This window comes from Campylobacter sp. BCW_6871 (assembly GCF_001762325.1).
Lineage (GTDB): Bacteria > Campylobacterota > Campylobacteria > Campylobacterales > Campylobacteraceae > Campylobacter_D > Campylobacter_D jejuni.
In genome coordinates this window covers 710-58,380 of the sequence record NZ_MJWQ01000065.1, presented here as the reverse complement: position 1 = coordinate 58,380, position 57,671 = coordinate 710, and the positions used below count along the sequence as shown (strand labels likewise).

Here is a 57,671-nt window from a genome sequence, read left to right as displayed (position 1 = left end):
TAGATACTCTTGATGAAAAATTTATAGAACTCTTAAAAGAAAAATTACCTTAAAGAAAGGAATAAAATATGGAACACCATTATGATGAACCTGTATATTTAATCAGTGTTGTGGCTAAAGTTTTAAGCATACATCCACAAACCTTAAGGCAATACGAAAGAGAAGGATTGATAGAGCCAAGTAGAACCGATGGCAAAATAAGACTTTATTCTCAAAGGGATATTGACCGTATTAAACTTATATTGCGTTTAACAAGAGACATGGGAATCAATCTTGCTGGAGTAGATGTTATCTTAAAATTGAAAAACCAACTTCACGAATTTGAAAATTTAATTGATGAACTACGCTTAGAATTAAGTAAACAACAAGATAAAGAAGCGACTAGTAAAGCCGTTGTTAAGCATAAAAATAGCTTTGATTTGATTTTTTATGAGAAAAAATAAAAAATAATGGATAATTTTTTAGAAATTTTTTTAATCACCGTTGCTATAGCTATAGTTTTAAATGTCATATTTAAAAAATTTGAAATTCCAACTATCATTGGATATATAGCTGCTGGAGAAATCATTTCTGAAATTTATCATTTAAGTGGCAAAGGCGAAATCACCCATATAGCCGAATTTGGTATAGTGTTTTTAATGTTTACCATAGGGCTTGAATTTTCTTTTAAGCATTTAATGGCAATGAAACAAGAAGTTTTTTTAAACGGCTCTTTGCAGATGCTTACTTGTGGCTTTGTTTTTATGCTACTTGCTATAGGAATTTTAGGACTTGGAGATAAAAGCGCTACCATAGTAGGCTTTGCACTAGCACTTTCTTCAACCGCAGTGGTGCTTAAAATTTTAAATGATAATGGCGATATAAATGAGCAATATGGCAGAAAAGCATTGGGAATTTTGCTTTTTCAAGATATAGCCGTTATTCCTTTGCTTTTGCTTGTAGATATTTTTTCATCCAACAATCAAAACATAGAAAAACTCCTTTTTACCACTTTAATTTCAGCACTTATTTTAATCACTTTATTATTTTTCATAGGTAAATATCTAGTGGATAGAATTTTTAGACTCATTATCCACACTTCTTCTCAAGAAATTTTTATTAGTACTGTTTTATTTATGGTTATTGGAGCAAGTTTTTTAGCAAATTATTTTGGATTTTCTTATTCTTTGGGTGCTTTTATAGCAGGTGCTTTGATAGCAGAAACAAAATATAAACACAAAATAGAAGCAGACTTGATCCCATTTAGAGATTTGCTTTTAGGGCTTTTTTTCATAACTGTAGGCATGCAAATTCAACTTGATGTAGTGGCACAAAATTGGTTTTTAATCATAGTTTTAACCCTTCTTGTAATGGCTTTAAAATTTGGCATAGTTTTTGGCTTTTTATTTCTTTACACCAAAAAAAGAGTAGCGCTTAAAACAGCTTTTGCCATAGCGCAAATTGGCGAATTCGCCCTAGCAATTTTTTCTCTTTTACAAGCAAAAAATATGCTTGATATCAAAACTTCACAAATTTTAATTGTTGTTTCTATTTTAACCATGATTATCACGCCTTTTATTTTAAACAATATAAGAAAAATTACCAATGTTGTAGAAGATATAGCACTTAATACCAACGCTGTGCAAAATATTGACAGCAATATCAAGCTTAAAAATCATCTTGTTGTTTTTGGCTATGGACGCTTAGGACAAGAAGTCGTACAAAAAATCAAAAACACAGGCGTACCTTATCTTGTTTTAGAAAGTGATTTAAATTTAGTAGAACTTGGAGTTAGTCGGGGTGAAAATGTCGTTTTTGCCAATGCTGCTCAAGAAGAAACCTTAAAAATTGCCAATATAGAAGAATGTGCAGTAGCTATTATCACAGTTACAAATGAAGCTAAACTTGAAATTTTATGTCAAGTGCTAGCTAATTATCCAAAACCTATAGATACTATCATTCATGTAAATGGAACTTTGAAAAAGATGCTTTTTTCTAGCATAGATGAAAATATACGCATCATTCGCTCTGAAAAAGTAATCGCTAGAAATTTAGTTCAAGAAGCACTAGAATGCCGCATTCATAAAAATACCTAAGGAAGAATTTTGACAAAAAACGAAGAAAAAGCCTTACGCGTAAAATACCTAAGAAATCTTGAAAAATTTTTCAATGGCGCTATATCTGCACTTAAAAAAGAAGATTTTGATAAAACTAAATTTGAAGAAAGAATGTTAAAAAATGCTAAATTTTTTGAAAAAAATCCCGCGGTAAATCTTAACTCAACCTACGCAAAAAATCTTGAATTTTTTGTCAATTCCTGTTTAGATTTTTCCAAAGAAAAAAGCGAGCTTTTAAATCTTGCCAATGCTTTAGATAAGCAAAAAAAACAAGGTGAGAAAAAAGAAAAACATAAAAATTATTTAAAGGATTATGAATGATTAATGTATTTTTTGATATGGATGGAACTTTAATCGATAGTGCAAATGCCATTTCTTGTGCAGTTAATGAAATAAGGCAAGATTTAAACCTAGCCCCACTTTCAAGAGAAATCATTATGCAAACCATCAATACTCCCAATATTGACTGGGCAAAAGAACTTTATAATATAGAAAATTTCCATCATTCTAGTTTTAAAGAAGGCTATGAAAAATATTTTATCAAACACTATGAACAAAGCGTGGTGCTTTTTGAAGGAGTGAAGGAACTTTTAGAATTTTTAAAAAGCAAAAATTGTTTTTTAGCTATTGCCACTAACGCCCCTCAAAGCTCACTTTCAAGCATACTTAAAAAACACGATATCATTCCTTATTTTGATAAAATTTTAGGCATAAGTTTAGGCATAGAACCCAAACCTCATCCTATGATGCTAGAGCTTTTAAAAAGCGAGGCTCGACATAAAACAAGCGTTTTTATAGGAGATAGTCAAAAAGATAAAGAATGTGCTAAAAATGCTAATTTGCCTTATTTTCATGCCAAATGGTATCAAAAAGATTTAAAAGAAAATGAATTTAGCAACGCTAGTGAACTTAAAGGCTTTTTGCAAAAGTATTTATAAGTTTTTTAATGAAATTTTAGTTAAAATTAGAAACAAATTTTAAAAAGAGTAAATTATGAGTGAATTATTAATAGAAATTGGCACAGAAGAATTACCTGCTATTCCTTTGCTAAAAGAATTAGCTAATATAGAAAAAAAATGGAAAAATGTTTTAGAAGAATATCGCTTGGTAAGTGATTTTAAATTTTATTATACTCCGCGTCGTTTAGTTTTTCTTCATGAAAATTTTGCAGACAAACAAGAAGATAGCTTTGCTGAATTTATAGGAGCACCTAAAAATGTCGCCTATAAAGATGGAGTTTTAACTCCTGCGGGACAAAGCTTCCTACAAAAAGCAGGGATCAGTGAAAGTGAACTCGCTTTTAAAGAAATCAAAGGCAAAGAAGTTTTATACCATCAAAAAGCTATTAAAGGTTTGCAAAGTCAAGAAATTTTAGGAGAAATGGTAGAAAAATTTCTAAAAAGTCTTAGTTTTGGCAAAAGTATGCGCTGGGGTGCAAATTCTTTTGAATTCATTCGTGCGATCCGTTCTATAGCTTGCATTTTAAATGATGAACTTGTTGATTTTCAAAGTTATGGGATAAAAAGTGCTAAAAAAACTTTCATTCACAGAAGTGTAAGTTATGATTTGAAAGATTTTAACAATGCAAAAGAATATTTTGAACTACTAGAAAAAAACTATATCATCCTTGATCCAATCAAAAGAAAAGAAAAAATACTTGAACAATTTAAACTCATAGAAAGTCAAAAAAATATACAAATTGGAGAAGATGAGGAGCTTTTAGCTGAAGTAGTTGCTATCACAGAATATCCTAATGCACTTTTAGGAAGCTTTGAAGAAGAATTTTTAGAAATTCCTAGCGAAGTCATCATCACTTCAATGAGAGAAAATCAACGCTATTTTGCGGTTTTTAACGACAAAGGCTTAAGTAATCATTTTATAGTAGTAAGCAATGCAGTATGTAAGGATTATTCAAAAATCATACATGGAAATGAAAGAGTTTTGCGTGCAAGACTTAGCGATGCAATGTTTTTTTATCAAAATGATTTACAAAATGGTTTGCAACCTGAAAAACTTGCCAAAATGACTTATCTTGAAGGTTTAGGCACAATGCAAGATAAAAGTTTAAGAGAGATTAAAATTGCTGAAATTTTATGTCAAATGCTTCATAATGATAAAATCGAAAATATCAGCACAGCACTAAAATACGCCAAAGCAGACTTAGCCACACAAATGGTTTATGAATTTACTGATTTACAAGGCATTATGGGAAGTTATTATGCGCAAAAAATGGGCTTAAATTATGAAATTTGCTTAGCCATCAAAGAACAATATCTTCCTAATTCTGAACAAGCTCCACTTCCAAGCACAGAATTTTCAAGCATAGTAGCCCTTGCAAACAAGCTTGATACCCTTATAGGACTTTTTAGTATAGGAAAAATTCCAAGCGGAACAAAGGATCCTTATGCCTTAAGAAGAGCAGCCAATGGGATCATTAAAATCGCTCTAAATTTAAATAAAGAATTTGATATCCAAATTTTATTAGAAAAACTTTCAAGTCATTATAAAAGCTTTGATATGCGAATTTTAAAAGATTTTATTTTTGAAAGACTTTATACTTTTTATACGGTCAATGCTTCTTTTGTAAAAGCGGTTTTAAGCTCACAAAATACAGATCTTATTCATATCAATCAAAGCGTAAATGCTCTTATAAAACTTAGCAAAAAAGATAATTTTAATGAAAATTTTGCAACCTTTAAAAGACTAGCCAATATCGCCACTAAAAATCCTCATAAAGTTGATGAAAGTCTTTTTACTCAAGAAGCAGAAAGCAAACTTTACAAAGCTTTTCAAGAAAAAACTAAAGCCAACTCTTTACAAGAAAAACTTGAAAATCTTTTTGCACTCAAGCCTTTTATCGACGAGTTTTTTAATCAAGTGATGATTAATGCTGAAGATGAAAAACTTAAAAATAATCGCCAAGCTTTGGTTTATGAAATTTATGCGGAGTTTTTAAAAATCGCCGATCTTAAAGAGTTAAGCCTATGAAAGCCTTATGGCTTTTTTTAAGCCTTACTCTTTGGCTTTTTGGAGCTCAAAATTTAGAACTCATCAAAGGTCAAGCTTTATTTTTGGAGCTAGATAAGAAAGATTTTTTATCTTTAAAAAATAATGATAAAAATATTCTCACCTTTGCACATCCTAAAAATCAAGAAAAAATTCTAGCTATTTTTTCCTTACCTTACAAAAATCCCCCGCAAAATACAAAACTTATCGCATTTTATAAAAATAAAAAAGAAGAAATTTTCATAAAAACTTTAGAAGGTAATTATAAAAGTGAAAAATTGCAAGTTGAAAACAAAAAGATTTTTCCGCCAAAAACCGTACAAGAACGCATCGCTAAAGAATTAAAAGAAGCCAATGCGATTTATAGCTCTTATACTCCAAAAGCTTTATTTAACGGTGCTTTTAATATACCTTTAAAATCTTTTATCACAAGTGATTTTGGCAAAGCAAGAACTTTTAATGAAAAAGTAGCAAGTTATCACAGTGGAACAGACTTTAGAGCCGCCACAGGAACACCTATTTATGCAGCCAATTCAGGCATAGTAAAAATTGCAAAAGATCGTTATTTTGCAGGAAATTCAGTAGTCATTGATCATGGTTTTGGAATTTATTCACAATACTATCATCTTTCTAAAATCGATGTTAAAGTAGGACAAAAGATAAAAAAAGGTGAGCTTATAGGACTTAGCGGGGCTACAGGTAGGGTAAGTGGACCGCATTTGCATTTTGGAATTTTAGCTGGAGGCAAACAAGTCGATCCTTTGGATTTTGTCTCCAAATTTAATGCTATTTTTCAATGAAATTTAGTGACTTTTTCCATGCTTGGCTCCATAAGAGCTATTATAAAAATGCTGTAAGTATAGGAAAAAACGGAGATTTTTTTACTGCTGTGAGCGTAGGAAATCTTTTTGGCACACTTTTAGCCAAGCATTTTTTAAATTTAATAGATAAAAAAAATTTACAACCCCCTTTAGAACTTGTAGAAATAGGCGCTAATGAAGGCTATTTAAGTCGTGATTTTTTAGCCGCTTTGCTTGAATTAAGACCTGAAATTTTTTCTCAAATTTCTTTTTTCATCATAGAACCGCATGAAAAATTAAAAAATTTACAGAAAAAGACCTTAGAAGGAGTGGAATTTACTCACAAAAATAGCCTTAAAGAATGCCATTTTAAGAACGCTTTTTTCTTTTGCAATGAACTTTTTGATAGTTTTACTTGTGAACTTATAGATCATGATAAAATGGCATTTGTAGAAAATTTTAAACTTATTTTTAAAAATATGGATGAAAATTTAATCACAAAATGCAAAACTTTAAATCTTACAAAAGGCGAACTCAGCTTAGAACTTGAAAATTTTTTTAAAGATTTGGATCAAGCTTGCGAGAGGTTTATATTTGCGGGATTTGACTATGGAACTTTTAATGTGCAAAATTTTAGTTTAAGAATTTATCAAAAGCACGAAGTTTTTAACCCCTTTGAAGCACCTTTGAAAGATTTTTTTGGCAAAAGCGATCTAACCTATAATGTCAATTTTACTCATCTTCAAAAACTCATCAAAGAATATGATTTTAAACCTTTAGCTTTTAAAAAACAAAGTCTTGCTTTAATGGATTTTGGTTTTGAAGATTTATTAGAATACACAAAAAATAAAAACATTAAAACTTACGAAAGTTTTTTATCTCAAGCTAAAATTTTATTTTTTAATTTTGATGAAAAATTTCATTTTTTCGAATTTCAAAAAAACTAAAATTTTATATTTTTCATACTTGCTAAACAAACTCCCTCCCTTAAACCCTCATCAATGACTAGAAGTTTATGTTTATCAAACAAAGCATAAAACAGCAAACAACCTGCACTCAAATAATTTTTTCTCATCATGCCTACTTCTTTTATAGCCTTTTTTTCTTCCATATGAAAAAGTTTAATAGCATAATTTAAAAAATCCTTATGGCAAAGTTTTTTACCATTTACTCTACTTGCTTCATACTTTTCATAGCTTATATTTTGTTTTAATGCGCTAAGTGTAGTAGGAACTCCGGAATTTAAAACCACCGTTTTAACTCCTAAAGAACGAAGCTCCTTTTTAATCATAGCTACCTCATCAAAAGCCATAAAAGCTAAATGCTTTAAATAGGGATTTGCAATTAAAAAATGAATTTTAAGTTTTTTATCTTTAATATTGATGATAAATTTAGGATATTTTTTTATCAATTTTTTGTAAGAAATACAAGATTTATAATAAGAATGGCAATTTTTTTCATAAAAACTAATAATACCAAAATCAAAACTTTTAAAACTTTTTCCAAAAGAAAGCTCACAAGAAGCCCCTCCTAAATCACAATACGCAAACTCTCCCCAAATTTTAAGCCTTCTTAAGCCCACTTGCATACCTAAAACACTGATCTTAGCTTCACTTTTGGCATCTATAAGCTTAAAATCAATCCCAAATTCTTCTTTTAAATGGGTAAAAATTTCATTTGTATTACTTGCCTTTCTAAAAGCTGCAGTCGCTACAGCTCTTGCTTTGCTTAAATCTTGCTCTTTAGCTAAAATACTCAAAGCATTTTTTAATCTTTGTATGGCTTCTTTAGAAATTTCTCCGCTTTGATTTAGATTTTTCGCTGCCCCAATAACAAATTCATATTCTTTTAATTTATTTAATTTTTCATCCATTTGTACTGCTCTTAAAGTATTTGAACCAAGATCTATACCTAACATGACTTTCCTTGTTTGATTTTATAGTATAATAGCAAAAAAGTTCTAAAGGAAAAATATGCTTTTAGGTGTAAATATCGATCATATCGCAGTGTTAAGACAAGCTAGAATGGTAAATGATCCTGATCTTTTAGAGGCTGCTTTTATAGCAGCTAAACACGGAGATCAAATCACTTTGCATGTAAGAGAAGATCGCCGTCATGCTCAGGATTTTGACTTGGAAAATATCATAAAATTTTGCAAAAGCCCTATCAATTTAGAATGTGCTTTAAATGATGAAATTTTAAATTTAGCTCTTAAACTCAAACCCCACCGCGTTACTTTAGTGCCTGAAAAAAGAGAAGAGCTTACTACAGAAGGGGGACTTTGTTTAAATCATGCTAAATTAAAACAAAGCATAGAAAAACTTCAAAATGCAAACATTGAAGTTTCACTTTTTATCAATCCTAGTTTAGAAGATATAGAAAAATCAAAAATTTTAAAAGCCCAATTTATAGAGCTTCATACAGGACATTATGCGAATTTACACAACGCACTTTTTAGCAATATCTCTCATACTGCTTTTGCCTTAAAAGAACTTGGTCAAGATAAAAAAACCTTGCAAACTCAATTTGAAAAAGAATTGCAAAATTTAGAACTCTGTGCCAAAAAAGGCATAGAACTTGGCTTAAAAGTAGCCGCAGGACATGGTTTAAATTACAAAAATGTAAAACTCATAGTAAAAATTAAAGAAATTTGTGAGCTAAATATAGGACAAAGCATTGTAGCAAGATCTGTATTTACAGGACTTAAAAACGCTATTTTAGAAATGAAAGAACTTATAAAAGATGAAAAAACTAGCCATTAGTATAGGCGATATAAACAGCATAGGACTTGAAATTTTAGTGCGTTCTCATGAAGAACTAAGCAAAATCTGCACACCTTTTTATTTTATCCACGAAAGCTTACTTAATAAAGCTTTAAAACTTTTAAATTTAAAACTTTTTAATGTAAAAATCGTAGCTTTTAAAGATGACAAAGACTATGAGTTTAATTTTATAAAAAAAGAAAATTCTCTTGAAATTTACTCTTTTTGCCTTCCTTTAGGCTTTAAAGTGGATGAAAATTTTGAAATCAAGGCTGGAGAAATAGATGCAAAAAGTGGACTTTATGGTTTTTTAAGCTTTAAGGCGGCAAGTTATTTTGTCTATGAAAAACACGCCCATGCCTTACTTACTCTACCTATACACAAAAAAGCTTGGGAAGATGCAGGACTTAAATACAAAGGACACACCGATGCTTTAAGGGATTTTTTTAAAAAAAATGCCATTATGATGTTAGGTTGCAAAGAACTTTTTGTAGGGCTTTTTAGCGAACATATACCTTTAGCTAAAGTGAGTAAAAAAATCACTTTTAAAAATTTAAGTATCTTTTTAAAAGATTTTTACAAAGAAACGCATTTTAAAAAAATGGGGCTTTTAGGTTTTAATCCTCACGCTGGAGATTATGGAGTTATAGGTGGAGAAGAAGAAAAGATCATGGAAAAAGCTATAGCCTTTGTCAATGCCTTTTTACACTCTAAAAAAGATGAAAAATTTTTCAAAAAAGCCTTAAAAGATGAAAATTTACAAAAAGAATTGCTTTTAAATTTTAAAGGCAAGGGCATTTATCTACCCTATCCTTTAGTAGCTGATACAGCTTTTACCAAGGCTGGTTTAAAAAACTGCAATCGTTTAGTGGCTATGTATCACGATCTTGCCCTTGCTCCTTTAAAGGCCTTGTATTTTGATAAAAGCATCAATGTGAGTTTAAATTTACCCATCATACGCGTTAGCGTTGATCATGGCACGGCCTTTGATAAGGCCTATAAAAATGCTAAAATCAACACTAAAAGTTATTTTGAAGCGGCTAAATTTGCAATCAATTTAAATTCCAAAGCTTAAATTTAGCCCTAGAATCAATCAAATCTTCTTTAGCCAAGCTGTCTATAAAATCTTGCAAATCTTTATTGGTATTTAAACTTTGAGTGAGTAAATTTTCATATTTATCAACTTTATTTTTAAAAATTTGCCCTAAAACTTCTTTAGTCTTTATATCTTTTTTTGCTCTTTGCGTAAGCTCTAATAAAGCTTTAGCATAAGCTTCTTGCATGCAATCACTTGCATTGAGTAAAGGTAAAATAGGATTTTCCCCTGCTTTTGTGTTTTGCATATTTTTTATACAAATTTTTCTTTCTTTAATCATCTTTTTTGAAATAGCTTTAAAATCTTTTTTTGTCTTTTTATCTGCTTTTTTTGAAATATTTTGATACAAACTACTATAAATGTTATCTACTAAAGCAAGTTTTTTATTCTCAAATTCATTACGCACGCCAATTTCATTACATATCATAAGCTCATCATCACTTTTGCCATCATCTTTCACCTTAGAACAATCAAAACTAGGTTTTACCTCATCTTTATAAATAAGCTCATCAAAACTCAAAGCCCCTAAACTCACCAAACTTAAACCGAGCAATAAAATAATTTTTTTCATTATTTACCTTTAAAATTTTTATTTTATTTTAACAAAAATATTTTGATTTTTTTAAGGAAATTAAGCCTTTATTTTATTATAATGCGTTTTTATTTTTATAAGGAAATTAAAATGCAAAATTACAAAAAAGCTCTTTTTGCACTAGCTCTTAGTGCTTTTTGTATGGGTGTAACTGAATTTGTCATGGCAGGAGTTTTGGTTGATGTTGAAGCGTATTTTAGCGTAGATGCAAAAACTGCGGGCTATCTTACAACCTTATATGCTATAGGTGTTGTTATAGGTGCTCCTCTTATTACTATACCTTTAAGTCGTTTTCACAGACATACACAACTTTTAATCAATCTTGGAATTTTTGCTTTAGCAAATTTCATTATCTTTTTTAGCCAAAATTTCTATCTTACAGCGTTTGCACGTTTTGTAGCAGGAACACAGCATGGGGTGTTTTTTGTCATTGCTACCTTAGCTGTAAGTGCTATAGTACCTAATGATAAAAAATCAAGTGCTCTAGCTATAATGGTCACAGGACTTACCGTAGCCTTAGTTACTGGAGTACCACTTGGAACTTTTATAGGACATTATTTTGGCTTTAAATTTATCTTTTTACTTATTTTTATCATTACAAGCCTAGCATTTTTTGGAGTATGGCATATGATGCCCAAAAATTTACATCCTAGTCCAACCAGTCTTAAAAATCTAATCCCTGCTTTTTCGCATCAAAATTTGTTAAAAACTTATACTATAACCATTTGTAGTTGCGGGGCTCAATTCGTTCTTTACACTTATTTGCAAAAATTACTTGTAGAAATAAGCGGTTTTAAAGTCCAAGATACAGCTTATATCTTGCTTTTATATGGAATTTGTGCAATTTGTGGGAATTTATGGGGCGGAAAAATAGTAGATAAAAAAGGTGCTATTTTTTCCTTGCGTCTTATTTTAAGCATACAAGTTCTAGTATTTTTAAGCGTATTTCTCACCATGCATTCTAAAATTTTAATCATTTTTAGCGTAGCTTTGATAGGATTTTTTGCCTTTTCCACTATACCTGCGCTAAAAATGCTTAGCATTGCTAAAGCTAAACGCCATACTTATAAAGTCATAGACAGCACAGTAAGTGTAAATGAAGCAGCTTTTAATGTAGGCATAGCTTTAGCAAGTTTTTTAGGTGGGATTGTTTTAGCAGGATTGGGCATAGAATTTAATGCTTTATTTTCGGCACTTTTTGTAAGCCCTGCTTTGATTTTTGCCTTACTTTTTGCCAAAGATAAATTAAATTATAAAAAATTTCAAAGAAAAAGTTTAAAAAAGATATAAATTGGAATAGAAATTGCTTGTTTGTTTAATGTAAAGTTAAATAAAAGAGGAGAAAATGGTAGTAGATAATACTCAAAAAACATCAAATGCTATTTTTAGCACCACAACAAAGGTTAAAGAGAAAAATACTTCAGCAGATGAATTTCAAGCCACATTAAATGAAGTAAAAAACAAAGAAGAAAAGGAAAAAGAAAAAACAAGCTCAAGCAAATTTACTAATGAAGACATTGATCTTGGTACTGTTAGAGAAGATTTTAGATCTTATGCTTGGCAAAAAATGAGAGAAGATCAATACAAAAAAAATGAGGAGACTTTGCTAAATAAGCTTTTTGCTACAATTGACGCAGGAAATGCCACAAACAATACAAAGGCTTAATATACAAATCAAAACTCAAATTACATAAACGAGAATTCCAATAATTCTCGTAAATTTTCTAATAACTCCAGATAAAATGAAAAAATTTATTATTTCCTTTATATGAAGCAAATATAGAAAAATTGACCAATTTAATTTATCAATTTCTGTTATAATTTTGCCAAAAACAAAGGAAAATAATGATTTTTATTGATGCTTGCTTTAAAAAACCTACACCCTATACCCCTATTTGGATGATGCGTCAAGCAGGAAGATATTTGCCAGAATATATGGAAGTAAGAAAACAAGCGGGCGATTTTCTCTCTTTGTGTAAAGACTATAAAAAAGCTTCTGAAGTTTCTTTACAGCCTATTGATATTTTAGATGTAGATGCAGCAATCATTTTTTCAGATATCTTAGTTGTTCCTCTCGAAATGGGCATGAATTTACATTTTGAAAAAGGAGAAGGACCTGTTTTTGATAATCCTATTTCAACCCTAGAAGACTTAGAAAAACTTGACGATCAAAATGCGCATAAAAAATTAAATTATGTCTATGATGCCTTAAAGCTTACAAGAGAAAAATTATCCCAAAACAAGGCTTTAATAGGATTTTGCGGAAGCCCTTGGACTATAGCTACCTATATGATAGAAGGAAGTGGAAGTAAAAATTATGCAAAGTGTAAAAAAATGCTTTATCAAAACCCAGAACTTTTACATAAAATTCTAAACAAACTAACTCAAGTTTTAAAACTTTATTTAGAAGAGCAAATTAAAGCAGGTGCTAATGCTATACAAATTTTTGATAGCTGGGCAAGTGCTTTAGAATACGATAAGTTTTTTGAATTCTCTTTTAATTATATGCTTGAAATTTCAAATTTTATTAAAAGCAAATACTCAAATATACCTGTAATTTTATTCCCTAAAGGCATTAGCGGTTATTTGGATAGAATCGATGGTAATTTTGATGTTTTTGGGGTTGATTGGAGCACTCCGCTTGATTTAGCACGTGATAAACTATCACACAAATACACTCTTCAAGGCAACATGGAGCCTTGCAGACTTTATGATAAAAATGCCATCAAAGAAGGAGTGGAAAAAATACTAAAAACCATGCAAAATAAAGCTCATATTTTCAACTTAGGACATGGGATCTTGCCTGATATTCCTGTTGAAAATGCAAAATATTTTATCAAGCTTGTACAAGAAAGTTCAGCTAAATGAAAATACTCTTTGGTCCTGTTAGCTCAAGGCGTTTTGGAAGATCTTTGGGTATAGATTTAAGCCCTAGTAAAAAACAATGCAATTTTGATTGTGTTTATTGTGAGCTTGATCCAAAAAAAGCCCAAGAAAAACAGGATGAAATTATCAGCATAGATAAAATTATCTCCGAAGTTAAAGCTATGCTTGAAAAAAATGTTGAATTTGATTTTCTTACCCTTACTGCCAACGGAGAGCCTAGTCTTTATCCTCATTTAAATGAGCTTATTTTATCTTTACGCAGCATTGCTAAAGATAAAAAATTGCTTATTTTAAGTAATGGTACAGCTGTATTAGATGAAGGCAAATTTAATGCTTTGCTAAAACTAGATGTGGTCAAATTTAGCCTAGATAGTGCAGTTGCTAAAACTTTTTATCGTATTGATAGAGCTTTAAAAAACATTGACTTAGAAAAAATGATAGAAAAGATGGCAGATTTTAGAGCTAAGTTTAATGGAGATTTGATTATGGAAATTCTAGTTGTTAAAGATCTTAATGACAACGAAGAAGAATTTAAAGCACTCAATCAAGCTTTAAAAAAAATCATGCCTTTAAGAGTTGATCTAAGCACCATAGATAGACCTCCTGCTTATGCCGTTAAAAAAGTAAGCGAAGAAAAACTTTTAAAACTTTCCAAACTTATAGATTCTACTCCTGTACTCTTAGCCAAAAGACATTATGAAGCTGAAAAACTAAGCTTCAATAAAGAAGAATTATTAAAAATGCTTCATTTACGCTCACAAAGCGAAATAGACATTGAAGTGAAATTTGATGAACAATCTAAAACTCTCTTAAATCAACTTATCAAAGAAAAAAAGGTAAAAATTCTCGATTTAGCTGGAGTTAAATTTTATAAAGTTTAGGCCTTTGGTAAATACTTTCTAAGTAAAGCTATAAGATCATTTCTACTTACATCACTTAAAACTTCACTCACACAATCAAAATCCCTAACTTTTTCCTTTGAAAAAAAGATGATATGGCTTTGTGGATGCTGTTTTTTATAAGCACTTAGCAAATTTCTCATTTGCTCAAGATCAAATTTAATTAATTCATAATCAAGCAAAATCAAACGATAAGTCTCCTTGCTTAATTCTTGTTTTAATTGACTAAAAGAATTTATACATATATTTTTATCGCATTGTTTTTCTATTATATTAAAAAATAAGGTTGCATCAAAATCATTTTGTTTAAAAAGCAATACATTATTTTGATAAGGAGTTTTAAATTTTAAAGTGCAAACCTTATCAAGCTTGTTTTGCAAAATATTTTCAAGATCTTTTTTTTCAAAAGGTAAAGTTAAAAAATACTCATAATGTGTATTTTTATGCCGACCCATCACTATAAAATCATAGTTTTTCTTTATATTTTCATTTAAAATTTTATCCTTGATAAAAATCAAATGAAAGTCATTAACATCAAAACTTAAATTTTTAAAACAAGTACTTTCTATGCCAAAATACGAAAGTAAATTTGCAAGTAAAAAATTTTCAAGCTCATCATTATTAACTATAGCCACATTTGCTTCAAACTGCAAAACCTTTCCATGAGATGTCCCTATAATGCTTTTATGATGCTCTAAAGCCTCATTTAATTCTAATCTAATTTGATCTTTTTGAGAATTTAAGGCATTTAAAATCAAAGAATTAATTTCTTTATTATACCCTTCATTTAAGCAACGCATTGCATTAGATATATTTCCAAGCTGATATAAATTTTCTTCTAATAAATGCAAATATCTGTCTTTTTCATGGGATATTTTAGTTAAATTTTGACCCGTAGTTTCAAATTTTTCCTTTAACAAATCAAGCGCACTATCAACATCAATCTTTTTTTGAAAATTTAAAAAATCATTTTGCATGCAAAAAATTTTTTGATATATTTTGTTTATATTTCTATTTTGTCTAAAAGCAAAAATAAAAAGTGTTAAAGATAAAACAAAAATGCTAGAAAACATACCTATTTTCAGTTGTTCAGCAACACTATCAAGCTTTGAGATATCAATACTTAAATACGCTAAAATTAGATTAAAAATAAAAATTATCCCTGCTAATATCAAATCAATTTTCCTTTATCTTTTGTGCCGCTTTCTTGCCTACAAGCATTGCAAGATCTTTAAAATCAGCCTTATATATAGATTCAAAATTTCCATAATACGCTAAAAGTTTTTGTATAACCCCTGAACTAAGTCCTAAATTTACAAGCTTAGAACTATTCAAGTCCTGTTTTTTCTTAGTATTTTGATGAAAGCTGATAGCAAAACGGTGTGCTTCGTCTCTTAATTTCTGTAAGAATTGTAGTTTTTTATCGTTAATACTTAGGCTAAATTCTCCTTTTAAGGAATGAATTTTATCTCTAGCACCTCCTTTAGCCCTATGTGCTTTTGCATCGATTTTTTCTTTTGAAATAGCTAAAATATCGACATTTGCCCCACTACTTACAATAATTTCTTTAGCCAAATCAAGCAAAGCCTTTCCTCCATCTATAAGCCATAAATCAGGAGGGGGTATTTTATCAAAGTCCAAAGCCCTACGCGTTAAGACTTCACGCATTTGATCATAATCATTTTTATGTTTTAAATGAAATTTGCGATATTTTGACTTATCCCAAGAATTTGCACTATAATTTACCATAGCTCCAACATTTGCCACGCCTTGCAAATGAGAATTATCAAAAATTTCTATATCATTTGGTAAATTTTCAAGCTCAAAATAAGACTTTAATTCTTTTTGTATAGTAAAACCATGATTTTTTTGCTCTTTTTCTATATTTAAAAGTGCATTTTGAAAAGCCAAATCACAAATTCTTCTTTTTTCTCCTATTTTAGGGATTTTAATACTGATTTTTTTATCAAATCTTTGGCTTAAAATTTCTTCCAAAAGCACTCTATCTTCAAATTCTTCATAAACATAAATAACATTTGCAAGCAAAGGAATGTCCATACTAAAATTTTCTAAAATCAATTGCTTATAAATTTCATTTTTATCCCATTGTATATCATTTTTTATAGGAGTAATCTTAGAATTTGCACTGATAATTTTTCCATTTTGCACCACAAAACGTAAGGTTGAAAGCATGGAATTTTCAAAGGCTAAAGCAAATACTTCAAAATCTTCTAATTTTGCAATATCTATTTCAACCTTAACTTCCAAATCTTTAATCGTTGCAATCTGATCCCTTACTTTAGCTGCTTCTTCGTAATTTTCATTTTGTGCTAAATGTATCATTTGTTTTTCTAAATTTTTTATTAAAATACTAGGATTTAAAAGTGCGTGCATAGCCTCATCTAAAATTTCAAGGTATTTTTCTTTGCTGATGCGTTTATCACAAGGCGCAAGACAACGAGAAATTTGATAAAAAATACAAGGGGATTTGCAACTTGCTTTTTGCTTTAAAGGATAGTATAAATAAAGCGCATCTAAAAGCTCTCTAGCACCTTTAAAAAAAGGGCCAAAATATTTGATTTTGCTTTTTTTTACCAATTTTCTAGTGATCTCAAAGCGTGGAAATTCTTCTTCAAAATCCACATAAATATAAGGATAAGTTTTATCATCTCTTAGTAAAATATTATATTTTGGATGCAGTTGTTTGATAAAAGAATTTTCTAAAATCAAAGCATCAGCCTCTGAATTAGTAATGATAAATTCCAAATGCACTGTTTCTTCAATCATTTTTTGAATTCTTAAAGAATTTCTTGGATTTGCATGTAAATTTGGAGTAAAAGCAAAATAAGATTTGACACGATTTTTAAGATTTTTAGCCTTACCTACATATAAAAGCTTTCCTTCTTGATTGAAGTATTGATAAACTCCAGCACTATTGGGAAGAGTTTTTAGCTCATTTTCTAATTTCTCTTTAGTCAAGATTAGAACCTTTTTTTATAAGTTCTCTTAAATCTTCAAATTTCTTAAATAATTTTTCATCTTTAAAGCAATTTTTAAATTCACCCTTAGAAAGCTCCAAATAAGAATTTTTAGAGAGTTTTTCATCATTTTTGTTTTTATTTACTGCATAAGTGTATTTTTGGGAAAAGATTTTTATATCTTTTATATCAACAAATCCACTTAAAGGATATTTTTGTCCATATGCTTTTATGAGAAATTTAATATAAATTTTGCTATCATCATGATTTAATTCTTGATAAGCTGCTGGATGTAAGGTTATTATATTTAAAATATGATTTTTTACATAAATTTTAGCAATCAAACGTTGCTTAGCAAGCGGAAAAGAACTTAAAAAATCTTTGCAAAAAAATAAGGTTTTTAAAGGCTTATAATGAGGTTTATCCATCAATTCATTAATAACAGCACTAGCGTTTTTAGTCATCTTAATATTATTTCTTTTTCTCATAAGATGATTTTAGCATTTCTTTTCTTAATTTTCTTCTGTGCTTGCGGATATAAAGGCAACCCTCAATACACAAGCTATGAACAAAATGGTTCGGTAAAAACCATTAAAAAATACGAACAATTACATAGGTGGTAAATAATGAAAAAAGCAGATATTTTAGTTTTAGACTTTGGCTCTCAATACACTCAGCTTATAGCAAGACGCCTAAGGGAGCAAGGAGTTTATGCAGAAATTTTACCTTTTAATGTAAGTTTAGCTGATATTAAGGCAAAAGAACCAAAAGGTATTATTTTAAGCGGAGGTCCAGCAAGCGTATATGCAACTGATGCGTATTTTTGCGATAAAGGCATATTTGACTTGGGTTTACCTGTTCTTGGAATTTGTTATGGTATGCAGCTTATGGCACATCATTACAAAGCTACAGTTGCACCTGCAGGACATAAAGAATACGGTAAAGCAAACATAGAAGTTAAAAAAGATAGTGCTTTATTTAAAAATCTTCCAAAAAAACAAACCGTTTGGATGAGTCATTCTGATAAAGTAGAAAATTTACCTCAAGGTTTTGAAGTTTTAGCCACAAGTGAAAATAGTCCTTTTTGTGTTTTTGGCAACGAAGATAAGAAATTTTTTGCTCTGCAATTTCACCCAGAAGTACAACACAGTGAATTTGGCAAAAATATCTTAAAAAATTTTGCTAAATACGCTTGTAATTGTGAAAGCGTTTGGAATATGGGTTCTTTTGCAAAAACTCAAGCGGAAAAAATCCGTGAAGAAGTAGGCAGTGATAAAGTGCTTTGTGCTGTAAGTGGCGGAGTAGATAGTAGTGTAGTTGCTGCACTTTTAGCCAGCGCTATAAAAGAGCAAGCTATAGTAGTTTTTGTAGACAATGGACTTTTAAGAAGCGGAGAAAAAGAACAAGTTGAATTTATGTTTAAAAATACCTTAGGTATCGATCTTATCAGCATTGATGCAAGTGAAATTTTCTTAAGTCGCTTGGCTAATGTTAGAGATCCTGAGCAAAAAAGAAAAATCATAGGAAATACCTTTATAGAAGTTTTTGAAGAAGAAGCAAAAAAACATAAAGATGTAAAATATCTCGCTCAAGGCACACTTTATACTGATATCATAGAAAGTTCTGTTATAGGTGCAAGCAAAACCATTAAAAGCCATCATAATGTAGGGGGCTTACCTGAAAAAATGAATCTTAAACTCATAGAGCCTTTAAAAGAAATTTTCAAAGATGAAGTGCGTGCCCTAGGACTTGAGCTTGGACTTAGCAAAGAAGTGGTTTATCGCCATCCTTTCCCTGGACCAGGGCTTGCTATACGCATTATGGGGGAAGTAAATCGCCCTAGCTTAGAACTATTGCGCAAGGCTGATGTAATTTTACTTGAAGAACTTAAAAGCACAGGTTGGTATGATAAAACTTGGCAAGCATTTTGCGTGCTTTTAAATGTTAAAAGTGTTGGAGTTATGGGGGATAACCGCACTTATGATAATGCAGTTTGCATACGTGTTGTAGATGCAAGTGATGGTATGACAGCTACTTTCTCGCATTTACCTTACGAAGTTTTAGAAAACATAAGTCGCCGTATCATCAATGAAGTAGAAGGTATAAACCGCGTTGTTTATGATATCTCAAGCAAACCACCTGCAACTATAGAATGGGAATGATCCATTTTTTCTAACTCTTATTTTTATTATAAAATTTTTATAAAAATAAGGCTAGAATTTATTTAAGAAATTTCAAGGAAGAAATATGCATGGAAAAATAGCTATTTATATGGATTCTACAGGACGTGGAACCGTTACAAACTCAGCAAATACCTTTTTTGACTTCAATCGCCAAATTTGGAATGATAAAAAAAGTATGCCAAGTGTTGGTATGCTTGTGGAATTTAGAACTCTTTCTAGCGAAAAAAAAGCAGAAGACGGCAAGCCCGTTCAAACAAGCAAAACCATAACGGGTATAAAACCTTCAAAATTTCAAGAATTTAAAGAAGGGGATTTTATCACTGAGCATGATTTTTGGAAAACTGATAATGATGATGAATTAGAAGACTTGCAAAACTCAAGAAGAAGTGCTTATATAACAGAACTCTATAGAACAACAGACTTTGACAGTATAGAAAAAATTCCTCTTTCTTTTACTATACCTCAAGCTATACAAAAATATTTTGCCCATGAAATTTTATCCGTAGAAACACTTCAAGCCAATCTACAAGATGAAAAGGAAATTCCTTGCATACTTGATTATCTTATACTTAAAAGATTTTTATTTAAAGCTTATGATACTTTAATTTTTATGGATAATAGCATAGACCAAACCCAATTTAGCGCGTTAAAAAGCATCATGATGCATTTAGAGAATTCATATAAGCAAATGATAGCTGATCAAAAACCAAATATCACTAAAATTTTTAACGAAACTTTTTTATCTTTGCAGTGTCATTACCAAGCTTTAGTAGCCACCATAGATACAAGAAAAAATCGTCTAGCCTCACTTGAAGCACAAATGAAAACTTTGCAATCTGAAATAAATCTTAAAAGCAATGCGGCCAATACAGACCCTGAAAAACTTAAAGCAAGACAAGAAAGATTGGCTAAACTACAAAAAGAAGCAGAATACTACAGAACAACACTAAAAAGACTTGATGCTATAAGGGAAGATTTTTATAAGAAAAATTACAATATTTTCGAAAATGCTTTTAAACTTTCACGAGAAAAGCTCTTTAAAAAAATTGTCACAGGTTTAAATCTATGCGCAACCATAATGGATGTTAAAATTTGGCACTTATCTTTAAAATCATCAGGGGTTAAAAATTCTTATTTTACCATGAGCAATATAGAAAATTCTTTCTGTTCTCTTTCTTTTGCAGAACATTACTTAAGTCGCTTAAATAAATCCGCTCTAAATCCTTTTGATCAAAAACTTTTAGTGTATATTCAAAAAATTACAAAAGAACAAAGAAAAAAATTTTTAGTTGTCACATCGGATTTAGATTTATTATGCAAATTAAAAATTGAAAACTTTTCACAAAATCCATATTATTTAGTAAAATACGCACCTAAAAAAGTGAATTATCAGTCTTTAATGCGTGATAACACCTTTGATATAGTCTATATTGATGAAAAACATGTTTGGGAAAATGTTGCCGATATTATTTTGCAAGGAAAGCATTTTGACAAATCAGGAAAAACCAAATTTAAACTGATTTAAGACATAGAAATTTAAGCTAAATTAAGTTATAATTTCCTTGCCTAAACAGTTTGTGGTATTTAAAGTGATCCAACACATTTTTATTAACTGCGATTGTGTGATTTACCGTGTTCTGTGGCATCGTTTGAGCTTTGAAAAAAGCGAGAAGTTGCAGCCTTTAAAAATTACCTAGCGGTTTTCTTTGACTTTTTGGGGTCAATCTTTGTTAAACGGCTGTTTGGGTTTAAAAGGAGATATAAATGAAAATAATGATTTTGGGTAGTGGTGCAAGAGAATATTCTATTGCTTTAGCCTTAAGAAGAGTAGACAAAAATTTAGAGTTTTATTTTGCTCCTGGAAATGGCGCTACCGAAAGTCTTGGAACAAATTTAAACCTAAAAGATCCAGTAGTTTTAGCAACCTATGCGAAAGAAAAAGGTTTTGATCTTTGTATAGTAGGAAGTGAAAGTTTTTTAGCTGAAGGTGTTGTAGATATTTTTAAACAACAAGGACTTGCTATTTTTGGGCCAAGTAAAGCTGCTGCAATGCTTGAAACCTCAAAATCTTTTATGAAAAGCTTTCTTAAAAAATACCGTATCAAAACAGCCAAATTTTTAAACACAAATGATATTGAAAAAGCAAAAAATTTTATACATAGTTTAACCCCTCCTATAGTAGTAAAAGCCGATGGACTTTGCGCAGGAAAAGGTGTTATCATAGCTAAGACTCATGAAGAAGCCATAGAAGAAACAGCTAAAATGCTGAGCGGAGAAAGCTTTGGAGATGCTGGAAAACTCGTTGTAATTGAAGAATTTTTAGATGGTTATGAATTAAGCATTTTTGCAGTATGTGATGGCAATGATTTTGTTTTACTTCCTGTAGCACAAGATCACAAAAAATTACTCGATAATGATCAAGGGCCAAATACTGGCGGAATGGGTGCTTACGCTCCTAGCTCTTTAGTGAATGAAAGCTTGCTTAGAAAAGTTCAAAAAGATATTATTTTACCGACTTTAGCAGGCATGAAAAAAGAAGGAGCGGAATTTTGTGGTGTTTTATTTATAGGTGCTATGATCGTTGGAAATAAACCTTATGTATTAGAATTTAATGTTCGCTTTGGAGATCCTGAATGTGAAGTTTTAATGCCTTTAATCGAAGATCCTTTAGAACTTATTTTAGCTGCTACTCAAAGACGCTTAAGACACACAAAAATCAAAATCAAAAAAGAATTTGCAGTAGGGGTTGTATGCGCGAGTGAAAACTATCCTTACAAAAGTTCACCAAAAAGTGAAATTACTGTAAATAACATTCCTGAAAACTCTCATATCTCTTATGCTGGAGTAAGCCTAGAAGATGGCAAATTAATGGCTGATGGTGGAAGAGTTTTGGTTTGCGTTGGCACAGGAAAAAGTATAAAAGAAGCGCAAAAAAATGCTTATAAACTTTGTGATAATGTAAATTTCAAAGGAAAGCAATACAGAAAAGACATCGCTCATCAGGTTCTTAAATGAAAGAAAATTTACAAGACCGCTTAGAGCGTGAAAATCTAAAAATAGCAAGTTTTGGAAAAAGAGTTCTAGCTTTTTTAATCGATGATATGATTATTTCTTTGATTGTGTTTATCATTTTTTATGATCGTCTAATCCAAGCAAAAGATTTATTTGAAACGACTCAAATTATAGGAAATTTTTATCTTGGCTTCATCTTGCTTCATTTTAGTTATCAAGCAATTTTTACTTATCTTTATGGGGCAAGTTTGGGAAAAATATTATGCAAAATTATCATCTTGGATGAAAATCTTCTTGACAAACCCAATCTCATCCAAAGTTGCATCAGATCTGCCATAAGACAAGTTAGTGCTATGGCGTTTATGCTTGGGTTTGCTTGGGCTTTAAGTAATGATTTGCGCAAAGCTTGGGAGGATTATCTAGCAAGGACAATAGTAGTCGATGTGGCGTAAATTTTCCTTATTGCTAGGAACTAGCATAGCTTTAAGTGCAGCACAAGTTGATATTTACGCTCTTGATGCAAAAAAAGAAGGTGATATTCTTACTGCGAACAATGATGTTATTATTTTTTCTGATTTTTATTTCATCACTGCCAATAAAGCAATTTACAATGAAAAAACCGGAGATGTTGAGCTTTTTGGCGATGTTAACATCCTAAGGGGACAAAACGAAAGATCACATTCTGATTATGCTAAAATCAACCTAAATTCCAATCAAGCCGATTTTAGTAATTTTTTCTTTTCCAATAACAATCTTGAAGTATGGTTTCAAAGCAAAACAAGCCATCTAAATGATAAAGTCTTTGAAAGTAAAATTTCAGCAGTTTCAAGCTGCAATGTTGAAGACCCTGATTGGGAAATTCGTTTTTCAAAAGGCTGGCTTAACCGGGAAACCAATTTTGTTCATCTTTACAATGCAAGATTATATGTTAAAAATACCCCGGTTTTTTATCTACCTTATTTTGGATTTAGCGCTGATACTCATAGACAAAGCGGGCTTTTAATCCCAAAAATCGTTTTAAAAAGTAGCGAAGGCTTATACTATGAACAACCTATTTATATTGCCACTCAAGAAAATTGGGATTTAGAACTTGATCCACAAATTCGAACAAACCGTGGTTTTGGACTTTATTCTACTTTAAGATTTCTTGATTCTCCATATTCAACAGGAGAATTAAATTTTGGTGCTTTTAGGGAAAATAGCTCCTATTTTCACGATGAAAATTTGAAAAACAAAACCCACTATGGAATAGAACTAAAATACTCAAGAGATGATTTAATCAAATCTTTACTCAGTGATAATTTCCAAGAAGGCCTATGGATAGATGCAACCTATCTCAACGATGTGGATTATTTAAATTTAGGAAGTAGGGATTATCGAGATCTTAACTCGCTTGTAACCTCCAAAATCAATTATTTTTTAGCTGATGAAAACAATTTTTACGGAGCTTATGCAAGATATTATATCGACACATCTAAACTTAGCAACAATACAACCTTACAAGAATATCCAAGCTTTCAATATCATAGATTTTTAAATAACCTTTTTGATGAACGCTTGCGTTATTCATTTGATGCTTCATTTCATAATTTTTACCGACCTGCTGGTTCTTATGCAAATGAGCTAAATTTAGACTTGCCTATCTCATATCACAACGCTTTTTTTGGAGACTTTTTACACTTTACTTTTACAGAAAGATTTTATGCTTCTTTTGTAAATTATAGCAACGATCCCGAAAGAAACCATGAGCATTATTTTAGAAACACTCATGATTTTAATCTCTACACCGATCTTTCAAAAGCTTATGAAAATTTCTTTCATACTTTAAATTTAGGAGTGAATTACATTTTACCAGGAGCAAAATCAGGTAAAATCACGCAAGATTATCTTGAAGAATACGACAAAGAAAACGAACATACAAGTCTTTATGCTGTGCAATATTTCTATAACAACGAAGGACAAAAAAAACTCAAACACAGATTTTCACTTGACTATCTCAATAAACAAAATAAATTCTATGAACTTGAAAATCTTTTAACTTATTATTTTAATGAAAACATCAATCTCAACAGCGAAGTGCTTTACTCTTATGAGCAAAGTCGCTTTACCAATGTCATCAGCCAAATAGAAGTCAATACAAATTCAAAATTTAATTGGATGTTTTCTCATGCTTATCAAAACGATGAGTATGGAAAATATAGCTTTATTGGCACAAGAGCAAATTATATTGCCACACCTAATTACAATTTATTTGGTGGAATTTGGTTTGATACTCAAAGAGCTCATGCAAACATGTGGGAACTTGGCTATACCTACCAAAGAAAATGTTGGAACTATTCTTTAATGTATAGAGAAAGAATCGATCCACAACTCACAAGTGGTGGTATCACAGCTAAAAATCAAAGCGGAGTTTATTTTATTTTCAACTTCTATCCTTTAGGAGGAGTAAAATACGATTTCTCTTTAGCAGAAAGTGAAAACAAAATTTAAAAAGGATGAAATTTGCTAAATATTTTAAAAAATTTTACGAATTTATTATCTGGTAAAAAAGGAAAAATAATGCAATACAGCATAGAAATTAACAAAAATACAGAAATATTTGATATAGATAAAGTCGCCAAACAAGCTGCTGGTGCTGTTTTAATGAGACAAGGCAAAAGCGTTGTTCTAGCTACAGTTGCAAGAGAAGAAAAACAAGTTGAAGAAGATTTTTTACCTCTAACCGTTCAATACATCGAAAAAGCTTATGCCGCAGGAAAAATCCCTGGTGGCTATGTTAAAAGAGAAACCAAGCCAAGCGATGCAGAAACCTTAACAGCACGCATCATTGATAGAAGCTTACGCCCTCTTTTTCCAAAAGGCTATGCTTATCCAACTCAAATCGTTGTGATGGTTCTCTCAGCTGATCCTAAGGTAGATTTGCAAGTAATGAGCTTAAATGCCGCAAGCGTGGCACTTTATCTTAGTGATATACCTATGAAAGCTCCAGTGTGCGGTGTTCGCATAGGAAAGATAGATGGAAATTTCATACTCAATCCAAACAATGAAGAGCTTCAAAATAGCACTCTAGATCTCTATGTAGCAGGTGTAAAAGATGAGCTTTTGATGATAGAAATGAGAGCCTTACCCGATCAAAAAGAAAATGAAATCTTTATCGAAGCTCCTTATGCTGATGTTTTAACTCAAACCACTTCACAAAATATGAATGAACTTAGCGAAGATGAAATTTTAGAAGCTCTAAATTTAGCTCAAAAAGCTATATTAAATGGTTCAAATGCTTATGAAGAAGCCTTTAGCAAACACAAAAAAAATTCTCAAATCGAACTAAAAAATGAGATTGAACATCCTGAAATTTTAGCTTTTATAGAAAATAATTTCCAAAAACAAATCAAAGAAGCCATCAACCAAATGGCAAAAAGCGAAAGAGCAAGCGAACTAAATAAAATTGCTAAAGAAATTTTAAATCTTGAAATCGCTAAAGACTGGAGCGAAGAAAGTATCTTAAATACCTTAGCTAAAGTCAAACGCAAACTTATTCGTGAGCAAATTTTAAATGAAGGCAAAAGAGCTGATGGTAGAAGTTTAAACGAGGTGCGTCCTATCAGTATAGAAACCAATCTCTTGCCAAACGCTCATGGCTCTTGTCTTTTCACTCGTGGACAAACTCAAGCTCTAGTGGTTGCAACCTTAGGCGGAGAAAACGATGCTCAAATGATAGACTTGCTTACAGAAAAAAATCCTATAAGCGAACGCTTTATGGTAAATTATAATTTTCCAGGTTTTTCAGTAGGCGAAGCAAGTCCTATCAAAGCTCTAGGAAGAAGAGAGCTAGGACATGGAAATTTAGCCAAAAGAGCACTTTATCCAAGCATAGATGAAAACTATCCTTATGTAATCCGCTTAGTCAGTGAAATTTTAGAAAGCAATGGCTCAAGTTCTATGGCAACGGTTTGTGGCGGATCTTTAGCCCTAAAAGCAGCAGGAGTGCCAAGCTTAAAACTTGTTGCAGGAGTAGCCATGGGGCTTATCTTTGAAGATAACAAATTTGCTGTTTTAACAGATATCATGGGACTTGAAGATCATGATGGGGATATGGACTTTAAAGTAGCAGGAAGCAAAGACGGCGTTACTGCTCTTCAAATGGATATAAAACTAGGCGGAATCGATCAAGAAACACTAAAACAAGCTTTATACCAAGCCAAAGAAGGAAGAATTCACATCCTAAATATCATGGAAGAAGCCGCCAAAGAAATCGTAGTCAATGAAGAAGTTTTACCTAAACTTGAGCTTTTTAGCGTTGATCCTTCAAAAATCGTTGATATCATAGGGCAAGCTGGAAAAACCATCAAAGAAATCATAGAAAAATTTGGCGTTTCTATAGACTTAGATCGCGAAAAAGGTGAAGTAAAAATAGCAGGTAATCAAAACGAGCAAATCAAAGCCGCAAAAGACTACATCATAAACATCACAAGCTCTCAAAAAGGAACTAAAAAAGGCTCTAAAGACAAAGATATATCAGACTTTGAACTTGGGCAAGAATTTCAAGGTATTGTTAAAAAAATCGCTCCTTTTGGAGCCTTTGTGGAACTTAAAAATGGTGTTGATGGTTTATTGCATAGTTCAAAAAGCAAGCATCTTAATTTAAGCGAAAACCAAAGCTTAAAAGTTAAAATCAGCGAAATTAAAAACGGAAAAATTTCTGTGGATTTGTGCGAGTGAGTGAATTTCTAACTCATCCTTTTGAGCCTTTTTTTGACAAGGATTCTAAAATCTTAATTTTGGGCTCTTTTCCTTCTATCAAATCAAGACAAGACGGCTTTTATTATCAACACCCAAGAAATCGTTTTTGGCCTATACTAGAAACACTTTTTGATGTAAAATTAGAAAATATCACAGAACAACAAGTCTTTTTAAGAAAAAAACATATCGCTCTTTGGGATGTACTTCAAAGTTGCAAGATAAAAAATTCAGATGATAAAACCATAAGCTATGCAAAAGCCAATGATTTAAACCTGATCCTTTCTCAAGCCAAAATCCAAGCCATTTTTACCACCGGACAAAGTGCTTATAAATTTTTTACTAAATTTCACTCTCATTTAAAAGCCATAGCCCTACCCTCAACTTCTCCTGCAAATTTAAATTTTTCTTTTGAACAGCTTTTACAAAACTATGAAATAATCAAAAAATTTACAAAATAACAAACTAAGCATCACTCAAGCAAGAAAAGAAAAAGCTAGTTTACATCTAGCTTTTGTGTGTTATCTTTAAATTCAAATTCTACTCTCTTAGCCCCAAAACCTTTAGCAATAGCTTCTAAAGTATCCTTAGCACTTTTATGAATTTTGCTTTCTAAATTTTGGATAAGATTTAAAGACAAGTCTTTAACCTCATCTTTGGCTTCTTTTATGAGTTTGTTTTTATCACTTTCGCTAAAATTAATTCCCGTACTATTGATAGAATCAGGCAGTAAAAAAGGTAAAAATTTAGCATTTTTTTCATCATAAAATTTCATATCTATGATGCTGTGTTTGTATCTACACTCTGGCATGATGATCTTATAAGCATCGTCCCCTAAAGGCAAAATATCAAAGTTTTTATCCCTTAAATCATACAAGAAAGTGATCTCAAATTCAAAAATCAAAGCAATCTGTCTTTCACTCAAAGACCATCCTAAAAGATTTTTCCAAATTCCATTAAAAGCACTATCTTTTTTAGTGACAATCTCTTTACTAAAAACCTGAAAAACACTTAATTCTCCTATGGATTTAAGCTGCATGATATCGCTAAAACTTTGCGTGCTTTTTTCTTCTATTTTAGGGCTTTTATACTGCCTAAAAAGCACTACAAACAAAAGCACAAGCAAAATCATCACTAAAACAAATAAAATCATTTCCATTTTAAACCTTTCTAAATTTATAAACCTTGATTTGAAAAGATATATTTTTTCTCAAACGCTAAGAAAATAAAAGCATTAATGATAAAAATCAAACACACAAAAGTAAAAACAAATTCCACGCTAAAATGCGAAGCCATAAGCCCTCCACCAAAAGCACCACAAAAATTTCCCAAAAATTGACAAGTTTGATTAAAACCAAAAATCACACTTAAATTTTTAGCACTCACGCTTTTTTTAAGCAAGGCATTCACACAAGGCAAAAGCCCTCCAAGCCCTATACCTATAAGCAAACGCACAAAAATAAGCATATAAACATTACTTGCTACAGCCTGCAAATAAAAGCAAATTCCACAAAATATCAAAGCTCCAAAAATAATCTTACTAGGCCCTATCTTATCAGCGATTTTTCCAAGTTTTGGTGCGAAAAAAAGATTACTAATCCCACTTGCAGCCACCACTATACCCGCCCAAAGAGCTAAAGTTCCACCTTGATGAATTTGCTCAACATAAATACTTAAAATCGGCATCACTCCAAAAGTACCAAATTGTATCACAAAAGTAGTGATAAAAAGAACGATGATAAGGGTTTTGTTTTCTTTTACTTTTTGGGTATTTTTCTTCGCCTCTTTTTGAATTTTTCTTTCATGGATGAAAAAATAAATCGTCACAAAAGAACAAGCGATCAAAAAAGCCACCACATCAAAAACCGCACTAATGCTAAAAAATTCAGCCACAAAGCCACCAAACAAAGGCCCAAGCAAACTTCCACTTATAGAAGCCGTAGAAAGAGTTCCTAAAGCATAAGCGACTTTTTCTTTAGGCGCTATTACAGCGATAAACACAACAGCAGCAGAAGTAAAACCTGAAATTACTCCTGTTAAACCCCGCACAAAAACCACTTCTAAAGCACTATGAGCAAAACTGAGCCATAAGGTTAAAACCGACATCCCAAAACTTGCACGAAGAAGCATATTTTTATAACCATACTTTGCACCCAAAAAAGCCCATAAAGGCGAAAAAACAGCCATAAAAAGCGGAGTGATCCCAAAAGCAAGTCCTGAATAAAACGCTATTTCACTCGTATTAACATGTCCTAGTTCTTTGATATAAAAAGGCAAAATCGGAGCGATTTGACTAAGCCCCATACTTGTGGTAAAAACACCAAACCAACACACAAGCAAAGTTCTATTGAAATTTTCCATGGATTTATTGTATGATATTTTTTATAATTTTTAATTAAAACTCAAGGATAAAAATGAAAAAAATACTCTTTATATGCTTAGGCAATATATGCCGTTCACCTATGGCAGAATTTATCATGAAAGATCTTGTCAAAAAAGCAAATTTAGAAAAAGAATTTTTTATAAGCAGTGCTGGAACTTCAGGAGAACACGATGGAGAAGGTATGCACTATGGTACCAAAAACAAGCTTGCCCAACTTAACATAGAACACAAAAATTTCATAAGCAAAAAACTCACTCAAAAGCTTTGCGATGAAAGCGATTTTTTAATCACTATGGACAATTCCAACTTCAAAAATATTTTAAAAAACTTCACCAACACCCAAAACAAAGTTTTAAAAATCACTGATTTTAGTCCTAGTCTAAACTACGATGAAGTCCCTGATCCTTGGTATAGTGGGAATTTTGATGAAACTTATAAAATTTTATCCCTAGCTTGTAAAAATTTACTTGTTTTTTTATCAAAATAATTTAAAACAACTATATATTACTTCTCGTTTACTTTTTAGACTTATACTTCTAAACGAACCGAAAAACATTCATAAGAAAAACTCCTTAAAATTACACGCCTAGCTTAAATCCCTTTAGCTAGGCTTTTCTTTAGATGTTTTTATCCTTCAGATTTAAAATTTTTACTATTTTAAGTGCTTCTTAAGAAAAAACTCCAAATTTATGTGCTACAATTACGATGTTTTATTAATTTTTGACAAGGAGAATTCTCATGAAACTAGTTAAACTTAGTTTAGTTGCAGCTCTTGCTGCAGGTGCTTTTTCAGCAGCTAACGCTACTCCACTTGAAGAAGCGATCAAAGATATCGATGTATCTGGAGTATTAAGATACAGATATGAAAGTAGCAATCCATGGAGCAATGATAATTATGGTTCTGGTATTTCTGGTAAACAAGATCATAAATACAGAGCACAAGTTAACTTTAATGCCGCTATAGCTGATAACTTCAAAGCTTTTGTTCAATTTGACTATAATTCGAAAGATGGTGGTTATGGTGAAAATAGCATCAGCAACACAAGTGATACCTTAAGTGTTCGCCAATTATATTTAACTTATACAAATGAAGATGTTGCAACAAGCGTAATCGCTGGTAAACAACAACTAAACACTATCTGGACTGATAATGGAGTTGATGGTTTAGTTGGAACAGGTATTAAAGTAGTAAACAACAGCATCGATGGTTTAACTCTAGCTGCTTTTGCAGTAGATAGTTTCAACGAAGCTTCAGACTCTACTGTAATAATCACTCAAGATTCTGGTGGTAACAAAATTACAGGAGTTCAATTTAATCGTGGAAATCCTCAAGGTGATAGCGATACAAGCGGTGCTTTAAACTGGGATAAAAATCTTTATGGTGCTGCTGCCATAGGTTCTTATGAATTCTTAGGTGGACAATTTAATCCTCAATTATGGTTAGCTTATATGAGTGATAATGCATTCTTATATGCTGTAGATGCAGCTTATAGCACAACTATCTTTGATGGAATCAACTGGACTCTTGAAGGAGCTTACCTAGGAAATTCCTTGGATAGCAAACTTAAAAATGCACTTACAAATCAAGCAGCTAACGGTAATTTCTTCGCTTTAAGAGGTAGTGTTGAATTAAATGGTTGGGATGCTAGCCTTGGTGGTTTATACTATGGTAAAAAAGATAAAGTTACTTTAACCACAATTGAAGATCAAGGTAATCTTGGCTCTTTGCTTGCAGGTGAAGAAATTTTCTATACTAATGGTTCTAATTTAAATGGCGATATTGGTAGAAATATCTTTGGTTATGTAACTGCTGGATATACTTTTAATGAAACAGTTCGCGTTGGTGCTGACTTTGTATACGGTGGAACAAAAACAGGGGAAATTGGCAATGGTGGTAAGAAACTTGAAGCTGTTGCAAGAGTAGATTACAAATACTCTCCAAAACTTAACTTCTCAGCATTCTACTCTTATGTAAATGTTAATACAGATCCTGAAAGCACTCATCACGATGCTGTAAGACTTCAAGCTCTTTACAAATTCTAAGGGGTTTTCAAGTTTAACTTTAAGGCGGGGTTTTACCCCGCCTTTTTTTATGCCTGATTTTTAAAACTTAAATTTATATAAAAAAAGATTTTCCCAAGCTAAAAAGCTTTAGGAAAATTAGGACTTAAACCAATTAGCGATTTTTTCAAAAAGCCCTTTTTGCTCTTGATGCATACCATCTTTGATACCAAAACTTTCACTTAGTTTTTCTAAAAGTTCTTTTTGTTCATCGTTTAAAGAAGTTGGGAATTTGATAGAAATTTGAACGATTTGATTTCCTATGCGAGAACTATGAACATCTTTTACTCCTTCTTTTTCAAGAACAAATCTTTGCCCATCTTTAGCACCCTTTGGTAAATTTAAACTTGCTTCACCGCGTATGGTAGGTACTTTTATACTCTCTCCTAAGATAGCTTGAGTAAAAAACACTGGAAATTCTATATATATATCGTCATCATCTCTGATAAAAGTATCATCTTCGGCAGCAATGATCTTAACATACATATCCCCTCTAGTGCCATTTTTTAAGATATTGCCTTTAGCATTGACACGAAGTTTCATACCTGTATCTACACCTTCTGGGATATTAAGTTCTACACTATCTTTGCTTTCATTATAACCTAAACCTTTACAATCGCTACATTTTTCACTAGCCTTTTCTCCACTTCCTTGACAATCAGGGCAAGTTTGTGCAAAAGTGATAAAACCTTGAGAAATTCCAACCTGTCCTCTACCTTGACACTTTGGACAAGTTTGAAGTTTTCCATCTTTAGCCCCTGTTCCATTACAAGTTTTACAAGAACATTTATAAGTAAAGTCTATATTTTTCTTACAACCAAAAACCGCTTCTTTAAAACTTAATTTTAAATTAACGATAAAATCTGAAGGGATTTTCTCATCATTTGAACTCTTTCTACGACGCGATGATGAGCCAAAGCCTTCTCCAAAAAAACTAGAAAATATATCTCCTAAATCCTCAAAACCACCAAAACCTGAGCTACTAGAACCAAATCCACCACCTTTTAAAGCATCTTTTCCATATCTATCATAAATAGCTCGCTTTTCATCATTACTTAAAACCTCATAGGCTTCATTAACAAGCTTAAATTTCTCTTCTGCTTCTTTATCGCCTTGGTTTCTATCGGGATGGTATTTTAAAGCCATTTTTCTATAGGCTTTTTTTATAGTTTCTTTATCAGCATTTTGCGTGATTTCAAGAATTTCATAATAACTTATTTCCACATTATTCCTTTAAAAAATTTAAAATTTTGCTAGAATTTTAATCTTAAAAATTCAAAAATCTAATTTTAGCAAAAATAAAATCAATAATTTATCAAATTTTAAATAAAATTATGCAAATATTATAAATCTTAGATAAAATTTAAAGGATACTAAAATGATTAATGTGTTGATGATAGAAGATGATCCTGATTTTGCGCAATTATTATCTGAGTATTTAGCGCAGTTTAATATTAAAATCACAAATTTTGAAAATCCTAAAAGCGCCTTAAATGTAGGCGTTCAAGGCTATGATTGTCTAATCTTGGATTTAACTTTACCAGGAATTGATGGTCTTGAAGTTTGTAGAGAAATCAGACAAAAAAGCAATATTCCCATTATCATCTCATCAGCTAGAGGCGACTTAAGCGATAAGGTTGTAGGGCTTCAAATTGGTGCTGATGATTACCTGCCAAAGCCTTACGATCCAAAAGAAATGTATGCAAGGATTATGAGTCTTATTCGTCGCACAAAAAGAGTTGAACACGCAAATAATGAAAATATTAATTCTGCTTTCAAAATCGATGAGAGAAGGCATGAGATCACCTATGAAGATAAGGTTTTAACACTTACTCCTGCTGAGTTTGAAATTTTAGAATACCTTATCCAGCAGCACGGATATAGTGTTTCAAGAGAACAGCTTGTAAGTCGCTGTAAAAATCTAAAAGATAAAGATTCTAAAAGTCTTGATGTTATCATTGGTCGATTAAGAGTAAAAATAGGAGATAGTTCAAAATCTCCAAAACATATTTTTTCTGTTAGAGGTATAGGATATAAACTAATAGGATGACAAAAAATTATTCTATTTATACCAAGCTAATTATTTTATTTGTTGTTACTTTTTTCTTAGTTTGTGTGCTTTTTATCGTTCTTTTGAAAATAGAAGGAAGTGCTTACAACGAAGAAGAAAGTTTAAAACAAGAAAATCTTATAAAAAATTTACTCATCTCCTATGAAAACACTTCAGGTGCTAAAATAGGATCCTATCTTGAAAATAGCGGTTTTAATACTATACAAAATCCCTATCTTGTAAAAAGCATAAGAAATAACGGACAATCACTTTTTAAGGCAAATGGAGAATTTTGCACCCTTTCTTCTTTAAAATATCATAGCAATCTTTATTTTGATGTTCAATGTAAAGATTTTGATGGCTTATATGAAGAAAATACTAGCGATAGAGTTTATAATCTTTTATTAATAGGATTTTTTTCTTTTTCTTTGTTGGTTGTTTTTATGTATTTTTCGGTATTAAAATCTTTAGAACCTTTAAAAAAATTAAGAAGGCAAGTTGCTAAAGTTGCAAATGGGGAGCAACCTGATTTTTTAGATTATCAAGAAGATGAAGTAGGCAAAATCGCCTTTGAATTTCAAAAAGCTTTTAAAAAAAATCAAGAATTAATACAATCAAGACAACTTTTCCTAAGAACAATCATGCATGAGTTAAAAACTCCTATAGGAAAAGGGAGAATCATTTCTGAAATGATCAAAGAAGACAGACAAAAAGAAAGACTTATCGCTATATTTTTACGTATGGATTCTTTGATCAATGAATTTGCCAAAATCGAAAATTTATTTTCAAAAAACTACAACTTACACTTTAAACCTAGTCGTTTTAGCACTATACTTGAAGAAGCAAAAGAACATCTTATGAGAGATGATTTTAATAAAGTTGTAAAAGTTGATATTAGATATGATGCTTTAATCAATGTTGATATGGAAATTTTCTCTGTAATTTTAAAAAATCTTATCGATAATGCCTTAAAATACTCAAACAATGGCACTTGTGAGCTTTTTTGTTGTAAAGAATGTTTTACTATTAAAAATCCAGGCAAGCCTTTAGCAGAGCCTATAGAACATTATCTTGAAGCTTTCGCAAGAGAAAAACACAATCAGGTCAAAGGTATGGGGCTAGGACTTTATATAGTTTCAGAGGTATGTAAACTGCATAATTTTGATTTGATTTATTTTTATGATGATGGAAAGCATTGTTTTAAAATTTTCTTTGGAGATAAAGAAAAATAATGGCAAAAGGCCTAGAAAAATTCAACGAACTTGTTGAAAGTTTTGCAAATTTACCTACCATAGGGAAAAAAACTGCCATAAGGCTTGCTTATCACCTTTGCATAAATAATCAAATCGATGGTATGAAACTCGCACACAATATAGAAAATGCTATCCGCTTTATAAAACCTTGTGAGCAATGCGGTGCTTTAAGTGAAAATGAGCTTTGCGAAATTTGCAGCGATGAAGAAAGAAATAAAAACATTTTATGTATAGTTGAAAGCCCAAAAGATATACTAACACTCGAAGAGAGTCAAAGCTACAATGGGCTATATTTTGTTTTAGATGAGTTAAATGAAGAAAAACTTGAAAAACTAAAGCAAATCATACTTAAGCTAAATATCTCTGAGCTCATTTTTGCATTGACACATAGCATTAATTCTGATGCAACTATCTTTTTTATAGAAGATAAATTTAAAGATTTAAACCTAACTTTTAGTAAAATCGCTCAAGGAATTCCAAGTGGTGTAAATTTAGAAAATGTGGATTTAATCTCTTTAAATAAAGCTATGAATTTTAGAATAAAAATTTAGTAATTTTTATAAGAAATATCAGCTAATTCTTGCAAAGAAAAATCCGCAATCTTTTCATAAACAAAACCTTCCTTGCTTAAAAAATCAAGTAAAGTTTTTTCCATGATTTTAGCCCCTTGTATAAGCTCATCTGAGAGCTTAAAACTCATCGCTTCAATACGCTTTGGCACACAAGTTAAGATGTGTGTTTTAGGCAAATCTCCTGCAAGCTCCATGTATTGCAAGGTTTGAAGCATTTCTATTTCATGAGCACTTCCACTCCAGCTAATTTTATTAGGCATAGCATCATAAGGAAAGAAAAATACATCTCCTATACTCGCATCTTGTGCTTCTATGCAGTCTAAAACGATAAGTCTATCGTACCTAGCGATGATATAGCTAAGTTGCAAAGCCAAAGTTCCACCATCAACAAAATCTAAAGTAAATTCAGAATGAGTGAATTTGTAGTTTTTTTCAAGTTGTTTGCAAAGATGAACGCCTAAGCCTTCATCTGCAAACATGATATTACCTATTCCAAGGACTAAGAATTTCAATGCTTTTCTTCTTTTACATATTTATATCCGCTAATAATAGCATCCATAGCACCATCTTTACCTTTTACTGCGTTAAAAATCGCCATGTAAATATGTACTGGTACAAAAATCATAATCACCCACATCAAAATTCTATGATAAGTTCTTACATCAGCCAAACCGCCCATTGCAGCTTCAAGTGGTCTTAAAATATGATATAAAAGCCCACCTAAGCCCTCATGGTAAGTATGAGTATAAAGAATAAGCCCTGTAAGAATGATACCTAACATCACAAGATAAAAGAAAAAATAAGTTACAAATTGCAAAGGATTATAAACCCCTTTTAAATGCGGATGTTTTCCTAAGAAAATGTAAAATTTTACTTGTTCTATCCATAATTTGATATTAAAAATATCCCATGCACTTCTGCGTTCTTTTGCACTTACCTTATCGCAAAAAAACAAATACACCTTAAAAATAATACAAGCGATTAAAACAAAACCCACCGCTTGATGTACTAAACGGTATTTTGCTTGCATAAAATTTACAGGTTCGCCGTTACTAATAGGACTTTGAAACACATAAGAAAGATAATACCCTGTGCCAATAAGAATCACTATAGCAATAGCTCTTATCCAGTGTGTTAAACGCAAACCTATGCTAAATTCATATTCAGCTTTTCTTTGCAATTTTTCTTCTTTGTTTTGCATGAAAGCCTCCTTATAAATTGACATTCACTTTATATTCGCTTAGATTATTGCCCTTAGTATCCATTACATGCACCGCACAAGCAATACAAGGATCATAAGAGTGAATTTTTCTAATAATTTCAAGCGGTTGTTTTACATCAGCGATTTTAAGTCCTATCAAACATTGCTCATAACTTCCACCTACGCCATTTGCGTCTTTTGGACTTGCATTCCAAGTAGAAGGCACCACAGCTTGCCAGTTTTCAATGACGCCATTTTTAATTCTACACCAATGACTTAATGTTCCGCGTGGCACATGCCCCATATAGCGTCCTTTGTATTCTTTAGAATTATCGATCACATAAGGCGCGCAAGTACTCTGATCTACTTTTAAATTTTCAACTAAATTATTAAACGCTTTTAAAGCATTATTTGCAACGATTTTTGCTTCAATACAACGAGCAGCTGTTCTTCCAAGTGTACTAAATACAGCATTTAAAGGAAGTCCTGTTTCTTTTAAGAACTCATCTACCACAGGAACAACATTTTGATTACCTTTGGCATAATTTACAACGATATTTGCTAAAGGTCCTACTTGCATAGGGTTTCCTTCATAGCGTGGAGCTTTAATCCAACTATATTTACCCTTAGTATCAAACACTTTAGAATGAACATTATTTCCATGATGATCTACGCTTTCTCCATCTACAAGTCCTGTATAATTTGGATTTGTTTTGCCATCATAAGGATGTAAAGGTTCATTGTCTGCATACCAAGAATGAGTTGCCTCTTCAGTAATCTTATCTTCTTCTACTTCATAAACCTTGCTTAAATCTCCATTTTTGATAATACCACTTTCAAAAAGCCATTCATCTCTTCCGAGTTGGAATTCTTTAAAGGTGTAAAGATTATTTACCCCTATATCGTTTAAAACACTTGCTTCATGCGCATAAGCTTTTCCTGCCATCACAAGATCAGGATAATACGCACGATTAACAAAGTCTTGTACTTCTTGGAATTTAACCATATATTCACCCATTCTTGCAGGATCAAGTAAATCCATAACGCAAGTTACACCACCAACAGTTAAGCTTTGTGGATGTGGATTTTTAGCTCCAAAAATCGCCATACATTGAGCAATGATTCTTTGGATTCTTAAACATTCTAAATAGTGAGAAAGAACGATTAAATTTTGCTCAGGACTTAAACGATAAGTTGGGTGACCATAGTACGCATTAGCAAAAGGTCCTAAATTTCCTTTATCTACAAAAGTTTTAAGTCTTTGTTGCACTTCAAGAAATTTATCCGCACCTGTTGCATAAGGATTTGGAGTGTATTTAAAAGCTTCATCGCTTGCTTTTTTAACATCAGCACTTAAAGCACTTACCACATCAGCCCAATCAAGCCCATGAAGTTGATAAAAATGCACGATATGATCGTGTAAAAATAAAGCTGCATTCATTAAAGTTCTTGTTAAAAGCGCATTTAAAGGTGGAGTAATACCTAAAGCATTTTCAACAGCAACTATACCTGCTTTATAATGTGAAAAAGTACAAACTCCACAAATTCTTTGTGTCATAAAACCCGCATCTCTTGGATCACGCCCTTTTACTATGGTTTCAATACCACGCCACAAAGTAGAGCCCGCATAAGCTTCTTTTACCACATTGTTATCATCAACAACAACTTCAACTCTTAAATGCCCTTCAATTCTTGTAATAGGATCTACAATTATTTTTTGACTCATTTTTATTCCTTATCTTTTTGCATGGAAGATATAACTGCGTGCGCTGCTATAGCAACACCTGTGAGCGTAAGCACGCCTATGCCGATTTTATCTGAAACACTATCCGCGCCCAAACCAAAAACAGTATCAAATTTACGACTAGCCATAGGCTCCTCAAAAGGTCCCATAGTATCCCAAAAATCAGGCTCGGAACAACCTATACAACCATGCCCTGCTTGGATAGGCCAAGAAGTGTGCTGGTTAAATCTCTCTCTTGAACAGTTATTGAAAGTATAAGGCCCTTTACAGCCTACTTTATAAAGACAAAAACCTTGTTTTGCTCCTTCATCTCCAAAGGCATGCACAAATTCACCCGCATCAAAATGTCCGCGTCTTTCACAAAGATCATGAATTCTTAAGCCATAAGCCCATTTTGGCCTATTATATACATCAAGTGCTGGTAACTCACCAAATAATAAATAATGAAGCACATTACCCACTATATTTTTTTCACTTGGAGGACAGCCGGGAACATTGATCACAGTTTTGCTTGTTACTTTACTTAAAGGCTGCGCATTACTAGGATTTGGTCTTGCTGCTTGGATTCCTCCAAAGCTAGAACAGGTTCCTATAGCAAAAATAGCCAAAGCATTTTCACTTGCCATTTTTGAAAGCTCATAGCCTGTTTTTCCATGTGCACCTATGGTTAAAAAATGCTCTGTATCACCCATAGGGATGCCACCTTCAACCATTAAAATGTATTTATTTTTATGTTTTTGAATGGCACTTTCTAAATTTTCTTCAGCTTGCCAACCTGCTGCAGCCATCACTGTTTCGTGATATTCTAAAGAAATATAATCAAAAATCAAACTATCAATCGTTGGAGTATCACTTCTTAACAAACTCTCACTACAGCCTGTACACTCAGCCATATGAAGCCACACAACAGGAAGTCTATCAGCAAGCTCAGCAGCTTTTGCTACCATAGGAGTAAAACTCGCTGGTAAAGCCAAAAATGCCGTCATAGCACCTGCCCATTTCATAAAATCCCTTCTAGAAAAACCTGACTTTTCTAATGCTTTTGCAATGCTATCATTGTCTTTTAAAGAAGGAAGCTTTTCAAGAGCCGATAAACGCGACTCTATTTGATGATAATCAATCATTATATTTCCTTTATAATATGAAATTTATTCTCTATAATAATAAAATAAAGGAAGTTAAAATAAAATTAAAAACTTACTCTCATAAGCAAATATTAGTATCAATCTTAATTAAAGTTTAATCATAAGCCTTTTTTGAGTTTGCGAATCAAAAATCTTGCAGGGTGAATAGCGTGGATGTATTTTTTTTCTAAACACAAGGGTTCATTATTTATCAATGCACACAAATACCTTGCCGCTAAAACACTTGTGCTAAAACCCCTTGATCCATGAGCAAAATTAAAATACAAATTACAAGACATTTTAGCTGGTTTTTGCTCCTTGTTTTTTGTCCATAATAAAGCTTTATATTCTTCTTTATAAAACACTTCATCATAAGCATTTCCAACTATCATAAAGCGATCACTCGAATAAGATCTAAAACCTACCTTAGAACCTATGATTTCTAATTTTGTATTTTTATCTATAAATTCGGCTATATTTTCTATATTTTGTTTATCATCTTCTTCTTTTGATTCTAAACTTGTATCAAGCCTATCATAACTTGCTCCAATCACTTGCAAATCATCTTTTATAGGGCAAATATAAGCCTTAGAAGATAAAGGAAATGGAGAGTCTAAAAAAGGTTTTAGATGTGTAACTTGACCTCTTACTTTGCTTAATTTCATCTCATCATAAAAAACAAAATCTTTTGTATCTGCACCCATAGCATAAATCAAAACCGCATAATCACTTTTAACAATATTATTTTTAAATTTTAAAGCAAAACACTCATTTTCAAATTTATAAGCTTGAAATTCATGATTAAAATATATACAAGCTTTACTTTTTTCAAAAAGATTTTTAACCAAATTTTTTGGAAAAATCACTCCACCATCTTCTAAAAAAGCTTGATTTTTTGAAATTTTAAGCAAAACATTTTCTCTTTGTGTGTCAAATCTTTCTTGCATCAAATCATTATGTGCAAACTCGACTACACCCTTAAATTCTAAATCTAAAATTTGTCTATAAAAACGACTTGCCTCTATAAAAGAAAGCTCTGAAAACTCCCCTAAATTTACCTTAGGCTTTAAGATTAAAGAGCTTAAAATTCCACTTTCATTTCCGCTTGCACCCTTACCTAATTCTAAATGTTTTTCAAAAACATCTATTTCAAAACCCCTTAAACTAAGCTCATAAGCTAAAACAGCACTTGATATACCTGCACCAATAATAGCTACTTTTTTATTTTTTAAAGATGAAAATGTTCTTGAAAAATACGCTTCTTTATCTTTAAACTCAAGTTCATTTTCCAAATAAGCTTTAATCATTTCTCTTTTTCTAAAACCTTTGGTTTTTTCTACTCTAAAGCCATATTTTTTTAAATTTTTTTGTAAAAAACTTGCCGAAGAAAAGGTGCAAATTTGTGCATTTTTTTTAGAAAGTCTTGCCACTTCAAAAATTAATTTTTCATCAAACATTTGCGAGTTTTTATTTGGAGAAAATCCATCTAAATACCAAACATCAGCTTTAAAATCCAATTCTTTTAAAATAGCAATATCTTCAAAAACAAGATCTAAAAAACAATCTTCAAAATAAAAACGATAAATTCCTTCTTTAGCTTTAGGATAAAATTTTAAAAATTGCTCTAAAAACTCTTTAAACTCTTCATAAAATCCTAGTTTTTGATAAATTTCTCTTAATTGTTCTTTTTCGATATAAAAAGCTTCTATACTGATATAAAAAAGTTTTTTGGGACGCTTAGAAGGAGTGGTTTCTAAAAAGCGTTTCAAAGTAAGAAAAAAATTTAAACCTATACCAAAACCACTCTCTGCGATAATGAAATTTTCTTGATTTTTCCATTCAAAAGAATGAGTGTAAACAAATTTGCTTTCATTTAAGCCATCTTTGGAATTAAAATAAAAATCATCAAAATCCAAAGAAAAAGGAGTATTATCCTTAAAAATTAGCTTAGCTTTTTTCATCGGTTGTTATAAAAATAACTCTCAACTCCATCAGCAATACCCTTAACCAATAAATCTTGAAAAGCTTTATTGGCGATTCTTTTACCTTCATTTGGATGTGTGATATAGCCAATTTCAATCAAAATTGCAGGCATTTGCGCACCTACTAAAACCCAAAAAGGTGCTTCTCTTACACCGCCATCTACAATTTTATACTTTTTGCGTGTTTGAGTGAGTATATTTTTTTGTACATCAATGGCTAGTTTATTTGAAGCAACGATTTTTTCACGATTTAAGAAATTTAAAATACTTTGTTTTGAGAAATAATTAATCTCTTCAAAATCCCCTTGATTTTCTTTTTCTGCTGCTTTTTTGCTTCTTTCGCTTCTTGCAGGACTTAAAAAGAAAGTTTCCACACCTTCGCTACTTTTAGCCTTGGCAGCATTGGGTGCTGCATTAGCATGTATAGAGATAAACAAATCCGCTCTTTTATCATTAGCATATTTAGTTCTATCGCGAAGATTGATAAATTTATCCGAACTTCTAGTGTAAAGCACTTTATAACCGCGTTTTTTAAGTTCATTTCCAAGTTTTAAAGCCGCGCTTAAAACTATATCTTTTTCTTTTAAACTTCCTTTTTTATCACTTAGAGCACCGCTATCTTTTCCACCATGCCCCGCATCGATAACTATAAGTTTTCCTGATTTGTATCTCGTACTTAAGGTTTTATTAAAGCTTTGAGTTGCTTTTTTATCTACATTTTGACTTGAAGTTTGTGCATGAAAACCTAAAGTGAGATTTTTATTATCCAACTTTTTTAAAAGTTTAAATTCTTTAGGAGCACTCAAAACCACACGAACAATTTTTGGATTATATTGCGTAACGACAATTGTATTTTGTCCAAAGGTAAAGCTTTTTCTATTACCTTCTAACACACCTTTAAAACTTACAACATATCGGAATTTTTGATCTTTGGTTTCAAATATTGCTATTTCTTTTTCATCCAAATCATCGCTCAAATTTAACACCACAGCGTTAGAAATTTTATCCACATCTAAAACATATAAAGGTCCTTGATCTTCTTTTTCGTTATTGGTTTTTTTATCTTGTTTTTTTATTTCTAAAACTTTGGTTTTAATTTCTGTTTTTTGATCTTGCTTTTTCTCTGAAATTTTACTAACTTGCTCAGTCTTTTTTTGGCTAGTAATTTCTTTTGAAAAAATTATTTTTTCTTCTTTAAAAGATATATCAATAGGAATTTTTTCTTTAGCATAAACCACTATGCGTATGGTTTTGGGATTAAATTGTGAAATCACTAAACGATAGTCATCAAATTTAAACTCTTTTTTACCCCCTTCTAAAACCCCATCAAAATCACTAATAAAACGATAGTTTCCTTTTTCATCTAAAGCAAAACTTTTTAATTGATTTTTATCTAAATTTGCATTTAATTCAAGCTCTACACCTTGGCTTGTTTTACTTGACCTTAAAACGTAAATTTTATCATCACTTTTTGTTTTAGAAACGATACTACTCTTTGGCTCTTGTGAAGTTTTAAAATCTATTTTTTCTATATTTTTTATTTGTTCATTAGGTAATTTTTTTTCACTTTTTTGAACTGTTTTTACAGGTTTAAAAGTTGACTTTTCAGTATCTTGAGAAATATTTTGAACCTTAATATCTTTAATAACAGCCTTTCTTAAAGCATTGATACTTGCTTCGCTTATACCACTTTCTTTTAACTCATTAGCATATGACTTGTCGTCTAAATTTAAAGTATTTGAACTGATGATCAATCTTTTTAAGATTTCAATTTTAGTTTTTTCATCTTCATTGATAACACTTTGTATATAAAGACTTTTTAGCTGATGATGAAATTTTACTTGCACTTCGCTTTTAGAACCGATAAAATTTTTATCGAAATTTGCAAGTTCATTTTCATAAGCTCCAAAAAGAGTTGTGAAAACAAATACTAAAAATACAAAAATTTTAGCCATTATTCACCATTAACCAATTTTTCCATAAGTTCTTTAACGCTGATAAGTTTATCTAAACGATATCCATTTGCACCTGTAAAGAAAAGTCCTGTTTCTTTTTTACCTGACCACGCATCAAAAAGCCTATCTGCTATACAATAGCCTACTTTAGTCGCCTCTTTTCCGCGTCCACAAGGCGCTACACAATTGCTTATACAATTGATCTTTGGACCCATTCTTTTATCTACCAAATTTAAAAGATTGGTTCTAACTCCACGAGCAGGATAGCCCACAGGAGATTTAATAAGCTCTATATCTTCTTCTTTAGAAGCTAGCAAAACGCTTTTAAACTCTTCACTTGCATCACATTCAAAAGTTCCTATGAAACGCGTTCCCATTTGAACACCACTAGCTCCTAAAGAAATAGCGTTTTCTATATCTTTTTTATCCCAAATTCCACCTGCGGCAATCACAGGAAAAGATCCCCAATTTTTAGCCTCTTCTACCACAGGAGCGATTAATTTTTCTAGCTGATAATTTGGATCTAAGCACTGCTCATAAGTAAAACCTTGATGACCTCCACTTTTTGGCCCTTCTAAAACCACTGCATCAGGTAGGCGGTTGTAACGGCTTTGCCATCTTTTGCAAATAATTTTTAAAGCCTTTGCAGATGAAATAATAGGCACTAAAGCCACATCAGGAAAATCTACAGTAAATTCAGGTAAATTTGTAGGAAGTCCAGCGCCTGAAACAATCACATTAAAACCAACCTCACAAGCATCGCGTGCTATTCTTGCATAATCATTACTTGCACATAAGATATTACACCCCAAAGGTGCATCGCCACAAACTTTTCTTGCATTATTAATTAAAGCTTGCAAACCCTTGCGTGAGTAAAAATTTTCACTTCCATAAGGCTTAGCGTTTAATTCTTTACTCGCATACTTTCTTTCTTCATAATATCCTGTTCCCACAGAAGAAATGATCCCAAGTCCACCATTTAAAGAAACTGCAGAAGCTAATCTATCCCAGCTTATGCCTAGTCCCATTCCCCCTTGAAAAATGGGATATTTTATAGTATGTTTTCCTATTTGTAAGGGTTGTAAATTCATTCTTTTACCTTTAATTTTGCAAATTTTCTTTTACCTATTTGTAAGATGTATTCTCCTTGTTCTAAATGCATTTGCTCGTCGCTAACTTTTTGAGAATTTACACTTACTGCATTAGCACTGATGCTTCTTCTTGCCGCAGAAGTAGAACTTTCCAAACCACATTCAACCAAAGCCTTAGCAAGCCAAATTTTTCCTTGTATTTCAAACTCAGCCATATCACTTGGTAAAGCATTTTGAGAATGAATTCTATCAAATTCAGACTTAGCATTATTAGCCTCTTCTTTGGAGTGAAAACGCTCCGTAATCTCTAAAGCTAAATTTTCTTTAGCTTTTTTAGGATGTAAATTGCCTTGTTCTATATCTTTTTTTATTTGCGCGATTTCTTCTAGGCTTTTTTGACTTAAAAGTTCATAATATCTAAACATCAATTCATCGCTAATACTTAAAATTTTAGCATACATATCATTAGCTTTTTCTGTAACACCAATGTAATTATTTAAACTCTTACTCATTTTGTTTACACCATCTAAACCTTCGAGTAAAGGCATCATAATCACAGCTTGTTCTTTTCCTATGTTATAAACCCTTTGAAGCTGTCTTCCCATTAAAAGATTAAATTTTTGATCCGTTCCGCCCATTTCAATATCGCTTTTTAAAGCCACGCTATCATATCCTTGAAGTAAAGGATACAAAAACTCGCAAATCGAAATAGGGCTTTGCTCTTTAAATCTCTTGGTAAAATCGTCACGCTCAAGCATTCTAGCTACACTAAAAGTTGAAGTAAGCTCTACTATACCCGCAGCTCCAAGTTCATTAAGCCAAGTAGAATTAAACTTAATCTGTGTTTTTTCTTTATCCAAAACCTTAAAAACCTGCGTTTCATAAGTTTTAGCATTGATTAAAACTTGCTCTTTATCCAGCTTTTTACGCGTTGCACTTTTTCCACTTGGATCGCCAATTTGTCCCGTAAAATCTCCAATCAAAAACTGCACAATAGCTCCATGTTTTTGCAAAAAAGCCATTTTTGTTAAAACCACACTATGGCCTAAATGTAAATCAGGCGCTGTAGGATCAAACCCTGCCTTTATAAAGAAATTTTCACCCTTTTCATAATAATTTTTAATTAAATTTTCTATTCTTTCTTCATCAATAAGCTCTGCACAGCCACGCTTAACTTCTGCTAATATTTTTTTTATATCCATAATAAACCTTTTTAACCTTCTTTATAAGCATCATTTAAAGATGTAAAATCTAAAATTTTACAACGAGATTTTAACCTATCCTTGACACTATCTGGATTGATATTATCAGGAATTTCCATTGTAATCTCAAAATAATCTACCGCCGAATTTAAATCACTTGATAAATTAATTGTTAATAGATTTATCTGCATTTTAGCTAAAAATGCCAAAAATTCCGCTAAAACACCTTTTTTATTTTCCAAAGAAAAAATCAATTTATAAGATTTAGGGATGTTAGAATCCCATTTTATAAATACCATATCTTGATTATTATCTATCATTTTATCAGCTCTATCGCAAAGCTTATGATGGACAATAGCGTTACCACCTTTAACAAAAGCTAAAACAGCATCACCTCTTTTTGGATGGCAGCAAAAATCAAAATCCACATTAGCGATTTTATGGTTACAATATAGAGTAAAATTTCCTATTTTTTGCTCTTTAATCTCATATTTATCAAACCAATATGACTTCTTGGCGTATTTTTTAAGACCATTAACTATATCTTTCAAATAAGCACTATCTGTTGCTACTTGTCTAATACGTCTGGCTAAATTTTCTTTTTCTATCCAAGTTTCAATTCTGTTTTTATCAACTCCAAAAATAAAACTTAACATATTAATAGAACTTGCTAGATTAATCTCTCTGATTTTTTGCTTACAAAATTCCCTTATACTTGCTTTTGCTTTTCCTGTTTTAACACTATCTATCCAAGAACAGCGATAAAATTTATCATTGCTAGTAACCACTCGCACAATATCGCCATTTTTAAGCTCGGTTAACAAAGGCACTTTAATACGATTTACATAAGCACTTTTTGCATGAAGCCCTACTTTGGTATGCACTTCATAAGCAAAATCAAGAACCGTTGCACCACGAGGCAAAGTGAAAATTTCTCCCTTAGGAGAATAAACTGCGACATCTTCAACATAAAGACTATCTTTAGCATATTCATAAAGCTCAATAGCATTATAATCTTCTGCATTTTCAAGATTGTTTATACTTTGCATTGAAATATCTGTAAGCCAATCAAGACGAGGTGCAACCACGCTGCCATCTTCTTTATATTTCCAATGCGCTGCTATACCAAATTCCGCAATTTTATGCATATTAAAAGTTCGAATTTGTGCTTCTATAATACTTTTAGCATCAAAAAGTGTGGTATGTATGGTTTGATAACCATTTTGTTTAGGCAAGGCTATATAATCCTTAAAACGTGAAACCAAGGGATTAAAATGTGTATGTAAAATTCCCAAAGCTAAATAACAATCACTTACTTTTTCAACCAAAATTCTTACCCCAAGCAAATCAAGAACTTCTTCAATACCAATGCCTTTTCTTTGCATTTTAAGATAAATAGAATAGCTATGTTTAATGCGTTTTTGAATTTCAAAACTACCTTGTCTAAAGCCATTGCTCAAAAATAAAAGTTCGATTTTCGAAATAAATTCATTTAAACCTAATTGCATTTCTTGATTATTGGAATTGATATAATTGTCAATAAGCTTATACTCATCTGGCATAAGATATTTAAAACTAAGATCTTCCAAATAATTTTTTATGCTTGAAATACCAAGTCTATGGGCTATTGGAGCATATACAACTAAAGTTTCTTCACTGATTCTTTTTTGCTTATCTTCGCTTAGAATATCAAGAGTAAGCATATTATGCAGTCTATCGCATAACTTCACAATCAAAACCCCAACATCTTCAATGCTTGCTAAAAGCATATTTCTGAAAGTCAAGGCTGATTTAGTTAAACTTTTTTTAGATTTTGATGAAATGAGATTATCTTCTCTAATTTCTATAATTTTAGTAAGCCCTAAAACAAGTTTTAAAACCTCAGAACCAAACTGCTCTCTAAGTTCTTCTTCGGTGCAGTTTGTATCTTCGATCACATCATGCAATAAAGCAGCTAAAATATTGCTTTTATTTTCACTTAAAAATCCAACCAGTGTTGCTACTAAAATAGGATGTACCGCATAAGGCTCTCCACTTTTTCTAAACTGCCCTTCATGGCAAAATATACAGTAATCTACTGCTTTTTCAAGAATGGCATCGTGGCCACAAATTTCGAAAAGTAAAACCTTAGCAGCTTCTAAATCTTTACAATTTTTTACATTATCGATTAATTGTTCAAGTAATAATTCTTCATCGATTGGTTTCAACTAAACCCTCTAAAGTGATTTTATTTTCTGCAATTTCATATAAAGCTATATCTGCAAGTTTATTTTTATTTTTATCAAAATCCACTAAAGGAGTCGCACCATTTGCTAATTGCTCTGCTCTTTTTGCCACCACTAAAGAAAGACGATATCTATCATTGCCCATTTTTTCCAAAGCTTTTGCCGCTACTTCTTCTATTCTTTTATCCATAATTTTCTCCTTAATTATTTTTAACGATTGAACAAAGGCTAGTATCACCTTGTATAATTTTAAGCAAATTACCCTCTTCAAACATATTACAAACCACTATAGGAAGTTTGTTGTCTTTAGCTAAAGCTATCGCTGTATCATCCATCACTTTAATATTATCTTGCATAGCCTCATCATAACTTAAAGTATTTAAAAATACTGCATCATCAAATTTTTTTGGATCTTTATCATAAACTCCATTAACTTTTGTAGCTTTTATTACCATATCTGCATCAATTTCTACAGCTCTTAAAATAGCTGTTGTATCTGTAGTAAAATAAGGATTTCCAGTGCCTGCAGCAAAAACCACAACACGACCCTTTTCTAAGTGTCTTTGTGCTCTTCTCATAATATAAGTTTCACAAAATGCTTCCATCTGAATAGCACTTTGAACCCTCACTTCAAGCCCAGAGCTTTCCAAGGCTTCTTGAATGGCAATAGCATTGATAACCGTAGCAAGCATTCCCATATGATCGCCACTTGTCCTTTTAATCAATCCGCCCTTAGCAGCACTTACTCCACGAATAATATTGCCACCACCTATAACTATGCCTACTTCTATTTGATTTTTTACAAGTTCTTTAATCTCTGAAGCTATGAATTTTAAAATAGAATTTTCTATGCCAAAGCCATTTTCACCTGCTAAAGCCTCTCCTGAAAATTTTACTAAAACTCTTTTTCTCTCTTGCATTATTTCTCCTTATTTAACTTGAAATTATATTTTAAATTCCATTAAATTTAGCTAATTTAAGCTAATGAGCTCCAAAGGATTGATATGAAAATTTTTTTGAGTTACTTCAAAAGTAAGATCATTTTTTATTCTACCCACTACGGCACCTTTTTTAATATTCTTACCAACTTTAATATTAGGAGCAATCTTATCTAAATGTGCATATATTGTATGTATGCCATTATCATGTTCAACAATAACAACTCGAGCTAGCATACTAGTATCTTTGGCAAAAACTATTTTTCCATCTAGCACATTTTTAACAACTGCATCGCTTTTATTACTTCTTAAAACTACATTCTCGTTAAAAATTTTAAGATTATAAACAGGATCAACATAATTTCCAAATTTTTGCTTCACAGTAAAAGAATCTAATGGAGCTATGGTTTTTTTTCCTGTGTAACGCTTGACTGAACCTCCTTGATAGCTTGAACCTAATTGCCTTATTTGTTGATTATTTTTTACTATTTTAGTATCATTTTTGCTTGAATTTACATTTTCTTTATCATTAATAATTTTTAATTGATTTAATGTTTTTCTAAGCTCTTCTTGCTGAGCTTGTAAGTCATCAAGTTTTTTTGCATATATGGTTCGATCTGTTTTTTGTTTGTTGATTTCGCTAATTTGTTTTTGTTTTAAACTTTGAAGTTTAGCTAATTGAGCGTTGTAATCCTTAAGACTATCATTGATTTTCTTAATCTGAGCTTGTTTATCATCAATAAGCCTATTTACTCCCTCATAATCTTTAGAAATTTTTAAAATTTCTTCATTTAAAACTTTGTTTAAACTTCCTAAAATTTCAAAAGCCATAAAACTTTCTTCACTTTCAATATAGCCTTGAGGGATAGGTAAATCATAAGCAAAATCTTTAGCCATTAAAGATATAAGCTTACCTTCCATATTTGATTTACTTTTAAGCAAATCTTCATTTTGGCTTGTAAGGGTGTTTAACTCTTGATTTTGAGCCTTAGCACTTGCTTCAAGCTTAGAAGTTTGTGAATTTAAGCTTTCAATTTGAAAACTTAGATCTTTCAAACTTTTTTCACCATTTAAAATATCGCTAGCCAAATCTTCAAGTTTTTTATTTAACTGTTCTTGTATGCGTTTATTTTCTTCTAAACTTTTTGTTTTTTCATTTATAGCGTTTGCTAAACTTATATCAACAAACAAAAAAAAACAAAAAAAGATAAGAATATTTTTTCTCATCTTTTAACCTTAAACATAACCGTATTTACACACAACAAGCAAATAAACAAAGTAGCTAAAAAAATTAAAGTCAAATGTAAAATAAAATTAATAGGTGGAAAAATAATATCTACAGCCTTTAAACTTTCTTGGATAATAGAAAGATCAAAAATTTGCGTAAAAAAGGCAAGTAAAATAACAAAAGCAATAAAACAATCAACCACAACCACCTTATAAAGCATAAAAGATCTAAACCAAAACGGAGCTCCAAATAAACACATAATTTCAATACGATCGGTATGTTCATAAAGCCAAATTCTCATCTGTTTTAAAAACAAAACAAAGGCAAGCAAAATAATGATAAATAAAAACAACCAAAAAACAAATTTCATCAAAATAAGCAAAGAGTATATCTTATCATGGGTTTTGGAAAAAGTTTCAACCTTGCTAACACCTACAATATTTAAAAGTTGATTTTTAATTGAATTTAGTTCATTTTGATCAGGCAAAGAATTTAATTTTAAAGTATAAAATTTTGGCAGAGAATCTTTTAAAACTTTCAAATTCTTTTCAGAAACATCATTTTTCAAACGATCGATTAAATCCTTAGGATCTAAAGATTCAAGTCCAGCAAAAAATGGTACTTTTGTTTTTACCACATTCTGATCAAGTTCAGTTTTACTGACAACTATAATATTATAATCTTTATTAACAAGTTCTTCATAATGTTTTAAAGTTGCATTTGTAATCAAAATAAACTCAAAAGCAAACATCATAAACAATAAAGATAAAATTAAAGATAAATGTGTTTTAAAAAATTTCATTCATTTTTCCATTTTCTATATTAAAACGACGATAATCCACTCTTAAATTGCTAGGAATTCTATGTGTTACCACTATAACACAAGTTCCTAAAAGTTCTCTAGCAGACTTTAAAAGAGTCCATATAATATCAGAAGAATACTCGTCCAAATTTCCCGTTGGCTCATCGCAAAGCAAAAGCTTTGGATTATGAGCTAAAGCCCTAGCCATAGCGACGCGTTGTTGCTCACCACCACTAAGTTGATTAGGCAATTTATCTGCTTTAAAAGTTAAATTTACATGCTTTAAAAGCTTAGCAGCTTGATCATGGCATACTTTTTTACTATAACCTTTAATCATTAAAGGCAACATAACATTTTTTTCAACACTATATTCTTGTACAAGTTTATAATCTTGAAAAATAATCCCTATTCTTTGACGCAATTTTAAAAGTTCTAAATTTCCAATTTTATTCATCAAAGATCCACATACTTCAAGCTTGCCAGAAATAGGTTCTAAATCCCCATAAAAAGACTTTAAAAGCGTACTCTTGCCACTCCCACTTTTACCAGTAATAAAAACAAAATCATCATCCTTAAAAGCAAAACTCGCTTCTTTAATAACTAGTTCATCATAACCTAAAGTAAGTTTATTTGCTTGGATTAAATTAGGCATCCTTTTTCCTTAATTTCCCTTTTTAAATTTTTAAATTATGCTTTATTTTTGCTTAATTTTCAAGAAAAATTATATTTTAAACTGAACTTTTAAAATTTCTTTTAATTCATTTACCGCTTTAATATTTTCTTGAATTTTAAATGGTTCTTTAAAAGCAAAATTAATCGTTTTATCAAGATGTAAATAACAATGTTCAGGCTTATTAAAAGCTCCAAAAGCAACCTTTAAAAGCAAATTCTCATCTTGTTTGTAGATGCTTTCAAAATGCAAGAAAAAATCATCTTTTTTTATAGTAATATTTTTAAAGTTCTGCTCTATTTTTTTCAAATCCTCTTTAGAAAATTCAACTGATGAGAGATTAAATTCATTTAACTCATAGTTTTTACACTCTTGGTTAAAATTCCACACCCAAAGATCATATATATTTTTTTCTTGCTTTTTCCATCTATCTTCATATTTGCTTGAAATTTCTAAATTTTCATTTTTTCTAAGACTAAATTTTGGAGCAGGAAAAGTCAAAAATTGTTCTAAAGTAAAATTAAAATACTCAAAACTATCTGTTCTAAGCTCAAAACGACCATTTTGGGTTAAAACCCTAGCACATTCTTTGCAAAAATCCTTCCCAATAACTCGCCTATGAGGCTTTTTGTCCCAAGGAACAGGAAAATGTAAAAAAATCTTTTCAACTGATTTTGATTTTAATACACTCAATAACAATCTCGCATCACTTTGGATTAGCAAAATATTATTTACATTTTGTGCTTTAGCAAGTTTAGCTACTTGAGTTAAAGCTGGATTGTAAATTTCCACCCCTAAAATTAAAACATTCGGATTTTCTTTTGCTTGATAAAGCAAATGTCTTCCTGATCCAAAGCCTATTTCTATATAAATTTTATCTTGAAGTCTAGATAAAAGCTCATCAAAACTATCAACGATAAATGGTGTTTTTTCAATTAGAGCATTGTTTTTAAGTCCAAAAGCTTCATTGATAATATCCTCACAAAAACCTTCTTTAAAGATTTTTAAAGCCTTTTGTAGATAACCTATTTTAGAAGGTTTTGTATGTTTATCGCCTTTAATCACAAAACCATTTTGTGCTTTTTTAATCTGCAAAAAAAAACTCTCTTCTTGAACCTTTGTATAAATAAGACCAACATTATCATTCTTAGCAAGCCAAAGAAATTCAACATCACCCTTGCTATAAGGCAGATTCATTTCTTTGATATTTTTGCTTCTAAAATTTGGCACTACTGAGCCGCCTTAACTTTGCTTGAAGGTTCTGAACGAAGCCCAGCCGAATCAATAGCAATAACTTCATAACTATATTCCACCCCTGGTAAAGCTTTTACATCTTTTAATCGCTTTTCTTTAATGCCTTTAAAAACTGCATTTTGCTCTCCACCATAGCGTCTTACTTCATATTCAACAGCTCTAGTATCATTATCACTCCATTCTAAATTTATCCCTTCGCTTGTGCTTTGGGCCAAAATAATACTAGGAGCCAAAGGATTATCTAAAGTTCTACCCTCTACACCATCTTTTGGCATAGGACTTTCAAGACCATCTTTATCCACTATTGTTACTTTATAATACTTGCTTTTACCTGCTCCTTCTACTATATCCTCATAAGAATTTTTATCAGTCTTTGCCAAAACACTAAAAGGAAGGAAGCTTGAGCTCGTAGAATAAACTTTATAATAAGAAAAATCTTTATATGTAGGAGCATCCCAAGTTAAAATGATTTTATTAGAACCATCTGTGCTAGCACTTAAATGCTCAACTTGAGGGGGTAAAGCCTTGCTTGTAGAACTTACAACCTGGCTTGGCTTACTCTTTATCCCATTAAAACTCACAGCAATAATTCTATAACTTGAATTTTCATTAGGTTTTAAATCACTATCTATGTATTCAGCGTTTAAGCGATTTTTTACTTCTGCAATTTTTTTAAATTCTTTATCATCACCTTTGGTTCTTTCAATAATATAAGAATCAACCCTAAAATCAGGATGCGGACGCCAAATAAGTTTAATACGATTAGGCAAATTAGTCACAGCTTGAATAAAAGGAACAGCTTCAAGTCTTGGAGCTGTGCTCACTTCTATAACCTTGCCATCTTCCGAAATTTGTCCTTGCTCATTAAAGCTTTTCATCATATAACGATACTTAGTACCAGGCTCTAATTTAGTATCTACATAATGAGTTTGAAACTTATCTTTAATAGTGCCTACAAGTTTAAAATCAAGATTTTCATCACTAGAACGATACAAATAAAATCCTTTGATATTTTCATTATATAAAGGCTCCCATTCAAAAGCAATATTACTCATATCACTAAGACTTTTTAAACTTTCAACCTTTGGTAAGCTTTCATTTACAGCAGGCTCTTTACTTGAAGCTAGCGAATTCATTTGCGAAACACTACAAGCGCTAAGCAAAAGAGTTAAAAAACTCAAGTAAAAACTCAAGCGAAATCTTTTCATCATTCTCTCCTAAATTAATTTGTTCAAACATAATGTTTTTAAAATCTTCCATCAAAGGTGCTTTAACAAAAATTTGCTCTTTGGTTTTTGGATGGATAAAATACAAAAAATAGGCATGCAACATTATCCTACAATCATACTTACCCTTATAACCATACAAACTATCGCCCAAAATATGGCGATTTAAACTAGCCAAATGCGCTCTAATTTGATGAGTTCTTCCTGTAAAAAGCTTAGCAGCCATCAAGGTTAAATTTTCAGTTTTTACTACATTTATGAAAGCTGATTTTGCATTTTTACTGAATTTATTTTCCTTATCTATGGCTATTTTTTTAATAGCATTAGAAGGCGAACGCATTAAAAATTTTTCTACTATAATTTTATCTTCTTTTAGTGGCAAATCAATTAACGCAAGGTAAATTCTTCCCATGCTTTTATCTGCAAGCTGTTCGCTTAATTTTTGATGGGTGAAGTTATTTTTCGCTATTAGTATAGCTCCGCTTGTATCTTTATCTAATCTATGAACAAGACCAGCTCTTATCTCTCCTCCTAAATTTGATAAAGTATATTTTTTTTCTATTAACCAATCCACCAAAGTGGCATTTTTAACGCTACTTGCTCCATGAACGACTAAATTTGAAGGTTTATTTAAAACAAGCAAGTCTTCATCTTCGTATAACACATCAATATCAAAATCCACTTCAAACTGAGGTTTTATCTCATTGCAAAGCTTTAAACTTGCAATAGAAATAATATCACCATTTTTAAGCTTAAATGAATTTTTATCTTGAATTTTATCATTAACCTGTACGCAATCTTTTTCTATAAGTAAAGCAACTTGATTGCGACTTTGGTTTAATTTTTTAGCCAAAAACACATCAAGCCTTGAATTTTCATCTACTAAAAAAGTTTGCATTTTTTCCTTGGAGGTTTTGATAAATTTAAAATTTTAGTTTATAATTATAGCTTTATATTACCAACTGAAGGCAAATTTTGTTTAGATTAGATAGAAGAATTTTAACTCATTTTGACTATATGCAACCCATTTTATTTTTACCCATAATTCTTATTTCATTTTTCTTGATCTTTGAAGCTAATCCTTTTTTAGCAGAAAAACAGTTTGTTTATGCCTGTGTGGGATTGTTTGCTTTTATGGTTTTTTTCTTCTTTCCCATAAGGAAATTTATTTGGATTATTCCTGTTGCTTATTGGATTAATATTTTTTTATTGCTAAGCGTAGATATTTTTGGGGTTGAAAAATTAGGTGCTAAAAGATGGCTTGAAATTCCTTTTACTCACTTTACTATACAACCTTCTGAAATTTTTAAACCTAGTTTTATTTTAATGCTTGCCTATCTTATTTATCAAAATCCTCCTCCAAAAAATGGATACAAACTTAAACAATTCATCAAACTTAGCTTTTACATCATCTTGCCTTTTTTGCTAATTGCAAAAGAACCTGATTTAGGAAGTGCTATGGTTTTACTACTTGTTGGTTTTGGAGTGCTTTTTATCATGGGAGTTCATTATAAAATTTGGTTAAGTATTGTTATAGCTATAAGTGTTAGTTCTCCTATTATTTATACACATCTTTTAAAGCCCTACCAAAAGCAAAGAATTCATGATTTTATTTCAGAAAAACCAAGCTATCAAGTAGCCCAATCAATGATAGCTATTGGAAATGGTGGTTTAACTGGAAAATCTCAAGATGAAGCTACGCAAACTCATTTTAAATTTTTACCTATTTCAACTAGTGATTTTATTTTCGCTTATATGATAGAAAGATTTGGATTTATTGGGGGATTGACATTAATTATATTTTATATTTTACTTATTTTTCATCTACTTAGTTTAAATTATAAACTTAAAGATGATTATTTTACTAGAGTTGCTATTAATTGTGTTGCATTATTTATTTTTATTTATGCGGCAGTAAATATCTCAATGACTATAGGTTTTGCACCAGTAGTTGGGATCCCTTTGCCTTTTTTTAGTTATGGTGGAAGTTCTTTTACTATTTTTATGATTTTTTTTGGAATTTTACAGCATTTAATCACTTTTAGATATTTTTGGATGGATATAAAGGCTAAATAAAATATTTTTAAGCATTAATAAGATATAATTTTATCTTTTAATTCAACTTAGGCGGATTTATAGCTCAGTTGGTTAGAGCAACCGGCTCATAACCGGTTGGTCGCAGGTTCGAGTCCTGCTAAATCCACCATTACTTCTTTTCTGAAATTATCCCAAGCAATCTTAAGTAATCTAAAATTATCATTTAAGATATGATAAAATCATACTTTAAATTATCTCGAATTATCTTAAATTATCTTGAATTATCTTAAATAATCAATTTTGACAATTTTAAAAGTATATGTTATAATATATGTTAAATTTTAAAATTCAAAAATAACATATACTTTTTAACATAGGAATATTAAAAATGTTTGTTGTTAATGATAAGCAACTTAAAACTTTAATTGTAAAAAAAAGAACATACATTAAAGATGCGTGCACAAAAAATCTCTACATCGAAGCAAAAGATTCGCTAAAAGGTACTATTATCTTTTTTTATTTTAGATATAGGTTAAATAAAAAAATACAAAGCATTAAAATAGGAAAATATCCAACAACCACACTGTCAAGTGCAAGAGAAAAAGCAAATATTTTTAATAATATGTTAGCTGAAAAAATTGACCCCAAAGAACAAATTCAAGATAAAGGTGTAAAAAAATCAAAAACCCTAAAAGAAGTTTTTAATGAATGGAGACAAGTTTTTTATAAAAATAATACTTCTTATAATTTATCGAAGAGATTAGAAACTCATATTATTTCTAAATACGAAGACAAACATATTAATGAACTTACCAAAAATGATATACTTCTTGTTCTTGATAAGCTTTATGTAGAAGGTAAACTCGAAACTATAAAAAGAGTCTTCTTGGGTTTAAAAAAAATGTTAATGTATGCCATAAATAAAGAATATATAGAAAATAGCAATATTTTAATTTTAGACACGAAAGCTCTTTACGGCTCGCCTAAAAAACAAAATCTTAGAGCTATCACAAAAGAAGAAAGATTTAAAGAGTTGCTATTAGCAATAGAAAATTATAATGGAAATATATTCACAAAAGTAGCCTTGCAAATCAGCCCATATTTGTTTTTGCGAAGCGCTAATATCAGAAATTTAGAATGGAGTGAAATAGATTTTAAAAATTTAAAGATAATTATACCTGCAAATAAAATGAAAAGGGGTGAAGATTTTATTGTGCCACTAAGTGAAAGCGTGATCAAGTTGTTTGAATTTATTAAACCTTTTTCATTCCACAATTCAAAATATGTTTTTCCAAGTGATATAAGCAAATCCAAAACTATGAGTGAAAACACATTAAATCAAGCCATCAAAAGATTAGGCTTTGGCGATGAAATGGTTTTTCATGGTTTTAGAACAACAGCTTCAACCTTGCTCTATGAGTTTAAAAATTTGCATGGACAAGATAGCGAAGTTATAGAGTTATGCTTAGATCATCGAGAAAGAAATAATGTTAAAGCTACTTATAATAGAAGCTTAAGACTAAATGATAGAAAACTCTTAATGCAATATTGGAGTGATTATATCGACAAATTAAAAGGAATAATATGAAAAACAAATATTTAAAAGAAGCATTCACTCGGGGGGGG

General features: G+C 31.0%; 53 protein-coding genes and 1 tRNA gene (1 of these 54 cut by a window edge). 29 read left to right on the top strand and 25 right to left on the bottom strand.

Annotated elements, in window-relative coordinates:
* The 8 genes in view from AJ930_RS07070 to AJ930_RS07035 are tightly spaced (at most 55 nt apart) and all read left to right on the top strand, a layout consistent with a single transcriptional unit that may run on beyond the window.
* Positions 1 to 53 carry the final stretch of a DnaJ family protein gene (locus AJ930_RS07070; protein ID WP_002859296.1) on the top strand. 841 nt of this gene lie to the left of the window's left edge, so 53 of the gene's 894 nt are visible here — the last part of the coding sequence; the start codon falls outside the window, past its left edge; its stop codon occupies positions 51 to 53.
* Between the two features lie 15 nt (positions 54 to 68).
* Positions 69 to 443: a heat shock protein transcriptional repressor HspR gene (locus AJ930_RS07065; RefSeq protein WP_044780097.1), complete on the top strand. Its 375-nt coding sequence runs from the start codon at positions 69 to 71 to the stop codon at positions 441 to 443.
* Between the two features lie 6 nt (positions 444 to 449).
* Complete coding sequence (locus AJ930_RS07060; RefSeq protein ID WP_002859297.1) at positions 450 to 2,075, top strand: cation:proton antiporter; 1,626 nt, start codon at positions 450 to 452, stop codon at positions 2,073 to 2,075.
* A 9-nt stretch (positions 2,076 to 2,084) separates the two neighbouring features.
* Positions 2,085 to 2,417 carry a hypothetical protein gene (locus AJ930_RS07055; protein ID WP_044306143.1) on the top strand — a complete coding sequence of 111 codons (333 nt, stop codon included), beginning with the start codon at positions 2,085 to 2,087 and terminating at the stop codon, positions 2,415 to 2,417.
* Positions 2,414 to 3,034, top strand: a complete 621-nt coding sequence (locus tag AJ930_RS07050; protein WP_070275081.1) for an HAD family hydrolase — start codon at positions 2,414 to 2,416, stop codon at positions 3,032 to 3,034. The genes AJ930_RS07055 and AJ930_RS07050 overlap by 4 nt, the downstream gene beginning before the upstream one ends.
* Before the next feature lie 55 nt (positions 3,035 to 3,089).
* The gene (gene glyS / locus AJ930_RS07045; protein ID WP_070275080.1) at positions 3,090 to 5,084 is read left to right on the top strand and encodes a glycine--tRNA ligase subunit beta; all 1,995 of its coding nucleotides are present in this window, start codon (positions 3,090 to 3,092) and stop codon (positions 5,082 to 5,084) included.
* A complete protein-coding gene (locus AJ930_RS07040) occupies positions 5,081 to 5,902 on the top strand; it encodes a M23 family metallopeptidase (RefSeq protein ID WP_070275079.1) in 822 nt (273 codons plus the stop codon). Before glyS ends, AJ930_RS07040 begins: the two co-directional genes overlap by 4 nt.
* Complete coding sequence (locus tag AJ930_RS07035; RefSeq protein WP_070275078.1) at positions 5,899 to 6,849, top strand: SAM-dependent methyltransferase; 951 nt, start codon at positions 5,899 to 5,901, stop codon at positions 6,847 to 6,849. Before AJ930_RS07040 ends, AJ930_RS07035 begins: the two co-directional genes overlap by 4 nt.
* Here the strand turns inward: AJ930_RS07035 and AJ930_RS07030 are convergent.
* Positions 6,846 to 7,820: a Ppx/GppA phosphatase family protein gene (locus tag AJ930_RS07030; RefSeq protein WP_070275077.1), complete on the bottom strand. Its 975-nt coding sequence runs from the start codon at positions 7,818 to 7,820 to the stop codon at positions 6,846 to 6,848. The two genes, AJ930_RS07035 and AJ930_RS07030, sit on opposite strands and share 4 nt — an antisense overlap.
* A gap of 55 nt (positions 7,821 to 7,875) precedes the next feature.
* On the opposite strand from AJ930_RS07030, the gene AJ930_RS07025 reads away from it, so the two are divergent.
* Positions 7,876 to 8,664, top strand: a complete 789-nt coding sequence (locus AJ930_RS07025) for a pyridoxine 5'-phosphate synthase (protein ID WP_070275076.1) — start codon at positions 7,876 to 7,878, stop codon at positions 8,662 to 8,664.
* Positions 8,645 to 9,739 carry a 4-hydroxythreonine-4-phosphate dehydrogenase gene (gene pdxA, locus AJ930_RS07020; RefSeq protein WP_070275075.1) on the top strand — a complete coding sequence of 365 codons (1,095 nt, stop codon included), beginning with the start codon at positions 8,645 to 8,647 and terminating at the stop codon, positions 9,737 to 9,739. The genes AJ930_RS07025 and pdxA overlap by 20 nt, the downstream gene beginning before the upstream one ends.
* Here the strand turns inward: pdxA and AJ930_RS07015 are convergent.
* Complete coding sequence (locus AJ930_RS07015) at positions 9,717 to 10,331, bottom strand: hypothetical protein (protein ID WP_070275074.1); 615 nt, start codon at positions 10,329 to 10,331, stop codon at positions 9,717 to 9,719. The two genes, pdxA and AJ930_RS07015, sit on opposite strands and share 23 nt — an antisense overlap.
* Positions 10,332 to 10,442: 111 nt before the next feature.
* On the opposite strand from AJ930_RS07015, the gene AJ930_RS07010 reads away from it, so the two are divergent.
* The 4 genes from AJ930_RS07010 (at position 10,443) to AJ930_RS06995 (ending at position 14,119) form a co-directional block, all read left to right on the top strand.
* Positions 10,443 to 11,642 (top strand): MFS transporter, encoded by a 1,200-nt coding sequence (locus AJ930_RS07010; protein ID WP_002856604.1) that lies wholly within the window; start codon positions 10,443 to 10,445, stop codon positions 11,640 to 11,642.
* Positions 11,643 to 11,697: 55 nt separating this feature from the next.
* The gene (ciaC, locus tag AJ930_RS07005; RefSeq protein WP_070275073.1) at positions 11,698 to 12,018 is read left to right on the top strand and encodes an invasion antigen CiaC; all 321 of its coding nucleotides are present in this window, start codon (positions 11,698 to 11,700) and stop codon (positions 12,016 to 12,018) included.
* 179 nt (positions 12,019 to 12,197) lie between these two features.
* A complete protein-coding gene (hemE, locus tag AJ930_RS07000; protein WP_070275072.1) occupies positions 12,198 to 13,220 on the top strand; it encodes a uroporphyrinogen decarboxylase in 1,023 nt (340 codons plus the stop codon).
* Entirely contained in the window at positions 13,217 to 14,119 is a 903-nt protein-coding gene (locus AJ930_RS06995) for a radical SAM protein (protein WP_070275071.1), read from the top strand. The genes hemE and AJ930_RS06995 overlap by 4 nt, the downstream gene beginning before the upstream one ends.
* Here AJ930_RS06995 and AJ930_RS06990 read toward each other — a convergent pair.
* From AJ930_RS06990 to AJ930_RS06980, 3 genes are read right to left on the bottom strand one after another with little or no spacing between them, the layout of a single operon-like run.
* On the bottom strand, positions 14,116 to 15,312 hold the full coding sequence (locus AJ930_RS06990) for a hypothetical protein (protein ID WP_070275070.1): 1,197 nt from the start codon (positions 15,310 to 15,312) through the stop codon (positions 14,116 to 14,118). The two genes, AJ930_RS06995 and AJ930_RS06990, sit on opposite strands and share 4 nt — an antisense overlap.
* A gap of 1 nt (position 15,313) precedes the next feature.
* Positions 15,314 to 17,116: an excinuclease ABC subunit UvrC gene (gene uvrC / locus AJ930_RS06985; protein WP_070275069.1), complete on the bottom strand. Its 1,803-nt coding sequence runs from the start codon at positions 17,114 to 17,116 to the stop codon at positions 15,314 to 15,316.
* A complete protein-coding gene (locus AJ930_RS06980) occupies positions 17,109 to 17,603 on the bottom strand; it encodes a hypothetical protein (protein WP_004305626.1) in 495 nt (164 codons plus the stop codon). The genes uvrC and AJ930_RS06980 overlap by 8 nt, the downstream gene beginning before the upstream one ends.
* Positions 17,604 to 17,741: 138 nt before the next feature.
* Between AJ930_RS06980 and guaA the strand changes: the two genes are divergently transcribed.
* The 7 genes from guaA to AJ930_RS06945 all read left to right on the top strand — a co-directional run bounded on the left by guaA (position 17,742) and on the right by AJ930_RS06945 (position 27,508).
* Entirely contained in the window at positions 17,742 to 19,277 is a 1,536-nt protein-coding gene (gene guaA, locus AJ930_RS06975; protein ID WP_070275068.1) for a glutamine-hydrolyzing GMP synthase, read from the top strand.
* Positions 19,278 to 19,362: 85 nt separating this feature from the next.
* Positions 19,363 to 20,823 (top strand): hypothetical protein, encoded by a 1,461-nt coding sequence (locus tag AJ930_RS06970; protein WP_044779040.1) that lies wholly within the window; start codon positions 19,363 to 19,365, stop codon positions 20,821 to 20,823.
* A 239-nt stretch (positions 20,824 to 21,062) separates the two neighbouring features.
* The gene (gene purD / locus AJ930_RS06965) at positions 21,063 to 22,313 is read left to right on the top strand and encodes a phosphoribosylamine--glycine ligase (protein ID WP_004305631.1); all 1,251 of its coding nucleotides are present in this window, start codon (positions 21,063 to 21,065) and stop codon (positions 22,311 to 22,313) included.
* Positions 22,310 to 22,762: an RDD family protein gene (locus tag AJ930_RS06960; RefSeq protein WP_002871012.1), complete on the top strand. Its 453-nt coding sequence runs from the start codon at positions 22,310 to 22,312 to the stop codon at positions 22,760 to 22,762. Before purD ends, AJ930_RS06960 begins: the two co-directional genes overlap by 4 nt.
* Entirely contained in the window at positions 22,752 to 24,800 is a 2,049-nt protein-coding gene (locus tag AJ930_RS06955) for an LPS-assembly protein LptD (protein ID WP_070233570.1), read from the top strand. Before AJ930_RS06960 ends, AJ930_RS06955 begins: the two co-directional genes overlap by 11 nt.
* Positions 24,801 to 24,869: 69 nt before the next feature.
* Complete coding sequence (locus AJ930_RS06950; protein ID WP_070275098.1) at positions 24,870 to 27,029, top strand: polyribonucleotide nucleotidyltransferase; 2,160 nt, start codon at positions 24,870 to 24,872, stop codon at positions 27,027 to 27,029.
* Entirely contained in the window at positions 27,026 to 27,508 is a 483-nt protein-coding gene (locus AJ930_RS06945) for a DNA-deoxyinosine glycosylase (RefSeq protein WP_070233571.1), read from the top strand. Before AJ930_RS06950 ends, AJ930_RS06945 begins: the two co-directional genes overlap by 4 nt.
* Before the next feature lie 35 nt (positions 27,509 to 27,543).
* On the opposite strand, the gene AJ930_RS06940 is transcribed toward AJ930_RS06945, so the two are convergent.
* Both AJ930_RS06940 and AJ930_RS06935 read right to left on the bottom strand, forming a co-directional pair.
* The gene (locus tag AJ930_RS06940; RefSeq protein WP_070240377.1) at positions 27,544 to 28,206 is read right to left on the bottom strand and encodes a DUF4230 domain-containing protein; all 663 of its coding nucleotides are present in this window, start codon (positions 28,204 to 28,206) and stop codon (positions 27,544 to 27,546) included.
* 17 nt (positions 28,207 to 28,223) lie between these two features.
* Positions 28,224 to 29,408, bottom strand: coding sequence for an MFS transporter (locus tag AJ930_RS06935; protein WP_070240375.1), 1,185 nt, complete (start codon positions 29,406 to 29,408; stop codon positions 28,224 to 28,226).
* Between the two features lie 53 nt (positions 29,409 to 29,461).
* Between AJ930_RS06935 and AJ930_RS06930 the strand changes: the two genes are divergently transcribed.
* Positions 29,462 to 29,917, top strand: a complete 456-nt coding sequence (locus AJ930_RS06930) for a low molecular weight protein-tyrosine-phosphatase (RefSeq protein ID WP_052857436.1) — start codon at positions 29,462 to 29,464, stop codon at positions 29,915 to 29,917.
* 251 nt (positions 29,918 to 30,168) lie between these two features.
* Positions 30,169 to 31,473, top strand: a complete 1,305-nt coding sequence (locus AJ930_RS06925) for a major outer membrane protein (RefSeq protein WP_070275067.1) — start codon at positions 30,169 to 30,171, stop codon at positions 31,471 to 31,473.
* 117 nt (positions 31,474 to 31,590) lie between these two features.
* Here the strand turns inward: AJ930_RS06925 and dnaJ are convergent, their stop codons facing one another.
* Complete coding sequence (gene dnaJ / locus AJ930_RS06920; protein WP_052857432.1) at positions 31,591 to 32,715, bottom strand: molecular chaperone DnaJ; 1,125 nt, start codon at positions 32,713 to 32,715, stop codon at positions 31,591 to 31,593.
* A 154-nt stretch (positions 32,716 to 32,869) separates the two neighbouring features.
* Between dnaJ and AJ930_RS06915 the strand changes: the two genes are divergently transcribed.
* The 3 genes from AJ930_RS06915 to recR are packed head-to-tail and all read left to right on the top strand — an operon-like array spanning position 32,870 to position 35,345.
* Complete coding sequence (locus AJ930_RS06915) at positions 32,870 to 33,541, top strand: response regulator transcription factor (RefSeq protein WP_002861955.1); 672 nt, start codon at positions 32,870 to 32,872, stop codon at positions 33,539 to 33,541.
* Entirely contained in the window at positions 33,538 to 34,773 is a 1,236-nt protein-coding gene (locus tag AJ930_RS06910; RefSeq protein WP_044780121.1) for an ArsS family sensor histidine kinase, read from the top strand. The genes AJ930_RS06915 and AJ930_RS06910 overlap by 4 nt, the downstream gene beginning before the upstream one ends.
* Positions 34,773 to 35,345, top strand: coding sequence for a recombination mediator RecR (gene recR / locus AJ930_RS06905; RefSeq protein ID WP_070275066.1), 573 nt, complete (start codon positions 34,773 to 34,775; stop codon positions 35,343 to 35,345). Before AJ930_RS06910 ends, recR begins: the two co-directional genes overlap by 1 nt.
* Here the strand turns inward: recR and AJ930_RS06900 are convergent.
* From AJ930_RS06900 to AJ930_RS06820, 17 genes are all read right to left on the bottom strand, one after another.
* Positions 35,342 to 35,878, bottom strand: a complete 537-nt coding sequence (locus AJ930_RS06900) for a HyaD/HybD family hydrogenase maturation endopeptidase (RefSeq protein ID WP_070275065.1) — start codon at positions 35,876 to 35,878, stop codon at positions 35,342 to 35,344. The two genes, recR and AJ930_RS06900, sit on opposite strands and share 4 nt — an antisense overlap.
* Positions 35,875 to 36,567: a Ni/Fe-hydrogenase, b-type cytochrome subunit gene (gene cybH, locus AJ930_RS06895; RefSeq protein ID WP_070275064.1), complete on the bottom strand. Its 693-nt coding sequence runs from the start codon at positions 36,565 to 36,567 to the stop codon at positions 35,875 to 35,877. Before cybH ends, AJ930_RS06900 begins: the two co-directional genes overlap by 4 nt.
* A 10-nt stretch (positions 36,568 to 36,577) precedes the next feature.
* On the bottom strand, positions 36,578 to 38,293 hold the full coding sequence (locus tag AJ930_RS06890; RefSeq protein WP_070275063.1) for a nickel-dependent hydrogenase large subunit: 1,716 nt from the start codon (positions 38,291 to 38,293) through the stop codon (positions 36,578 to 36,580).
* Between the two features lie 2 nt (positions 38,294 to 38,295).
* Positions 38,296 to 39,435 carry a hydrogenase small subunit gene (locus AJ930_RS06885; protein WP_002861961.1) on the bottom strand — a complete coding sequence of 380 codons (1,140 nt, stop codon included), beginning with the start codon at positions 39,433 to 39,435 and terminating at the stop codon, positions 38,296 to 38,298.
* Between the two features lie 119 nt (positions 39,436 to 39,554).
* Positions 39,555 to 41,396 (bottom strand): bifunctional tRNA (5-methylaminomethyl-2-thiouridine)(34)-methyltransferase MnmD/FAD-dependent 5-carboxymethylaminomethyl-2-thiouridine(34) oxidoreductase MnmC, encoded by a 1,842-nt coding sequence (mnmC, locus tag AJ930_RS06880; protein ID WP_044779028.1) that lies wholly within the window; start codon positions 41,394 to 41,396, stop codon positions 39,555 to 39,557.
* The gene (locus AJ930_RS06875; protein WP_070275062.1) at positions 41,393 to 43,372 is read right to left on the bottom strand and encodes an N-acetylmuramoyl-L-alanine amidase; all 1,980 of its coding nucleotides are present in this window, start codon (positions 43,370 to 43,372) and stop codon (positions 41,393 to 41,395) included. The genes mnmC and AJ930_RS06875 overlap by 4 nt, the downstream gene beginning before the upstream one ends.
* Entirely contained in the window at positions 43,372 to 44,463 is a 1,092-nt protein-coding gene (locus AJ930_RS06870) for a nitronate monooxygenase (protein ID WP_002861964.1), read from the bottom strand. The genes AJ930_RS06875 and AJ930_RS06870 overlap by 1 nt, the downstream gene beginning before the upstream one ends.
* Complete coding sequence (tyrS, locus tag AJ930_RS06865) at positions 44,460 to 45,665, bottom strand: tyrosine--tRNA ligase (RefSeq protein ID WP_002856563.1); 1,206 nt, start codon at positions 45,663 to 45,665, stop codon at positions 44,460 to 44,462. The genes AJ930_RS06870 and tyrS overlap by 4 nt, the downstream gene beginning before the upstream one ends.
* Before the next feature lie 11 nt (positions 45,666 to 45,676).
* A complete protein-coding gene (locus tag AJ930_RS06860; protein ID WP_070275061.1) occupies positions 45,677 to 47,872 on the bottom strand; it encodes a RelA/SpoT family protein in 2,196 nt (731 codons plus the stop codon).
* Positions 47,856 to 48,080 carry a DNA-directed RNA polymerase subunit omega gene (locus AJ930_RS06855; protein ID WP_002853464.1) on the bottom strand — a complete coding sequence of 75 codons (225 nt, stop codon included), beginning with the start codon at positions 48,078 to 48,080 and terminating at the stop codon, positions 47,856 to 47,858. Before AJ930_RS06855 ends, AJ930_RS06860 begins: the two co-directional genes overlap by 17 nt.
* A 10-nt stretch (positions 48,081 to 48,090) precedes the next feature.
* Complete coding sequence (gene pyrH, locus AJ930_RS06850) at positions 48,091 to 48,810, bottom strand: UMP kinase (RefSeq protein ID WP_002871033.1); 720 nt, start codon at positions 48,808 to 48,810, stop codon at positions 48,091 to 48,093.
* A gap of 51 nt (positions 48,811 to 48,861) precedes the next feature.
* Positions 48,862 to 50,055: a murein hydrolase activator EnvC family protein gene (locus AJ930_RS06845; protein WP_044780127.1), complete on the bottom strand. Its 1,194-nt coding sequence runs from the start codon at positions 50,053 to 50,055 to the stop codon at positions 48,862 to 48,864.
* Entirely contained in the window at positions 50,052 to 50,858 is an 807-nt protein-coding gene (locus AJ930_RS06840) for an FtsX-like permease family protein (protein WP_002861969.1), read from the bottom strand. The genes AJ930_RS06845 and AJ930_RS06840 overlap by 4 nt, the downstream gene beginning before the upstream one ends.
* Positions 50,845 to 51,510: a cell division ATP-binding protein FtsE gene (locus AJ930_RS06835; protein WP_002856386.1), complete on the bottom strand. Its 666-nt coding sequence runs from the start codon at positions 51,508 to 51,510 to the stop codon at positions 50,845 to 50,847. The genes AJ930_RS06840 and AJ930_RS06835 overlap by 14 nt, the downstream gene beginning before the upstream one ends.
* A 69-nt stretch (positions 51,511 to 51,579) precedes the next feature.
* Positions 51,580 to 52,758, bottom strand: coding sequence for a tRNA (guanosine(46)-N7)-methyltransferase TrmB (gene trmB / locus AJ930_RS06830; protein WP_070275060.1), 1,179 nt, complete (start codon positions 52,756 to 52,758; stop codon positions 51,580 to 51,582).
* A complete protein-coding gene (locus AJ930_RS06825) occupies positions 52,758 to 53,993 on the bottom strand; it encodes a fibronectin type III domain-containing protein (protein ID WP_083263165.1) in 1,236 nt (411 codons plus the stop codon). Before AJ930_RS06825 ends, trmB begins: the two co-directional genes overlap by 1 nt.
* A complete protein-coding gene (locus tag AJ930_RS06820) occupies positions 53,938 to 54,906 on the bottom strand; it encodes an RluA family pseudouridine synthase (RefSeq protein ID WP_070275058.1) in 969 nt (322 codons plus the stop codon). Before AJ930_RS06820 ends, AJ930_RS06825 begins: the two co-directional genes overlap by 56 nt.
* Before the next feature lie 77 nt (positions 54,907 to 54,983).
* Between AJ930_RS06820 and AJ930_RS06815 the strand changes: the two genes are divergently transcribed.
* The 3 genes from AJ930_RS06815 (at position 54,984) to AJ930_RS06805 (ending at position 57,633) form a co-directional block, all read left to right on the top strand.
* Positions 54,984 to 56,084: an FtsW/RodA/SpoVE family cell cycle protein gene (locus tag AJ930_RS06815; protein ID WP_044780131.1), complete on the top strand. Its 1,101-nt coding sequence runs from the start codon at positions 54,984 to 54,986 to the stop codon at positions 56,082 to 56,084.
* Positions 56,085 to 56,137: 53 nt separating this feature from the next.
* Positions 56,138 to 56,214, top strand: a tRNA-Ile gene (locus tag AJ930_RS06810).
* 219 nt (positions 56,215 to 56,433) lie between these two features.
* Positions 56,434 to 57,633, top strand: coding sequence for a tyrosine-type recombinase/integrase (locus AJ930_RS06805; protein ID WP_070275057.1), 1,200 nt, complete (start codon positions 56,434 to 56,436; stop codon positions 57,631 to 57,633).
* Positions 57,634 to 57,671: the final 38 nt, after the last annotated feature.

Coding starts and splice junctions, on each gene's coding strand:
- AJ930_RS06925 (WP_070275067.1), top strand. CDS start 30,169: ATGAAACTAGTTAAACTTAGTTTAGTTGCAGCTCTTGCTGCAGGTGCT.
- cybH (WP_070275064.1), bottom strand. CDS start 36,567: ATGCAAAACAAAGAAGAAAAATTGCAAAGAAAAGCTGAATATGAATTT.
- AJ930_RS06885 (WP_002861961.1), bottom strand. CDS start 39,435: ATGATTGATTATCATCAAATAGAGTCGCGTTTATCGGCTCTTGAAAAG.
- AJ930_RS06820 (WP_070275058.1), bottom strand. CDS start 54,906: ATGCAAACTTTTTTAGTAGATGAAAATTCAAGGCTTGATGTGTTTTTG.
- AJ930_RS07060 (WP_002859297.1), top strand. CDS start 450: ATGGATAATTTTTTAGAAATTTTTTTAATCACCGTTGCTATAGCTATA.
- hemE (WP_070275072.1), top strand. CDS start 12,198: ATGATTTTTATTGATGCTTGCTTTAAAAAACCTACACCCTATACCCCT.
- AJ930_RS06940 (WP_070240377.1), bottom strand. CDS start 28,206: ATGGAAATGATTTTATTTGTTTTAGTGATGATTTTGCTTGTGCTTTTG.
- AJ930_RS07040 (WP_070275079.1), top strand. CDS start 5,081: ATGAAAGCCTTATGGCTTTTTTTAAGCCTTACTCTTTGGCTTTTTGGA.
- AJ930_RS07050 (WP_070275081.1), top strand. CDS start 2,414: ATGATTAATGTATTTTTTGATATGGATGGAACTTTAATCGATAGTGCA.
- AJ930_RS06935 (WP_070240375.1), bottom strand. CDS start 29,408: ATGGAAAATTTCAATAGAACTTTGCTTGTGTGTTGGTTTGGTGTTTTT.
- AJ930_RS06870 (WP_002861964.1), bottom strand. CDS start 44,463: ATGAATTTACAACCCTTACAAATAGGAAAACATACTATAAAATATCCC.
- ciaC (WP_070275073.1), top strand. CDS start 11,698: ATGGTAGTAGATAATACTCAAAAAACATCAAATGCTATTTTTAGCACC.
- tyrS (WP_002856563.1), bottom strand. CDS start 45,665: ATGGATATAAAAAAAATATTAGCAGAAGTTAAGCGTGGCTGTGCAGAG.
- glyS (WP_070275080.1), top strand. CDS start 3,090: ATGAGTGAATTATTAATAGAAATTGGCACAGAAGAATTACCTGCTATT.
- pyrH (WP_002871033.1), bottom strand. CDS start 48,810: ATGCAAGAGAGAAAAAGAGTTTTAGTAAAATTTTCAGGAGAGGCTTTA.
- mnmC (WP_044779028.1), bottom strand. CDS start 41,396: ATGAAAAAAGCTAAGCTAATTTTTAAGGATAATACTCCTTTTTCTTTG.
- AJ930_RS07065 (WP_044780097.1), top strand. CDS start 69: ATGGAACACCATTATGATGAACCTGTATATTTAATCAGTGTTGTGGCT.
- AJ930_RS06890 (WP_070275063.1), bottom strand. CDS start 38,293: ATGAGTCAAAAAATAATTGTAGATCCTATTACAAGAATTGAAGGGCAT.
- AJ930_RS07010 (WP_002856604.1), top strand. CDS start 10,443: ATGCAAAATTACAAAAAAGCTCTTTTTGCACTAGCTCTTAGTGCTTTT.
- AJ930_RS07035 (WP_070275078.1), top strand. CDS start 5,899: ATGAAATTTAGTGACTTTTTCCATGCTTGGCTCCATAAGAGCTATTAT.
- AJ930_RS06955 (WP_070233570.1), top strand. CDS start 22,752: ATGTGGCGTAAATTTTCCTTATTGCTAGGAACTAGCATAGCTTTAAGT.
- pdxA (WP_070275075.1), top strand. CDS start 8,645: ATGAAAAAACTAGCCATTAGTATAGGCGATATAAACAGCATAGGACTT.
- recR (WP_070275066.1), top strand. CDS start 34,773: ATGGCAAAAGGCCTAGAAAAATTCAACGAACTTGTTGAAAGTTTTGCA.
- AJ930_RS06930 (WP_052857436.1), top strand. CDS start 29,462: ATGAAAAAAATACTCTTTATATGCTTAGGCAATATATGCCGTTCACCT.
- AJ930_RS06980 (WP_004305626.1), bottom strand. CDS start 17,603: ATGAGAAAAAGAAATAATATTAAGATGACTAAAAACGCTAGTGCTGTT.
- AJ930_RS06825 (WP_083263165.1), bottom strand. CDS start 53,993: ATGATGAAAAGATTTCGCTTGAGTTTTTACTTGAGTTTTTTAACTCTT.
- AJ930_RS06835 (WP_002856386.1), bottom strand. CDS start 51,510: ATGCCTAATTTAATCCAAGCAAATAAACTTACTTTAGGTTATGATGAA.
- AJ930_RS06910 (WP_044780121.1), top strand. CDS start 33,538: ATGACAAAAAATTATTCTATTTATACCAAGCTAATTATTTTATTTGTT.
- AJ930_RS06845 (WP_044780127.1), bottom strand. CDS start 50,055: ATGAGAAAAAATATTCTTATCTTTTTTTGTTTTTTTTTGTTTGTTGAT.
- AJ930_RS06855 (WP_002853464.1), bottom strand. CDS start 48,080: ATGGATAAAAGAATAGAAGAAGTAGCGGCAAAAGCTTTGGAAAAAATG.
- AJ930_RS06805 (WP_070275057.1), top strand. CDS start 56,434: ATGTTTGTTGTTAATGATAAGCAACTTAAAACTTTAATTGTAAAAAAA.
- AJ930_RS06915 (WP_002861955.1), top strand. CDS start 32,870: ATGATTAATGTGTTGATGATAGAAGATGATCCTGATTTTGCGCAATTA.
- AJ930_RS06970 (WP_044779040.1), top strand. CDS start 19,363: ATGCATGGAAAAATAGCTATTTATATGGATTCTACAGGACGTGGAACC.
- purD (WP_004305631.1), top strand. CDS start 21,063: ATGAAAATAATGATTTTGGGTAGTGGTGCAAGAGAATATTCTATTGCT.
- guaA (WP_070275068.1), top strand. CDS start 17,742: ATGAAAAAAGCAGATATTTTAGTTTTAGACTTTGGCTCTCAATACACT.
- AJ930_RS06960 (WP_002871012.1), top strand. CDS start 22,310: ATGAAAGAAAATTTACAAGACCGCTTAGAGCGTGAAAATCTAAAAATA.
- AJ930_RS06875 (WP_070275062.1), bottom strand. CDS start 43,372: ATGGCTAAAATTTTTGTATTTTTAGTATTTGTTTTCACAACTCTTTTT.
- AJ930_RS07030 (WP_070275077.1), bottom strand. CDS start 7,820: ATGTTAGGTATAGATCTTGGTTCAAATACTTTAAGAGCAGTACAAATG.
- AJ930_RS07015 (WP_070275074.1), bottom strand. CDS start 10,331: ATGAAAAAAATTATTTTATTGCTCGGTTTAAGTTTGGTGAGTTTAGGG.
- AJ930_RS06840 (WP_002861969.1), bottom strand. CDS start 50,858: ATGAAATTTTTTAAAACACATTTATCTTTAATTTTATCTTTATTGTTT.
- AJ930_RS06950 (WP_070275098.1), top strand. CDS start 24,870: ATGCAATACAGCATAGAAATTAACAAAAATACAGAAATATTTGATATA.
- AJ930_RS07025 (WP_070275076.1), top strand. CDS start 7,876: ATGCTTTTAGGTGTAAATATCGATCATATCGCAGTGTTAAGACAAGCT.
- AJ930_RS06995 (WP_070275071.1), top strand. CDS start 13,217: ATGAAAATACTCTTTGGTCCTGTTAGCTCAAGGCGTTTTGGAAGATCT.